We start from the raw sequence: 57,189 nt of genomic DNA, 5'->3' as shown, positions 1-57,189 counted from the left end.
TTGGGGGTGTTCAACAGCGCGTTGATGAACGATGCGGTGTATAAGTTCAAAAGATATGAAGACCCGAGCTTGGCTTACACAGGGATTAATAAGCATGAAGGGAAAGAGATCGGCTTGTATGATACCGTCCTCTGTCGAGGAAATTGCCCCTCATCCCTGCCTGAAGTTAGCAATTTATAGGAATTGATCTCGGAAGTGAGCGCTTGCTGGCGCAGTTCGAATACCACATCAAGCTCTATGAGGCGCTCTTTATCCAGCACATGATGAATGCCCTGCGCCCCGCTGGGCGCGCCGCTGTGGTGCTCAAGGAAGGGCTGCTGTTTGACTCCATTTGACTCCAAGAAGATGCTGCGCCACATCTGCCGCAAGCTTGTGGAGCAGTTCGAGATCCTAGCGGTCATCAGCCTGTCCAACGGCGTCTTCAACCCCTACAGCGGAGCCAAGACCAGCGTCGGGGTTTTCCGCAAGCCCCTAGGCAGGGACGATGTGCGGACTTCCAAGGTGTGGTTCTATCGGGTGGAAAGCGACGGGCGTGACCTCGGCGCCACCCGCCGCCCGCTACCCGATTTTGCAACCGACGGGGATCTCGCACACATGGTTTCGCTCTGGCCCTACACCTAGCGGCAGGAAAAGGACAGCGGTGTAAGGGCGATCCTCAAAGCCGATGACCTCAAGCAGTTTGAAAGCGAAAAATCCTAGTGGGCAACGATAGACCAGATTCGCGCGATCGACGACAACCCGACCGCACGCCGCTACTGCCGGCACCAAGCCGAGGCCGTCGAGCACGAAAAGCCGGAGGTGCTCATCAATCGCCTGCTGGAGCTAGAGGAGGAAATATACTGAAGACCTGCGCCAGCTTCTGGCGATGGTATCGGGAAATAATTTTGTCAGCAGTTCACAACGCTCGATAAATGCTTAATGATAAATGCTTAATAAATTAGCTTAGTCATGAGGAGGTGCGCACCATGAACGGGAAAACTTCACTGTTGACCCTGATTTTAGAAGGCAGGTTTGTCCGCTCAGGTCGAATAGCTGTTTCACAGCTTTCAGAGCTTTTGTCGAGCCTTCAAAAAGTCTTTTACCGAACCGGCCAAGTGCTCTTAGGCGAAACCGATAGTATTCGCAAAGGACCCAAGTCGAAACAGCTCAAGCAGCTTCTGGAATTAGACCTTATTGAGATTAACCACGGAAGCCCATCAACCCTACTCCGCTTCGACAGGCGAGCTGAACCAAGCTTGTTCCCCGAAGAGGATTTTTTACTTCACATCTTAGAGACTGCTCTTACAGGCATACACGAAGTCCAGGAGCCGGGTGATGTCCTTCCTCGTGGATTTGATCGGGGAGTCTTACTTGCATGGCGTGATGTCGGCAGGCTTTTCCAGAAAGAAGTATATTCAATAACTTTTGAACTCAATCATCGTCCGAGTCCGCTACAGGTTCAGTACACCCCCCAAGCGTTCCAAGTAATCCAGCAGCGGATTCAGGGACCCAAAACTCACCTCACCACCATTGAAGGCCGCTTGCTTATGGCGGACTTCAAAGAAGAAGGTATGCGGTTACGGGTTCATCCTCCTGTTGGTGATCCAGTCGTATGCGTGTTCGACGAGGAGCAAAAGGAAGAGGTACTTGAGAATCTTCTGCGTCGCGTCCGCATAATCGGTGAAGCACTCAGCGATCCTGAGACCGGCAAGATTAACCGAGTGCGTATCCACGACATCGAACCTTTAGAGGAACTCACGGAGGCGATAGAGGAAATTCCGCTCGCTCCAGCAGAAGTTTATGATTTCTGGACTTCAAGAACACTGAAAGAACTTGCCCAAATGCAGGGCGTCCAGCCTGTAGCTAATCTTGCTACTTTATATGGCACTTGGCCCGGCGAACGCAACGATAGCTTTGAGGAGTTTATTCAAGAATTGCGACAAGGCAATGTCATCGGGAGGCATGGCTCGTGACATCCGCCTATCTGCTCTTGGATACTAACATTCTCTCATACATCATGAAAGGTGCGCCAGAGGCGAGGCTTTATGAGAATCATCTCTTCGGCAAAACCTTGGCGATTTCCTTCATCACCGTTGGCGAACTTTGGGCAGGGGCAGAATACGCTGGGTGGGGAGAGCAGAAGCGAAAGAAGCTTGAGAGCGTGCTCCGTAACTTTGTGGTGATTCCTTATGACTACGAAATCGCAAAAAAGTACGGCGAGATTGTTGCAGGACGAAAGCGTATCGGTAAGCCGATTTCCTTTGCCGATGCTTGGATCGCTGCTTGTGCACTGTGCTATCAGGTGCCGCTCGTTACTCATAACGAGAAAGACTTCCAGAATATACCCAACCTTTCCGTAATCACACAGCAAGGTGGTCAGACACCATGACCACGTTTGCCATCACAGTATTCGGCTGAGTCAATACTGTTTGCCGGCGTTAGGGATCGTTGTTGATGATGGATAATGCACCAATTCATCCGAAAAGGGCGATTCAGGAAGCGGTCAAAGCGGCGGGTCACAAGGTGTTATTCTGGCCCAATATCCGCAGTAGTTTTTCTAAATGCTCTGGCAGAGGGGCGATCGCCACAATCTCCTCACCTGTACGGGGATGCTGCAACGCTAAGCGATGGGCATGGAGCGCTTGGCCGGGCAGTTTTACTTTTAGCGGTGCACCGCGGCCATAGACAGGATCCCCCAACAGCGGCCAACCCAAGTGGGCGGCATGAACGCGGATTTGATGGGTGCGACCGGTTTCAAGGCGAAACTCCACAAGGGCACAGTGGCGGAAGCGCTCCTGCACGTACCAGTGGGTAATTGCTGTGCGGCCTTTTTCTGGAGGCACCACCGCCATCTTTTTGCGATCCACCGGGTGACGACCAATGGGCGTAATTACCGTTCCCCTGTCCTGCGGGGGCTGGCCATAGACGACACCAAGGTAATGGCGCTGCATTTGCCGTGCTTTCAATTGCTGTTGCAGATGGTGTAGGGCAAACTCCGTTTTGGCAACAACCATCACCCCAGAGGTGTCTTTGTCTAGGCGATGCACAATCCCCGGTCGCTGGACACCGCCAATGCCTGTCAACTCAGGGCAATGGGCTAACAGACCATGAACTAGGGTGCCGTGGCGATGACCGGGGGCAGGATGCACCACTAGATCCACGGGTTTATTGAGAATCAGTAACTCATCATCCTCATAGAGAATACTCAGGGGTAGGGGTTCAGGGATTAAATCCAACGGCTCTGGTTCAGGGAGCACCACCTGCAGTACCTCACCACCACTGAGGGGCTGATTTTTGCGATCGCACACTTGGCCATTAATCCGCACATAGCCCTGTTGGATCAGCTGCTGCCAGCGCGATCGCGAGAGTTCAGGATGCCGCTGTGCAAGAAACGTATCGAGGCGATCGCCCCCCTGTTCTACCTTGAAGGTCAGCGATGTCGTCATGCCCCCAACTACACCAGTGTATGCCCAAGGGCTAAACCCACCACTAACATCCCTAAGACGAGAAAGGGTTGAGCACTGGCTTGGTACTTGACATCGTTTTTCAAGGGATCCCGCAGGAAGTACATATCCTGAAAGACGATTTGGGGAATAATCAGCAAAATCAGCAGCACTGCATAAAGATTGGCATGAATGGCCATCAGGTAGCCCGCAATCCCCAACTGGAAAATGTCAATCATCAGAACACAAATCCATGCGGCGGTAGTAACGCCAAACATCACCGGCAAGGAAGCCAAGCCGAGTTGGCGATCGCCCTCAACGCTTTTGAAGTCATTGACAATGGCAATACCCAAGCCCGCCAAACTGTAAATCAACGTCAAGATCACAATCGTCGGTGTCAATTCGCCAAAAAGGGCGTGACCTGCCCACCACGGTAAAGCAATGTAGCTGGCTCCGAGGGCATAATTCCCCAGCCAACCATTCTTTTTCAGCTTCAGGGGCGGTGCGGAATAAATATACGCCAAAAAGCCTCCCAGCAAAGCAATTTTGGTCACAGGGAACGTGGGATGGTCAGCCCATAGATCGAGTAGAACAGCTAGACCCAAACCTGCGACAACGAGGAAGATAATCTGCGCCCGCACTTGGTTAAGGGAAATCGCCCCTGAAGGAATGGGACGGTAGGGTTCGTTAATCGCATCAATCTCGCGATCGTAGTAATCGTTGAGCGTTTGCGTATAGCCCGCCATCAAAGGTCCCGACAGCAGCATACAGGTCGCTGCCTTGAGCACATCCTCCAGACTCCAGGTAAATCCCCCCGACGAGGCTGCACCACAGACCACGCCCCAAATGAGGGGGATCCATGTAATCGGCTTCATTAGTTGCAGGCGAATTTTCCAGATATTGGTCTCGCCGCTTTTGGCACCCTTCATGCCCAGCAGTTGCCGTGCGGCTGCAGTAGTGGTTTCCGTGGATGTTGAAGTCGTCGTTGAATCGGGGGTTTCCGTCATAGCGCTTGTTGTGCTCAGCAATCACCTCAATGATTATAGTCGTTTCACCTTCCGCCACCTAGGGGGATCATGTTGCCCTCTAGCGTGGGCAGGATGTTAAAAGTTGTCCTCGTAAATTTGCCGATCGCCCGTGGTGTAGGTCAGGATAGAAGCGAAACTCCTTTTAGAATCCTTCTAGAATCCTTCAGCGTCAGTGGAACAACCGCAGATTGTGCCATGACCCCTGTCTCCATCCCTGATTATCTTAAACGCGCTCTACCGGCGGCCATTGCCACGGCGATCGCCACGGTGGGTGTCCTTGCGCTGCGAGTGGGGGGCCTGCTCGAACCGTTGGAATTAAGAGCCTATGACCAATGGCTGCGCTGGCGATCGACACCGGCCACGTCCCAGCGACTGCTGATTGTTGAAATTACCGAGGCTGATATTCAAACCCTCAAGCAGTACCCCATTCCCGACGAGGTGCTCATTCAAGCTGTCAATGAATTGCAGGAGCACCAACCCAAGGTCATTGGCATTGACATTTTTCGCGATTTTCCGGTGCCCGATCGCTTCAAGCTGCCAAGCGATGTGCTGCCCTCCCTCGGACGGGTGATGATGACCCAGCCCAACACCGTTATTGTCTGTAAAGTGGGGGGCGAAACAGATCCCGGAATTGCCCCACCCGCTGGACTGCTCAATGATCAGGTGGGATTTGCAGACATTCCCATTGATGAGGATGGTGTGGTGCGGCGGGCGATTTTGGCAACTCAACCCGAAGCCAGCGATCGCTGCTCTACCCCTCAATCTTTCGCTTTAGCTTTGGCGCGTCTTTTTTTAGGGGTGAATCCCCAAGCAGTGACTCAGAACCGCCTTGACTTGGGAACGGCTCGCTTTCAAGCCTTAACCAGTAACTGGGGAGGCTACAGCCACTTAGATGCAGCCGGGTTTCAAATCCTGATCAACTACGCCCGCCCAACCCAGCCCTATGAAACCGTGACCCTGAGCGAGGTGCTCAAGGGGCAAGTCTTGCCCTCTAAGGTGCGCGATCGCGCCGTCCTCATTGGCCTCACTGGCAGTAGTAGTAACGATAAGTTTTTGATTCCAATGACACTGCCGGGGCAAACCAACCGCCTGACCCCCGGTGTTGTGGTTCAAGCAGCGATCCTTGAAGATTTGCTAGCAGCGGCTCTCGATAACCGTTCTCCTATGGGTACATGGCCGCAGGGGGCGATCGCCCTTTGGATTCTGGCTTGGTCTGGCCTTGGTGCCCTGATCATCGCCAAGGGACAGCGCTGGGTGATTGTGCCGCTGCTGGTTGCTGGGGGACTGGGTCTCAGTGGCCTGACATTCCTCCTCTTTTTACAGGGGAGTTGGATTCCGCTGGTGGCACCTCTGGTTGGCTTTGGCAGTGCGGCGGTTTTGATGCTGGGCTATCGTGCCTTCAGTCCTGCAGAATCCACCCCTACCCCCTCTACACCGACGGCTGTTCCCAGTGGCCGCTCAGCAACTCCCTTGGAGTTCATGACTGAAGGCATCAGTCAATCAACCACACCTGAATCAGCCCCCATTCTGGAAATCCCCGAAACCTCGCCAACAGAAGTCTCTCGCCTAGAGACGGATGCCAATGCAACGGTGCTGCAACCGGAAACAGCAATTTCCTTTACCCCCATCGAACCTACCCCACCCCCTAGAGATCAACCCCACACCGCACCTACCCTCCTCACCTCCGTCGTTGATCAAATTCCCCCCACAGAGATCCGCGAGACACCACCACAATCCATCACTGAGCGGGAAACCTTCTTAGTGGTTCACCCTGAGGATGCTGCCACTGCCGCCACCGAATTGCCAGAAACTCCCACAACTGCTCCTGAACCTACCCATATTGATCTTCCTGAAACCCAGAGGGTGGTTCCTACCCCGCAGCCAACAGTTCCCTCAGAGATCCCCTCGACACTGCGCCCTGATTTACCAGAAACCCAACTGACGGTTCCCGAAGCCTTAACAACGATGCCAGAGACCCCTAGCATCCCTACTGTTGATTTACCCGAAACGCAACTCACCCTACCTGAGCCACTAACGACCCCAGAACCGACCTCGACGCCCTCAACCCAATTTGCAACCAGTGTGGACTTGCCTGAAACGCAACTATCCATTCCTGAGACGGCACCGGACATCACCTCAACTCCACCCACCCAATTTACAACCAGCGCAGATTTGCCCGAAACCCAATTGTCAATCCCAGCCACCCCCAAGGGAGACCTACCAGCAACCCAGCCATCCAACCCTGACCCCTTAACCGCGGCGCCTGTGGATCCCACCCAGCGGCCAGAGGTGATTCCCACCACGACAGTCCCCTCGCCGCCCCCCCCAACGACAGAGACGCAAACACCGAGCGGCACCCAACCCAAAACCACCGTCATTTCTGACATCAGCGAAAAAGCCAGTGAACCCTTACCACAAACTGTGGGGGGACGCTACCGTGTCCTCAGTCAACTCGGCGAAGGGGGATTTGGGCGCACGTTCTTGGCTGCGGATTTACATCTGCCAGATCATCCGATCTGCGTGGTCAAGCAGTTGGTGCCCTCCCGTAAGGATGAGCGTTTTTTGGCTATTGCCCGTCGCCTCTTTCAGCGGGAAGCACAAACCCTAGCCCAATTGGGTGAACACGAGCGTATCCCTCGATTACTGGCTTACTTTGAGGAGGGGGGATATTTCTATCTCACCCAAGAGTATGTGGATGGGGAATCCCTCAAGGAGGAGTTTGCAAAGAAAATTACCCTCTCCCAAGTCGAAGCCCTCAGCATTCTCAAGAGCATTCTGGAAATTTTGCAGTATGTGCATCAGTTTGGGGTGGTGCATCGCGACATTAAGCCTGCCAATATTATGCGCCGCCGCAGTGATCAACAACTGTTTTTGATTGACTTTGGGGCGGTACGCCATGTCCAGCCCGAGGAGTTGCTCCAGCACGGCAAATATACGATCTCCATTGGTACCCGTGGCTATGCCCCTAGCGAGCAAATGGCAGGACGACCGGTGATTGCCAGTGATATTTACTCTTTGGGTATGGTTATTGTTGAAGGTCTGACGGGACTCGCCCCGATGGATTTGCCCTCTGATCGCAACACGGGTGATATGATTTGGCAGCCGGGACGGCATCTTTCGCCGCAGTTTGTTGCCATTATCAATAAAATGATCAAGTATAACTTTCGCGATCGCTACCAGAGTGCTGCAGAGGTGCTCACCGATTTGACCAAGGCTGGACTTTAGGCCTATAGACCCAAGTTTTAGCGCTGTAGAGGGGGTTCGCAGTTCTTATTTATGCGGCTCAATCGTTGTGAAAAAAGGCTGTATGATAGATAGTACCGTTTCCTTTTTTTAACATTAGACACTTTGGAGGCATCGCAACGTGGCTGGAACGACAGGAGAACGACCATTTTCCGACATTATTACCAGTGTCCGTTATTGGGTGATTCATAGCATCACCATTCCGGCGTTGTTCATTGCTGGCTGGCTCTTTGTCAGCACCGGTTTGGCCTATGATGTGTTTGGCACACCACGCCCCGATAGCTACTATGCTCAGGAACAGCGGTCGATTCCTCTGGTGACCGATCGCTTTCAAGCTAAACAACAAGTTGAAACCTTCTTAGAACAGGTGAAGTAGGATTGCCATGACCAGTAATACCCCCAATCAAGAACCCGTTTCTTACCCGATTTTTACGGTCCGCTGGTTGGCCGTTCACACGCTTGCTGTGCCCACGATTTTCTTCCTCGGGGCGATCGCGGCTATGCAGTTTATCCAACGTTAGGAAGGTGCAGCCATGGAACCGAATCCCAATCGTCAGCCGGTCGAACTGAATCGCACATCCCTGTACCTAGGGTTGTTGCTGATCTTCGTCCTTGCGTTGCTCTTTTCAAGCTACTTCTTTAACTAAATTCTTCTCTATAACTGAATCTGCTTAGGAGGAATTGATCATGTTGTCTGAAGGCGGACGCATTCCCCTGTGGGTTGTGGCCACGGTGGCTGGCATGGGGGTCATTGTGATTGTCGGGCTGTTCTTCTACGGTGCTTACGCTGGTCTTGGCTCCTCTCTCTAACGATTGGGGTCTTGGCGCGTACGCAATTGTAGCCAGATCAGTCCTAGGGTGACTCCCAAAAGAACCGTTGCTGCGGCAGCGGCATAGCCAAAGTCAAATAACGCAAACGCCTGTTGGTAAATATAAAATACCAGCAGGTTTGTTGTATCTAAGGGGCCGCCACCGGTCACCACATAGACCTGTTCAAAACTGCGCAATGTGAAAATCGTTGTTGTGACAAACACCAAAATTAAGGTGGGTCGCAGCCCCGGCAGCGTAATGTAGCGAAACTGTTGCCAAGCATTGGCGCCATCGAGAAGTGCCGCTTCATAGCGATCGCGAGGAATGGTTTGCAACCCCGCCAAAAAGACCACTAAATTAAACCCCAACTGCTTCCAGCTACTGAGCAAAATTAGCACTGGCATTGCCCAAGTGGGATCACTCAGCCAAGCAATCGGCTGCCCCCCTAAGGTTTGCACCAGTTGATTCACCGGGCCATCGGTTTGAAACAGCCAACGAAACCCTAAACCCACCGCCACAATCGAGGTCATTGTTGGCAAAAAGTAGGCCGTGCGCAGCAGATCCCGTCCCCTGATCCCTTGGTTGAGACCCACCGCCAAGAGTAAGGGCAGCACAATCGTGGGGAGCACCGTTGCCCCTGTGAAATAAATGGTATTGCCAATCACCTGCCAAAAGTCTGGACTCAGGAGCAATTGCTGATAATTTTGCAGCCCAACCCAACGCACCCCTTCTTGACTAAAACTCCCCGTCGTAAAACTAAGATAGACAAGGTACAAAATCGGCAAAAAAACAAAAATTGTCAGAAACAAAAGTGCAGGTAAAAGGAATAACCAAGCGACTCCTATCGGTGACAAAAAAACATCCCCCAATCGTGGGAGTTGCGATCGCGCCATTGGCAAAGCTGATGACCTCAAAATTCATCTTTCTATAAATTCAATCCTAGGGTAGTGGCTCCCAAAATTGGAAATGATAAGATCAAAATCAAAATGCACGCCATCTTGGGGAGATGCTGTGATTCACACTGCGCCATTGCCCACGACTACCCCCTCTCACATTTCTGATCATAATCGTCTAAAGCTGTTTTCGGGTTCTGCCAACACTGCCCTTGCTCAGGAAATTGCCCGCTACCTCGGTATTGATCTCGGCCCAATGGTGCGCAAGCGATTTGCTGATGGCGAGCTGTATGTGCAGATTCAAGAATCCATTCGCGGTTGTGATGTCTATCTGATCCAGCCCTGTTGCCGACCCGTCAATGACCACCTGATGGAACTGCTGATCATGGTGGATGCCTGCCGCCGCGCTTCAGCCCGCCAAGTGACTGCGGTGATTCCCTACTATGGCTATGCCCGTGCCGATCGCAAGACCGCTGGCCGCGAGTCCATTACCGCTAAACTAGTAGCCAACCTGATTACTCAAGCGGGAGCGAGTCGCGTTCTGGCCATGGATCTGCACTCAGCGCAAATTCAAGGCTATTTTGACATTCCCGTGGATCATGTCTATGGTTCACCCGTGCTCCTTGACTACCTGCGCAGCAAAAATCTTGAGGATATTGTGGTGGTGTCCCCCGACGTGGGTGGGGTGGCTCGTGCCCGTGCCTTTGCCAATAAGCTTGATGATGCGCCCCTAGCCATTATTGATAAACGACGCCAAGCCCACAATGTGGCTGAAGTGATGAACGTGGTGGGGGATGTTAAGGGCAAGACAGCGGTGCTCGTGGATGACATGATTGATACGGCCGGCACGATTTTAGAAGGAGCACGGTTACTGCGGCGGGAAGGTGCCAAGGAAGTCTATGCCTGTGCCACCCATGCGGTTTTTTCACCGCCAGCGATCGAGCGACTCCAAGGAGGCGATTTTGAAGAGGTGATTGTTACCAACACGATTCCTGTACCGGAGACGCAACGCTTTCCCCAACTCACGGTGCTGTCGGTGGCGAGTATTCTCGGCGAAACCATTTGGCGCATCCATGAAGATAGCTCTGTGAGCAGTATGTTCCGCTAAAACCGCTAAAATAGGTGTTCTTAGTCGCCTAGGAGGATTGCAGGCATGGGGCGAATGGCCTTACTCAGCACCAGCAATAAGCAGGGACTGGTGGCGTTGGCTACGGCCTTGGTGCAGGAGTTTGGCTTTACGCTCCTGAGTAGTGGTGGCACCGCAAAGACCTTACAGGCAGCGGGGATTCCCGTGACAACGGTCTCGGAGTACACAGGAGCACCGGAAATCCTTGGTGGGCGGGTCAAGACCCTGCATCCCAAAATTCACGGCGGTATTTTGGCACGGCGCGATCGCCCCGAAGACGCGGCTGATCTGCAAGCCCAAGGGATTCATCCGATTGATCTGGTGGTTGTCAATCTCTATCCCTTTGCCGAAACAATTGCCCAGCCCAACGTGACCCTTGCCGAGGCGATCGAGCAAATTGATATTGGTGGGCCGACGCTGATTCGCGCTGCTGCCAAAAACCATGCCCATGTGACAGTATTGGTGGATCCCAGCCAGTATGAAACTTACCTTCAGGAATTACGATTACACGGGGAAGCTCAACCTGCTTTTCGCCTTGCCTGTGCCCAGCGGGCGTTTGCGCTGACGGCCAGTTACGATCAGGCGATCGCCGAGTATCTCCAAGAAATCACGTCCCCTGGTACTGAACCAGAAATTCTGCCGCCGGTCTTCCACCTGACGGGGCAGCAAAAACAAGTCTTGCGCTATGGCGAAAATCCCCATCAACGGGCTGCTTGGTACATCAGTGGGGCACACCCCAGTGGTTGGGCAGCCGCCGACCTGCTTCAGGGCAAAGAACTTAGCTACAACAACCTGCTAGATCTAGAAGCGGCACGGGCAGTGATCAGTGAATTTTTAGGGGAGGGTGCCCCCGCTGCCGTCATTATTAAACACACCAATCCCTGTGGCGTGGCTGAGGGCAAAACCCTTGTGGAAGCCTACGAACGTGCCTTTGCAGCCGACAGTGTTTCTGCCTTTGGCGGCATTGTTGCCCTGAATCGCCCCTTGGATGTGGCCACCGCTGAAGCCTTCACCCGTACCTTTTTAGAGTGTGTGGTGGCTCCCGCCTGTGAGGAAGCAGCGCTACCGATCCTGAAAACCAAACCCAAGATGCGGGTTCTCACCTTACCTGAGTTGCAGACGGCTCCCACGACGGCGATTCAAACCATTGCTGGCGGCTTTCTTGTCCAAGATATTCACCCCGTCCCCATTGATCCAGAGGCGTGGCAAGTGGTCACCGCCACCGCACCCAGTCCAGAGTTGATGGCAGAACTGATCTTTGCTTGGAAAGTGGTGAAACACGTTAAGTCCAATGCCATTGTGGTCAGTCGCGATCGCCAAACCCGCGGCATTGGCGCCGGTCAAATGAATCGGGTGGGTGCTGTACACATTGCCCTCAGGGAGGCCGGTGAGGCTGCCCGCGGCGCTGTACTGGCCAGTGATGGCTTTTTCCCCTTTGCCGATTCTGTGCAAGCCGCTGCCCTTGCTGGTATTGCGGCGATTATTCAACCGGGGGGCAGTTTGCGGGATAATGAGTCTATCCAAGCAGCCAATGAAGCGGGAATTGCCATGGTCTTTACCAACCGGCGACACTTCCGCCACTAGGAAATAGCGATGGCGGTGCGGCTCGGTATTATCAGTGATCCCCACATTGCTCTGCCGGAGACGATTCCGACGGATCATCCCCCCATTTTTCTCTATGAAGTGAGTATTCCTGCTTTTGAAGCAGCCGTCACTCATCTTCTTGATCTGGGTATTGATGCTTTGTTGATGCCCGGTGACCTGACGCGGGATGGCGAAGTCGTTAACCACCGCTGGCTCAGTCACTATCTGCAAACCCTGCCCATTCCCTGCTATGTGATTCCGGGGAATCACGATGTGCCTCTGCCGCTAGGAGATCACAAGCGTATTGGTTGGGCTGACTTTCCCCAGTGGTATCCCCATGCGGGCTATGGCAAGGGCGCCAAGCATTACTATCAAACCCTGCTTGCAGACAACCTACAACTGATTGCCCTGAATTCCAACCAATTTAGCCCGACAGGTCAGCAGATGGGGGCAGTCGATCAAGGACAACTGGCATGGTTGGCGGCTCTATTGGCAAAACCTTTTGCCGGACTGCGCCTTGTAATGATTCACCACAATGTCCTTGAGCATTGGCCACAACAGAGCCAAAGTCCAATGGGGCAGCGCTACCTCTTGGAGAATCGGGTGGAACTCCTCAACCTCCTGCGATCGGCGGGGGTGGCCTTGGTCTTAACCGGACATCTCCATGTCCAAGACATTGCCTATGAGCAGGGGCTGTTTGATCTAACGACGGGTTCCCTCGTCAGCTATCCCCATCCCTATCGCCGGCTCATTTTGCAGCAACATCCCCAAGGGGGCTGGCAAGTGGATGTGGAATCCTACCGCATTGAATCTCTGAAGACCTATCCCACCTTGAGTGATCTCTCCCGCCAATGGATGCTGCAGCGGGGTGCGGGGTTTATGGTGCGCTTTCTCACCTTACCGCCCTTTAATTTATCGGAAACTGAGGCCCAGCCCCTCGCCCAAGCCCTATCGTCCCTCTGGCCAGAAATTGCCCAAGGAGATACCCAAGTCACACTACCGACCCTACCCGAACCCTTGGCCGCCTACTTTGCCCAGTTTAACCACAGAGCACCAGCGGAGTATCCCCAGCTGCGGGACAACAATACGGTCTTTGTCATTTAGCACCTCGCAATTCCTTTGGTTGGGATGGTAGAGTCCCAAAACCTGCTCTAATAGGGGGTTGAGGCACGAATTGGACGCAAAGTAGTGACGTTTGGTCAGTGGATTGGCTTGCTGGTACTGGGGGTGTGTCTCTACATCCTCTGGGAAATTCGCCAAGTGTTACTCTTGGTCTTTTTGGCGGTGGTCTTGGCAACGGCACTCAACTGGCTGCAATTGCGACTCCAGAGCTGGGGACTACAACGAGGCCGGGCGATCGCCATCAGTATTAGCTTGACTTTCCTGATCATCTTTGGTTTCTTTTGGATGATCATTCCCCCCTTTTTGCAGGAAGCGCAGCAACTGGGTGTATTGATTCCCAAGGGGTTAGGACGGGTGGAAGCATGGCTGGATGAGATGGCTTACCTTTTGCCAAGGAGCAGCTTTGATGATACCCCTGTCATTAATCGGCTGATTACCCAGTTAGAGCCATTCCTTGAGCAAATCTTTAATAACTTCCTTGCCCTCTTTTCCAATACACTGGCGGTCTTACTAAATACGCTGTTGGTCTTGGTGCTGACGGTGATGCTAGTGATTGATCCTCAGTCCTACCGTTGGGGATTCATTCGCCTCTTTCCAGCGTTTTATCGGTCTCGCATTGACACGATTCTCACCGAAAGTGAACAGGCGCTCTTGGCATGGCTGGCGGGCACAGGCTTGAATATGCTGGTCATTGGTGTGGTCAGTGGCATTGCTCTTGCGCTACTGGGGGTGCGGTTGGTCTTGGCCAATGCTTTCCTGGCCGGTCTGCTGGAGGCGATTCCCAATATTGGCCCTGCCCTGAGTGTGATTCCGCCGATGATCATTGCTTTTATTGACAATCCGTGGCGGGCGGTGGCCGTTCTCATTGCCTACATTGTGATTCAACAGTTGGAGCAATACCTGCTGGTGCCCGTCGTCATGGCCAAACAGGTGGCTCTACTGCCCGCTGTGACGCTGGTGTCACAAATTGTTTTTGCCATTTTCTTTGGCTTTCTGGGCTTACTGCTGGCACTGCCTCTGGTGATTGTGGGTCAAATTTGGTTTACAGAAATTGTGCTCAAGGACATTCTCGATCGCTGGCAGCCCAGCCCGCCACCTGCAGGGTCAAATCCACCAATTTTGCCGCTGCCCCCGCCGCCCCCACCTGCTGCCGCAAATCCTGCCGCATCTGATGCAATTTCTGAGGATGGCTCAATAGAGACTTAATCTGATCAGCAACCACCGCCGGCTCAATCGGACCCACCAGTTCTGGTACAATTTCTCTGCCTGCCCAGATATTCGGCCACGCCTTGTAGCCGAGACCCTGTTTCACTAAGTCCCAATCCATCTCTGGCGATCGCCACAACTGCCAAAATCGCCGCCAGCCCAATCCCTTGGCCACCAGTGCCCAAAACACCAATGCCGTCCACTGTCGCCCGATCGCTGGCAAGCCCACCAGCAACCCGGCTAACCCATCCCAAGGGTGAGCCCGCTGTACCCGCAGTTGTTGAGCCGGCAAAAGAACAATCATCGGCACATTCAAGGCGGCCAGTTCAGCGGTATTGGCGCCAACGGTCGTCACACAGAGGGCAACCTGCCGCAGCAGGGGATAGTTGGGTAACTGCTGCCAGAGATAGACCTTCGTACCCCTCGGCGTCTCCAGATAGGGTAGCCCCTCCCTGGGTTGGATGAGTGTCGCCGTCGTGCCCTCAACGTGCTTGAGTTCGGGGTTAAAGCGGGGATCGGCGTAGCAACTGAGGGTCTTGAGCGTCAGGGTGGGTGCCACGGGAATCACACACTGAATCGGGGGATGAGCAGCAGCTAAATGGTCGGCGATCGCCAGCGAAAGGGGCACCCCCAGCTTGAGCTTATTGGGCTTGGAACCCACCATCAGACCCACAAGGGGAGCATCTGCAGCAACGCCTAACTGTTGGCGCACATCAGGCAGGGAATCGAGGGCAAGGGCTTGCACATCGGTCATCAGATCCCCCACCACCGCCACCTTAGCTCTTGTTTTGCCCACGGGGAGCGGACGCCGCAACCCAATGCCATCCACCCACCCTTGCCAGCGTGCCTGCCACTCACAGTAGAGCACACAGCGATAGCCCAGACGCTTGGCCAACAGCACCGCAAAGAGTTGATCGCCCCCCAAGAAGACCACAACCCCTTGGGCAAACCAATCCCAATTACTACGGGTGGTCTTTGTGCGCAGGAGGTGCCAGAACTCTGCCGCGGGCAGCACCCGATCCACCCCCGCATAGCGGCGCGCAATCCCCGCCTCCTGACCACTGGCATGGGGACAGGGAACAATGACCACTGAAACCCGCAGCCCCTCTCTGACCTGTTGCCGCAGCGTTGTTACAAAGGGATACACCCAAGTAGCCAGTTCACCGGGGCCATTGCTGACAACCACAATTTCAAGGGGAGATGTCATGGGTTATGTTCCCCTTGAATGCAAAATTGGCTGCCGTCAGTCTCCCTAAGACATTTCTTGAATAATGTAGTCAAAGTAGGGTGCCGCCACTTCAGCATCTTCAGTGCTTAGCAGTGCCAAGGAGGCGTCCTTGAGGCAACGAATGGCTTCTGCCATCCCTGTCATTGGCACACCAAGGGAGTTGTACATTTCCCGCACCCCAATAATACCCGTGCGCTCAATGGGGTCTTTGTCACCCGCGAGGATGCCATAGGTAATCAGGCGCATGTACCAGCCATAGTCACGCAGACAGAGGGCACGCTGTTTCTGGCCGTAGGCATTGCCCCCGGGTGAGATGAAGTCAGGCCGCTTCTGCCACAGTTGTTTGCTGGCTTGCTCAACAATGCGTTTCTCATTTTCGGCCAGTGTCGTGGCAATGCGGAGGCGTTGCTCACCCGTTTGGAAAAAGTCACTAATCGTCTGGAGTTCGCCCGTGGTGGGGTAGCGCAATTCATCGTCCGCTTTAAGAAGAACCTGACTAATGACACTCATATTGCTAACACCGCTTAATACATCCCTCATTTTAGAGGACGGCGACCCCTTGTTGACGCCACTCCTGATCAAAATCTCGACGGTTGATAGAGGAATTTAGCGGTGTCGATGGCAAACCACAGCAAGACAGCCCCCTAGAGCCAATCTGCTCCCTTGGTGATAGGATCAATGCGGTTTGCACTGGTTTTCGTTCACCTGTGATTGATCTCAAACAACTGCGAGAAAATCCCCAAGCCTTTGGCGATCGCCTGCGGCGGCGCGGCGGTGACTTTGACCTTGACCGCATTTTAGAATTGGATGCCCAGCAGCGACAGCTGGAACAACAGCGATCGCACCTCCAAGCCCGCAGTAACGAAATTGGTGCCCTCGTTGGCAAAAAGATCAAGTCCGGCGTTGCCGCCACTGACCCCGAAATTCAAGCCCTCAAGGCTGAGGCCAACGAGCTCAAGCAGCAACTCAGTGATCTTGAACCCCAAGAACGGCAACTTAAGGAAGAATTGGAACGCCTGCTGCTAACGATTCCCAACCCCCCCAGTGAGACCACCCCCATTGGCCGCGATGAAACCGAAAACGTTGAGGTACGCCGCTGGGGTGAGGAGTATAAACCGAGCCAGCCTTGTCAGCCCCACTGGGACATTGCGACTCAATTGGGACTCTGGGATGTGGAGCGATCGGTGAAAGTAGCGCAGAGTCGCTTTGTTACCCTCTTGGGCATGGGGGCTGCCCTTGAGCGAGCCTTGATCCAATTCATGCTTGATACGCACCGCGATCGCGGCTATGTGGAGGTCTTGCCGCCGTTGCTAGTCAATAGTGTCTCGCTGACGGGAACGGGGCAGTTACCCAAGTTTGCCGAGGAAAGTTTTCGCTGTGCCGATGATGATCTCTGGCTGATTCCGACAGCGGAAGTGCCGGTGACGAATCTCTACCGCGATGAAATTTTAGCTGCCGATCAATTGCCCATTTACCACTGTGCCTACACCCCCTGTTTTCGCCGTGAAGCGGGAAGCTATGGCAAAGATACACGTGGCCTGATTCGCCTACACCAATTCAACAAAGTGGAGTTGGTCAAGTTTGTTCACCCGGAAACCTCTGCCGCTGAACATGAAGCCCTTGTGGCCGATGCCGAGTATATTCTCCAAGCCCTGAAGTTGCCCTATCGAGTGATTGAACTGTGTACTGGCGATTTGGGCTTTGGCGCCATGAAGTGCTACGACTTAGAGGTGTGGCTGCCCGCTGCCGGCTGTTACCGCGAAATTTCCAGTTGCTCGAACTTTGGCGATTTCCAAGCGCGGCGTGCCAAGATTCGCTTCAAAGCTGCCAAGCAAAAAGGGACACAGTTTGTCCACACCCTCAATGGCTCTGGTCTAGCCGTTGGACGAACCATGGCAGCCATTCTCGAAAACTACCAACAACCCGATGGGACGGTGCGGGTACCAGCGGTGCTGCAACCTTACTTGAAGTGTAGCCACATTGGCGGGGCAAAATCGTGAACACCACCCTCGGGGCGATCGCCCAAGCTTTGGGGTTAGATACAACTCATCCAGATCTGCCAATCACAGGCATTTCCACTGACTCCCGCCAAATCGCAACTGGCAATCTCTTTGTTGCTCTGCGGGGGGAAACCTTTGATGGCCATCAATTTGTCGATCTGGCCGCCGCCGCCGGCGCGATCGCCCTAATTGTCGAGGTGCCGGTGTCTTCTGCTCTGCCGCAACTTCAGGTAGCCAATACCCTGAGTGCCTATCAACGCTTGGGACAGTGGTGGCGGCAGCAATGTCCAGCCAAAGTCATTGCCGTCACTGGCTCCGTGGGCAAAACCACCACCAAGGAAATGATTGCCGCTGTTCTGAGTCACTATGGCGCCGTCCTCAAAACCGAAGCCAACTTCAATAACGAGATTGGCGTGCCCAAAACCCTTTTACAACTGGAACCCCACCACCAATTTGCCGTGATTGAAATGGGGATGCGGGCGCGCGGTGAAATTGCCCTTTTGAGCCAGATTGCCCAACCGGATGTTGCCGTGATTACCAATGTGGGTACTGCCCATATTGGCCGCCTCGGTTCCCGCGAAGCCATTGCCCAAGCCAAATGCGAACTGCTTGCCGAAATGCCCCAAGGGGGAACAGCCGTGCTCAATGCCGATAGTCCCCTACTTTTGCCGACAGCGGCGCAGGTCTGGTCAGGGCTCACAATTACCTATGGCCTTGAGGGGGGCACCCTACGGGGAATCTATCAACCGCCCCAAACCCTCCACGTGGCTGGACGCACCTACACCGTTCCCCTTGCGGGGGCACACCATGCCTTGAACTTTCTGGCTGCCCTTGGGGTGCTGCAAGCCTTGGACTTAAAGAGCGATCGCCTACCCCGACAGTTGACGTTAGAATTGCCCAGTGGTCGGGGCGGTCGCTATCGCCTCGAACCCGATATTTGGCTACTGGATGAAACCTACAACGCGGGTCTGGAATCGATGGTGGCGGCCTTGCACCTGTTGCGATCGCTCCCCGGTCAGCGGCATCTGGCAGTTCTTGGCCCCATGCGGGAACTGGGGGACTTTGCGGTTGCCTTCCATGAGCAGGTGGGAGCCACGGTTGCCCAATTAGACCTCGATGGCCTTTTAATTCTCGATAAGGGCGATGAGGGAGCAGCTCTTGCGCGGGGGGCAGGGCGCGTTCCCAGTCAGCAATTTGCTTCCCATGAAGAATTGGTGGCCTATTTGCTGCAGCATTTACAGCCGGGCGATCGCCTCCTCTTTAAGGCCTCCCATGCCGTTGCCTTGGATCGCGTAGTGAATGAACTGCGGCAGCGCTGGCCAAAACTTCAGTCCGGTTGAGACTTGCCAAGAGCGGTGAACTACGCTACATTAAAAAATCGTCAATATTCCTCAGTAGCTCAGCGGTAGAGCGGTCGGCTGTTAACCGATTGGTCGCTGGTTCGAATCCAGCCTGGGGAGTTTAATAACTTGAGCCACGATAGCGACGGCGGCGCTGCCCATCATGCCCATATCTAACAGCAGCAATTGGGGCAACGCTAGGCCAGCCGTCTCCATGCCCTCTAGCACAGCAAGGATGTCAGCATCAAGGTTTTCCCAGATGACCGTAAGGTTTTGACTGCTGAGGATGTTGTGCCAAATTTCTCCCTGCCGTTGGAGGGCTTGTGTCATGAGTATCGTTGTCATCAATGCCTAAATCCTTCGACGGTTGCGAGGGCGATCGCGATGTTAAAAAGACTTAACACTACAATGACAGCTTGGCGATCGCAGAGATGTTCATAGAGAACAGTCGCGCCAACTCTCCCTAGGGAACGGCTACCGTTTCCAACAATTCTGCCACACAGGCCCGCCCTGAGCGCCCTGCTGCTGTAATCAGACGATGAGCTAGAACATGGGGCGCCAATTGCTTGACATCATCGGGGAGGACATAGTCACGGCCATTGAGAAAGGCCAAGGCCTGAGCTGTGCGCTGGAGCATCACGGTACCGCGAGGACTCACCCCCAAGGTAATGCGATCGCTCTCGCGGCTCGCCCGCACAAGGGCAAGAATGTACTTTTGCAACACTGAATCTACCCGCACCTGTAGCACCTGCTGCCGCAACTGTTGGATCTCCGCCAAGCTGAGGCACGGTTCCAGTTGATTGACATCTAAGCCCCCCTGCACCCGTTGCAGCATTTGTAGTTCCTCTTCCTCGGTGGGGTAGCCCAAGCTAAAACACAGGGCAAAGCGATCCAACTGGGCTTCGGGCAGCGGAAAGGTGCCTTGGTATTCCACGGGGTTTTGGGTGGCAATGACAAAAAAGGGCCGGGGCAGGGGGTAGGTGACGCCATCAATGGTGACTTGGTACTCCTCCATGACCTCTAGGAGTGCCGATTGGGTGCGGGGTGTGGCGCGGTTAATTTCATCCGCCAGCAGGATATTGCAGAAGACAGGACCTGGGCGAAACTCAAACTCCGCTGTTTTGGGATTCCAGATATTGGTGCCCGATAAGTCCGTGGGTAGGAGATCGGGTGTGGCTTGGATGCGCTGAAAGGTACCCGCCAGCGATCGCGCCAAGGCCTTGGCCAAGAGGGTTTTTCCCACCCCCGGTACATCCTCCAGCAAAACGTGTCCCCCCGCCAGCAACCCCACTAACATGAGTTCAATGGCGGCTTCTTTGCCCACCATGACCTGTCCAAGGTTATTGACCAGTCGCTGTAGGGGTTCACGCATAGGAGACCACTCGTTCAAGAAGATCAGCCGCTACTTGGCAATCGGCAGCAATTTGCGCCTGTAGGGCAGCCAAACTGGGAAACCGTACCTCTGGGCGAATAAAGGCCTCTAAATGAAGTGTGATCTCTTGATTGTAAAGATTCCCCTGCCAGTTGAATAGATGCACCTCTGTGGTCACTTGCCGACCCGTCACCGTCGGTCGCATCCCAACATTCACCACCCCCAATTGCTCAGTCGCAAACGCTGCCCCCGTAACGCGGCAAGCATAAACGCCGTGGCGAGGCAATAATTTGTCTGGGGGGAGGGCTAGATTGGCGGTGGGAAATCCCAACTGCCGTCCCAACTGTTCCCCTTGAATCACGGTGCCGCTCAATTGGTAGGGGCGTCCCAAAAGCTCCCGTGCCAAGCCCACATCTCCCTCGGCGAGGGCGGCCCTTACTGCTGAGCTACTGACGCGATCGCTCCCCCGACAATAGGGGGGCACAATATGCACTGGAATACCAAAGGCAGCACAGAGGGTGCGCAAATCCGCCGCTGTCCCCGATCGCCCACGGCCAAAGCCAAAATTAAAACCCACACTCAATACCTTGGCCTGCAACTGCTGTACCAAAATCTGCTCAACAAACTCCAAGGGCGACAGTTGGGCAAGAGCATGGGTAAAGGGCAGGACAATCACCTGCTCAATGCCATAGTGGTTCAAAAGGGCACGTTTTTCCGCCTCTGGGGTCAGCAGCAGGCGCTCTTCTCCCGTAAAAAATGCCTGCGGGTGGGGCGAAAACGTAATCACTGACCGGTAACAGTCGGGAGGCGCTGCTTCAACAAGCGTACGGATAACCTCTTGGTGCCCTCGATGGACACCGTCAAAATTGCCAAGGGCGATCGCCGTAGGAGTTTGCAAGGGTAGGCCGCTATTCAATTGACACAGGAAACATTTTGACACATTTAACCGCGGCGCAACAGTCTGGGAAAGTTTTTATTAAGATTTTCTATTCACTTCATAGAAGGACTTCTCTTGAATCCTCTAAGAGGCCTATGCTAGGTTGAGTACCAATTTATCTTTTTTTGCCTCATCTGAGCGTTTGCGGCGTAGATCGGAGGAATTAACTAATAGGGAGCGCGTTCTCAACCGCGAAGGCAGACTAATAAATCCTCGTCCGGCAGCTAACCTTGTCGGGATTTAGTTGGAGACTGGCTGTTTTTCACAACTGCTCAGTGTTCCAAGGATGCAGTTTCGTGGTGTTGACTGAATTTTTGACTTTAGAACTCTTTTAGGAATCTCAATGCTGATTGAACACTGGCATGCATTCGCTGCTGGCACCATTTTTCTGGGGGTGATCCTGCTGATCATCACCGAGTGGATCAACATCACGGTTGCTGCCTTTTTGGGTGCGATTCTCCTTGTCTTTCTCAACATTATGACCCTTGGGGAGGCCATTAGCTACATTGGCCGCAGTCATGGCACCCTTGCCCTCTTTTTCGGCGTCATGGTTCTGGTGCGAGCCTTTGAACCCACTAAGGTGTTCGAGTATCTGGCCACCCAAATGGTTCTGCTTGCCCGCGGTCAGGGAAAACGCCTGCTGCTGGGGATCGTGGCTCTGACAACCCCCATCTGTGCCGTACTGCCCAATGCCACAACAGTGATGCTCCTTGCCCCCCTGTTGCCCCCCATGGCGGCTGAAGTGGGGGTGGACTTTGTCCCCCTGATTATCTTGATGGTGATTGTCTCCAATAGCGCTGGCTTGCTGACCCTTGTCGGGGATCCAGCGACTTATATTGTCGGGGATGCCATTAATCTCAGCTTTGCCGATTATCTCCTGCGTCTCAGCTTGGGGGGTGTACTGGCGATCGCTGTCATTGTTTTTTGTCTGCCGGTTCTCTTTCGCCGCATTTGGCGCAAAGAACTCAACTCCCTTGATCACTTGCCCCACCCCAAAATTAATCATCCCCGCACCCTAGCGGTGGGTTGTGTGATCATCGTCTTTGTCTTGACCTTCTTTGTTATTGGCGATGGCATGGTCGTCAAAGTGTCTCCCCCTGCGGTCGCTTTAATGGGGGCTGCCCTTGCACTCCTTTTATCCCATCAAAGCAAAATCGATACGGTGACCCACATTCTGCGGGATGTGGACTGGGCCACCCTGATCTTTTTTATGAGCATTTTTGTCTTGATCGGTGGCCTAGAAAAAACCGGCATCATTGGTCAACTCTCCCACCTCCTCGCCATTCTCATTGGCCAAAATATCTTTTTTGGCTCCCTGCTGCTCTTATTTGCGATTGGCATTCTCTCTAGCGTCATTTCCAATATCCCCCTTGTGGTGGCGATGGTGCCACTGCTGAAAAAATACCTTGTCGATGTGGGTCTAGCAGGTTCAGAAATTCTCCACCCTGGTTATGGGGGTGATTTGCCCCCCCAGGTGCTGCCCCTGTTCTATGCCATGATGCTAGGGGCAACGTTGGGCGGCAATGCCACGCTGGTGGGCGCCTCTGCCAACATTGTTGGTGCCGGGATTGCGGAACTCCATGGCCGCCGAATTAGCTTCAAAACCTTCCTGCGTTATGGGGTACCGATTACGGCCTTGCAGTTGGGGGTTTCAGCACTCTTTCTAACTGTGCGCTTTCTCATTTGGCGCTAAGGGTTTGATTCCTGTGATCACCACGTGGGATCTCGAAAGACATAGGCAGTAATCTGGGTACCATCCTCGCCATCGCCCGCAATCGTAGAAATACAGGCGCGAATTTCCTCGCCATCCTCCAATTCCAACGTACAGGCACCACAACTGCCCATGCAACAACCCGTGGGAATGTCGACCCCAGCGCGCGCTGCAACGCTCAGCCAACTTTCCCCCACTTCGGCCTCAACGGAAACCTGATCCGGCACAAAGGTGACCTTAATCATGGCCTGCCTCCATGATACGTTCCCATCAAATACAGTAACGCCATCCGTACCGCTACCCCACTGGTCACCTGCTGATTCACTAAACTAAACTGCGGATCATCCAGCAATGCCGAACTCAATTCCACGCCGCGATTCACCGGTCCCGGATGCAAAACCCGCACCTCCGGTCGGCATAGGCGCAGCCGTTCATGGGTGATACCAAACTGCTGATGGTACTCCCGCAAACTGGGAATCAGGTGCTGATCCATGCGTTCCCGTTGCAGGCGCAGCGTCATCACAATATCGGCATCAGCAAGGGCAGGTTCCAGTGTCCAGTGGAGCGTTGCTCCATAGTCTGCAAATTCTGGCGGCAAGAGGGTGGGGGGGCCGGCCAAGTGAACATCGGCACCAGCGGTCTTGAGGCTGTAGAGGTTCGATCGCGCCACACGGGAATGGCGAATATCCCCGACAATGGCAATTTTCTTCCCCTGCAACAGGGCACAGCGGGGCTGACGCGGATCGTAGAGTTGACAAAGGGTAAACAAATCTAGCAGGGCTTGGGAGGGATGCTCGTGCAAGCCATCACCGGCATTGAGAACCGCCACCTGACCGCCAAGGCGATCCATTTCTGCTGCAATCGTATGGGGCACCCCCGACTGCTGATGGCGAATCACCATGAACTCTGCCCCCATCGCCCACAGGGTCTTAGCGGTATCGAGGATCGTTTCCCCTTTACTCAGGGCCGAGGTACCGGGCGAAAAGTTGAGAATATCCGCAGAAAGACGTTTGGCCGCCAGTTCAAAGCTATTGCGGGTGCGCGTCGAGCTTTCAAAGAAAAGATTAGCAACCACCCGCGCTTGCAGGGTGGGGACTTTTTTGGTGCGACGATTCAGGACTTCCTGAAAACTGAGCGCTGTTTGCAGCACAATATCTAGTTCCGCCACCGTAAAGTCTTGCAGGGAGAGGACGTGGCGACGCTGCCATTGGAGGGGGGGAGTGAGGGTAGGCGTCATGGACAGGGGGTTAGGGTTTGAGCAAGATCAGCCGCTGTCAGTTGTTCGTAGCGTTCAAAGGGTTGATGGATCCACGGATTTTCCGGCAGGTAATGAACATAGTAGTCCGGACGAATACAAGAGGCCGCTTTGTACCAGAGAACGGCAGTGCGCACTTCCTCCACCGCAAAGCCATATTTGACCTCTAGCCAGCGCAGGGTTTTCTGCAAGGAAAGGCCAGAATCTACCAAATCATCCACTAAGAGGACATGACTGCCAAGGGTAGCGGTGGTCATGGTTAAATCTCGCGCAAAGGTGATGCGACCCCGCTCTTGGTTATTGACACCGCCATAGGAGGACACCGCCAGAATCGCGAGGGGTTGATTAAACAAGCGGCTGAGAATGTCCCCTACCCGCAGCCCCCCCTTGGCCAAGCAGAGGATTTGATTGAACTGCCATCCCGATTCATAGATAGCGATCGCCAACTGTTCAATGGTGCGATGATACTCGTCCCAATCCACGTACAGATCTGCCATGGTGCTAGAAGCTGGCCTTGAACCAAGAAATAGGGATAAACAGCAGCTTGCGCCAGTCAGAGACAAAGGCGCGCCGATTAAAGACATCGTAATCGTTGGCTTCGATGACATCAAGAATCTGGCGATAGAGCATCAATGCCGACCACACGGGCCAACGGGCATCCCGCTCTAGGTAAGCCACCCCCACTTCGGCTTCCCGATAAAATTGCCGTGCCCGCTGAATTTGAAAGCGCATCAATGCCCGCCAGCGATCGTCAATCACTCCCCGCTGCAAGTCTTCTGCGGTGTAGTTAAAGGCAGCCAAGTCCTCTAAGGGCAGATAAATCCGCCCCCGCCGCATATCTTCGCCCACATCCCGCAGGATATTGGTCAGTTGATTGGCAATGCCAAGGGCAATGGCTTGATCCTTGAGGGTACCTTTAGCCTGATAGGGATCCACCCAAGGGGAACACAGGCGATCGCTGTAGGGGTTTCCCCCCATTACCTCAAGGGACATGAGGCCGACGGTACCGGCCACGCGGTAGCAATAGAGTTCCAATTCAGCAAAGGTTTCATAGCGACTGCGGTGCAAGTCCATCCGCTGGCCAGCAATCATGTCCCGAAAGGGCTGGATGTCGAGGGGGTACTGTTCCAGCGTTGCCGTTAGAGCTAAATCCATGCCATCGTGGGGACGTCCAGCAAAAATATCCTCAAGGCGCGCTTCCCACTCATCAAGGGTGGCCATGGTTGTCGTTGCGGCTTGGGGGCCATCCACCAGTTCATCGGTGCGCCGACACCAGACGTAAATTGCCCAAATGGCGCGGCGCTTGGCGGGGGGCATCAACAGCGTGCCGAGGTAAAACGTCTTGGCATAGGCGGCAGTGACCTGACGACACAACTCGTAGGCCTCGTCGAGGGAAATCAGGGGAGGGACGTACTCGGCTCTAGGCAGTTGCAGCATTGGCGGCAGTTTGAATAGAGGTTTTAGGGGGCTGCGGGGCGTTGCTCTCTGCGAGCCGCTTCGCGATCGCCTGCGCTGTCAGCTTACCAGAAAGTACCGCACCTTCCATACTCCCTAGGTAGGGCTGCATCGTGTAGCTCCCCGCAAGGAAGAAGTTGGGAATGGGTGTGGCCTGATCCGGACGAAAGGCTTGGCGACCGGGGGTGGCTTTATAGACTGAGCGGGGGGTTTTCACCACCGCCGTTTTCAGCACTTTAGCAGGTTCCGGTAGGTGATTGGGGAAGAGTTTGGCCAGTTCCGCAAGGGTCGCCTCAACAATCTCCTCATCGCTGCGGCCAATCCACTCTGCAGCAGGCGCCAATACCAGCTCTAGCATTGACTTGTCGGGATCGGCATAGCCCTTGCAGGTTTCGCTCATGTCGGCATAAACACTCAACAGGGGCGATCGCGAGAAGAGGAGATGATCCACTGTCGGCAATTTGCGATCAAACCAGATTTGGACGTTAATCACCGGGACGCCTTCGAGGCCATTGAGTTTCTGGAAAAAGGATAGGTCTTGCCACGGCTTCGGCAGCAGCAGTTTAATGGCATCCACCGACATTGCTGAGACATAGGCATCCGCTGTGACTTCAAAGCGCTGTTGTCCCTCGCGATCGGCCATGACAAAGGACTGCACCGAGAGATCCTCATTGAGGACAATCTCCCGCAGAGCCACATTGGTGTGCACTTCACCGCCCCGCGCGGTCACATAATCCACAATGGGCTGACACAACCGTTCGGGGGGTGCCCCATCCAAGAAGGCAATTTTTGAGCCATAGCGTTCCCGCAGAAAGCGGTTCATCGCCGTCAGAGGAATCGTGGCCGAGACCTCATCGGGGTTCAGGAAGGTCAGTGCCTTTGAGGCCGCAATAAAAATGTCGGAGTTTACCCGCTCATCAATCCCTTGGCGTTGCAGCCATTCGAGGAGGGTGTACTTGTCCATTGCCTCGACGTATTTTTGGCCGCGCACGATCGCTGGCCACAGCCCCAAGGCAAAGCGGAATTTCTGCTCCCACGTCAGCATATCGTTGTTGCGCAAAATGGAGAGCAGTACATTAAAAGGCGCAGGAATATCGGGAACATCAAACCACGAGAGCACCCCCGGCTTTTCCGGTTGGTTAAAAATCAGGGCATGGCGTTTCCATTGCAGGCGATCGCTAATCCCCAATTCCGCTAGGAGTTGCAGCATATTGGGGTAGGCACCAAAAAAGGCGTGCAAGCCCGTTTCCACCCAATCCCCATCGGCATCCTGCCATGCCGCCACCAAGCCACCAAGGACATTGGCACGCTCAAACACCATGGGGGTATGTCCTGCATCCACTAGATACTTGGCGCAAGCTAAGCCCGCTAAGCCACCACCGGCAATTGCAACTCGCATGAATGACGCTACCCTAACTGACGAAGATGAACGCAACCCCCTAGGGGGACAAAAAGCTGTTCATATTATATTTACAAAACGTTACGGAGGCAGCCGCTTTAGGCTAATGTTGAGCCTGAATTTGCCAAATAGGCCGTACTTCCCATCGGACCAAGGTAGCGGCAGAGGTAGGGCGAAAAGACTTCATAAATCAGCGTAATGGGACGGCGATCGTGCCAAAAGAGATAATGCCGCCCCCAAAAAGGCCCCGCCTCGCCAAAGGCTGCCGCCAAGGTTTCAGAGTGCCCGAGATACACCGCCTGAATGTCGCGATAAAGCTCCACCTTGCGTTGGGCGAGGTTCGTCCAAATGGGCATGGCACGGTTTTGCAAATACTCATCCACATGGGCAGCTTCCCACCAAGAGGTGGCGTAGGCCAAACGTTGACCTGAAGCGGTGCGTAGCCACACTTGACGCCGCAGCCGCGGGCCGGGAATGAGTTGCAGTTGCGCCGGGGCGCGATCGCTGGCATGGCCAATGGCGGACATATCTATCACGTCCACTTCCGTGGTTTCACCCGTCAGCAGTTGCAGGTGGCGGGTGGGGGAGCCATCCCCAAGAATCAGGATTTGCCACGCCGGCGCTAAAAGATCATGAGGTAATCCTTGGGCGATCGCCGCCGCATCCCCCTGCCAAATGGGATCAAGGGCATACCAAGGGGTTGAGCAGGTGGAGGGCAACAGCGAAACAGTCAAGGACGGGACACAGTGCTTAACAAAACTTCGTCAATTGTAGCAAGGATTTTATCCGTCCTTCAGGATGGCACGAAGGACCCAGACCTAGAGTACAGTCGTAGTGAGCAGCAATCTTGGGGCAATCTCTATGGCAACCACCGCAGCATCTACCCTAGAACTGACACCGGAACAAACGGCCATTTGGATTAAGGGTCTCTTGAGCATTGCCGGCGCCGATGGTCACTTTGATCCCGAAGAGAAGCAACTGATTGCGAGCCTGATTCGCGAGGAAATTGCCCCAGAAATAGATCTTGAACATTTTGCTCCAGTCACTAATGAAGAACTGGTGGCCACCTTTGGCGGCGATCGCGCCCTTGCGGAAAATTTCGTGCGTACAGCCGTGATGGTGGCGCTTGCCAATGGCATTTACTCCCAACCAGAGGATGCCGAACTGCAACGCTTTTGCAACGCCTTGGGACTGGAAATTGCTGCCCTTGAGTCCCTGAAGCACACCCTTGATGGTCAGCACGAGAGCAATGAACAAACCCTGCGCCTATTGGATCCCGTGCGCCACTGGCTGGATGGTTTAGAGGTCAAAGATGCCAAGGTGGCTCGCTTTCTCTGCCGCCTGATTCCCCCTCAATGCCCCTTTGAGCGCGACATTACCCTTTTTGGTCGCAAGATTGTCCATATTCCCCCCCTCTGTAAACTCAATCCCCTTTATGATCAATTAGTGGGGTTGCGCTTCCGCTCGCTCAGCTATTTGGCCGACGAGTGTGGTGAAGATATTACCCCCTACTGTTAGATGGTGCTGACCCGTTTAGATGCCAAACCCAACCAAACCGAAAATTGCCTTTGCCCACCTTGGCTGTGATAAGAACCGCGTGGATACGGAGCACATGATTGGCCTGCTGGCGGCAGCGGGCTATGGGGTGGGTACCGATGAAACCGAAGCCGACTACGTTATTGTCAATACCTGTAGCTTTATCCAAGCCGCCCGCGAAGAGTCGGTGCGCACACTGGTAGAACTGGCAGAAGCCAATAAGAAGATTGTGATCACAGGCTGCTTAGCGCAGCATTTTCAAGGGGAACTCTTGGCGGAGCTTCCTGAGGCGGTGGCCGTCGTTGGCAGTGGCGATTACCAGCACATTGTTGAGGTGATTGAGCGGGTAGAAACGGGTGAGCGGGTGCAACAAATTAGTGCTGTGCCCACCTACATTGCCGATGAAACCGTTCCTCGCTACCGCACCACGCCGGAACCGGTGGCCTATCTGCGGATTGCTGAGGGCTGTGACTATCGCTGTGCCTTTTGTATCATTCCCCATCTGCGGGGCAACCAGCGATCGCGCTCCATTGAATCCATTGTTAAGGAAGCCCATCAACTCGCCAGCGAGGGCGTCCAAGAAATCATTATTGTTTCGCAAATTACCACCAACTATGGCATTGATCTCTATGGTCAACCCCAACTCGCGGCGCTGATCCGTGCCCTTGGGGAGGTGGATGTGCCTTGGATTCGCTTGCATTACGCCTATCCCACGGGGCTAACGCCTGAGGTGATTGCAGCGATGCGGGAAACTCCTAACATCTTGCCCTATCTGGATTTGCCGTTGCAACATTCCCACCCAGAGGTGCTGCGGGCGATGAATCGGCCTTGGCAAGCGGGGGTGAACGATCGCCTGATTGAACGGCTACGGCAGGACTTACCCGAAGCAGTGATGCGCACGACCTTTATTGTCGGCTTTCCGGGGGAAACCGAGAGCCACTTTGAGCATCTCTGCCAGTTTGTGCAGCGCCATGAATTTGACCATGTGGGGGTCTTTGCCTACTCCGCCGAGGAAGGGACTGCCGCCTATGATCTGCCGGATCAGGTTCCAGAGGAAATCAAAATGGCGCGGCGCGATCGCCTGATGCAACTGCAACAACCCATTGCCCAGCGCAAAAATGCTGCTGAAGTGGGCAAAACCGTACCTGTGCTCATTGAGCAGGAAAACCCACAAACTGGGGAATTGATTGGACGATCGCCCCGATTTGCCCCCGATGTTGATGGTGTGGTCTATGTGAAGGGAAGAGCCACCTTGGGCACAATTGTCCCCGTGAAGATTACTGCTGCTGATATTTACGACCTGTACGGCATCATCCCTGCCTAAGTACGGTTTTACTCCTAGGCAGATTGGAATTATTGGGGCTATGGTCAAGGCAGTTGGGGACGTTGCATCGGCTGCTATGGGACGCTCTCATTCCACCATTGATCGGTATGATACCCGTGCTGGCGATCGCTTTTGGCAGTGGCAAGCGGGGGTTGCTGCCTTAGAAAGATTATTGGCAGTCACGCATCCCATTGAGGGCTTTTTAGTTTCCTTCCCCAGCCTCATTCTTCAAGATTGTCCCCTAAAAACCTATGTCCTCATGCCCCAAGGGCGATCGCTGCCCTACCTGCCCCCTACAGACGCCAATCCTGCTTTGCCAGCAATGACCCTTTTGCCCGCAGCGCGAGAAGGCATGAATCCCTTTTGCCTGCTTCTGAGTCCAGAGGTCAATCTTTTACTGATCTATCAAGGGGAGCGCGGACTGCACTTTTCCTTTGCCCCTGAGGAAATTCATGCTTTTTGGCAGCAATTGCGGCAGCAACTTCCCTTAGCCAATCTCCACCCCATTGATCAGTGGCTGGCCAGTGTCGAGATGGTGCCCCCCAGCTATCGTTTGGTGAGTCAGTTTGCTCAATGGCTGCTGGACTATAGTCAACCGGCGGCCACGCCCCTGACTGTGACTTCTACCCCCATGGCTGCGGATATTAGCCTGCTGCAAGCCCTTTCCCACGAGGTGCGCACTCCCCTCACCACCATCAATACCTTTATCCAATTGCTACAACGGCAAGAGAATCTACCGCAGCGCACGTACCAGTATCTGCAAAAGATTGGTCAAGAGATTCAGGATCAAATCACCCGCTTTAATCTCCTGAGTGATGCCGCCGAAATCTTCACTAGTCCTAGCCCCAAACCCCCCCTTGCGTTTGGGCAAACCCACTTGACGGAACTCTTCACGACCAACTTGGCTCGCTGGCAAAAACAGGCGGCGCGTCGTCAAGTCAAATTGGTTCTCGACTATCCGCCCAATTTACCCCTTGTTCTCAGTGATCCAGCGTCTTTGGATCAGGTCTTGACTGGGTTAGTGGAATACTATAGCCAAACCCTTGCCCCAGAGAGTGAACTGAAATTGGTGGTGCAGCGGGCAGGGCAGCACGTGAAGCTAGAATTGCGATCGCCCCAGTACAAACACCGCAGCAATCTGGCCGCCTTGGGGCACCTGCTCCTGTGGCATCCCGCAACCGGCCAACTGAGTCTCAACTTTCAGGCGGCAAAACTCTTAATAGAAGCAGTCGGCGCTAAGGTCATTCAACGGCGCGATCGCCAAGCGGGCGAAATTCTCACCCTTTATTTGCCCATTGCGGAAGACAGCGGCTGACAGCGGGGACAATAGTGACTGGAGCGTCCTGCCAAGCGCAGCCGTTCAATCGTTGTGCCACAGACGCGGCAGGCTTCCCCCTTGCGACCATAGACCCATGCTTGACCCCCATAGCGACCATTCACCCCCGCCGGAGTGACGAAGCTACGAATTGTCGTACCGCCCGCTGCAATCGCTTCCCTCAGCACTTGGCGAATCACCTGATGGAGGTGAACGATCTGCTCAATCGTTAGGGTGTAGGTGGGTAGGGCGGGGTGCAGACCACTCAAGAAAAGACTTTCATCGGCATAGATATTCCCCATGCCGGCAACAACGGTTTGATCCAAAAGTGCCGTTTTTAGCGCGCGACGATAATGCACCAACCGCTCCGCCAAGAACCAAACTGTAAAGGCCTCACTCAGGGGTTCTGGTGCCAAGCTGGCCAGTGTGGGAATCGCCGTTTCGGGGCGGCAGTGTGCAGGAATCCACCAACAGCGACCAAACGTCCGTTGATCCACAAAGCGGAGTTCCGCCCCCGTTGCGAAAAACCAGCGTACACGGGTATGGGAACAAAGGGGCACCGGATCAGTGAGCCACAGTAACTGACCACTCATGCGCAGATGAATGACGAGGTGGCTGCCGTCATCTAGGGTGGCTAAAAGATACTTGCCGCGCCGTTGCCATTGTTGCAGGGCGCGATCGCGCAGGTGATCAATAAACGCTTGCGGCTCTTCAGGAAGCGCAATAGAACGGGCTAGAAGCACCTCCACCCCCACAATGGGTTGCCCAAGGGTGACCACCTCTAGCCCACGACGTACGGTTTCAACTTCCGGTAATTCCGGCACGGTCTGAGAAACTATTTACCTTTTTTGGGCGGAGCCACTTCTTGCACTTCGTGCAGCGCAAAGTTATTGGTGTTCACACCGCTGGCACTGCCGCTGTAGCCGGTGTAATTGACTTTGTCGAAGCGCACAATCACAGGATATTTGACGCCGGGGGTTTGATCCACAGAGGCGACGGTGCCCACTTCGTTGTACCAGTAGGATTCAGGGCGGAGAATCTTGACTTTAGAACCACGTTGCACCATGAGTTATCGTCCTAAAAATTTCTCAACGGCTAGAGTTAAGCCTACTATGACTACTACGGCCTGTTACGCTCACTCCACAAAATTTCACAGAGCACCCCATCTCTGGAACCCAGCAAAGGGCGGTTATGGGTTGGTCGCGTGACGAATCTCGGTGAAAAAAAGGCTGTATACTAGCGGGGAACTCCTTTCCATCATCCTGTTATGGCTAATACTGTCGAAGTGATTAAGCTGTCTGGGGTCTTTGGTGGCCCCCAAGCTCAGGAATTTCGTCAAACCATTGGTGAGCTGGTTCAAGGGGGGACTCAAGCCCTATTGCTGGATTGTGGTGAGGTCACCTTCATTGACAGTTCTGGCTTAGGCGCTCTTGTTGTTGCCCTAAAAACCGTCCGGGCAGGTGGGGGACAGCTTTACCTATGCAATATTCCCAAGCAGATGATGATGCTCTTTGAACTCACGAGCATGGATAAGGTCTTTCACATCCTCAAAAATGAGGAAGAGTTCTTTTCATTGAATCTACCTTCCCAAGGGGCAAGTAACTAGCTTCCCCTGCTACAATAGGCGATTCAGTTATCTGGCAACCAGTTGTGACCCCACCGCACTAGCCAATTGTTCGAGCATCGTTACTGTTGTCGCAAAGTCCACGCAGGGATCGGTAATACTTTGACCATAGACCAACTGCGAGAGATCCTTGGGAATCGGTTGATTACCCGCCTTGAGATGGCTCTCGATCATCACACCCGCCAAATAACGGGAACCTTGCTGTACCTGCTGGGCAAGATTTTCACACACTAGCACTTGGCGTTGGGCATCTTTGGCAGCGTTGGCATGGCTACAATCCACCATCAGGCGGGGGGTGAGTCCCTTACGCTCTAGGAGGGCAGCCGCCATTTCGATGTGAGCGGCAGAATAGTTAGGGCCCTCTTTGCCGCCGCGCAGTACAAGGTGAGTATCGGGATTCCCAGTGGTGGCAACAATACTGGCACGGCCTTCAGCATTAATTCCCAGAAAATGGTGTGACTGCTGTGCCGCGATCATGGCATTAATTGCGGAATCTAAGTGACCATCGGTGCCATTTTTGAAGCCTACGGGCATCGAGAGACCCGACGCCATTTGACGGTGGGTTTGGCTTTCCGTCGTACGAGCACCAATGGCGGTCCAACTCACAACGTCAGCAATGTACTGGGGAATGATTGGATCGAGCAATTCTGTAGCGGCGGGCATCCCCAAGTTGGCCAAATCCAGCAGCAGCTTCCGTGCGAGGCGTAAGCCGGTGTTGATATCATAGCTGCCATCGAGGTGCGGATCGTTGATCAGCCCTTTCCAGCCTACAGAGGTGCGTGGTTTTTCAAAATAAACCCGCATGACAATTTCAAGACTATCCCGCAGGCGATCGCGCACCTGTGCCAACTTTTCCCCGTATTCCAAGGCTGCCTTGACATCGTGAATTGAACAAGGCCCCACAATGACCAGCAGTCGGCGATCGCGCCCCTTAAAAATGTCACGAATGCGATCGCGGGTTGTGGCCACAAGGGTGGCTTGGGATTCGGTCAGCGGTAAATCCGCCAGCAGGGTAGCAGGCGTCAACAAGGGTCGCGTCTCAACAACGTGAAGATCAAACGTTTGCGGCATGGATCAGCAATCAGCACTTTTTTCATCATACCTCTCTAGCTACGATCCGCGCGCCACAGTAGGGCGATCGCCACCACCAAGCCAATACCGTGGGGCAACCACGCTGCTGCAAGGGGGGAGAGGGTGCCAATCGTCCCCAGTGCACCGAGAAAAAACGTGAGCACGTACTGACCAAACACCACTGCCACACTAATGCCAAATCCTTGGCGCCCCCGCCGTTGGGAGGGACTGAGGCCAAACCCCACCCCCAAAAGGGCAAACACCACCGCCAAGAAGGGCTGAGCATAGGCCTGAGCCAGATGAACCTTGAGGGCACGCACCAGTTCTGGCTCTTGATTGGGATCGAGACGTTGCAGGGCACGGCGTGCTTGGGTGATCGAGAGTTCATCCACATCTGTTGGCCGCAGTTGTTGAGATTGGGCAGGCCGCGGCAAGCGGATCTCCTGTTGATCAAATTGCAAGAGATTGCGGCTGACTCCCGTGTGGGTAATCAAATAGGCTACCCCCTGAGAGAGTAACCAGCGACTCTCACGCACATTCCACTCAGCGGATTCAGCGCTAATGACCTGAGTCACCTGTGGTTGTGAAAAGTCCAAAACCGTGATTCCCTGAATGCGGCTGCCATCAAAGCGATGCCCATAATACAGTCGCCGCACATCTCCTTGGCGATCGTACTCAGGGTAGAAAATATCGGTGCCTGAGCCGAGGGTACGCTCCTGTTGCAGTAACTCCCGCATGAGTTTTTGCGATTCATACTTGGCGATGGGTACGGCGATTTCATTGAGCGCAAGGGTCAACCCACTCACAAACAACGCAAAAACCACCACAGGGACGAGGACACGGCGCAGACAAATCCCCACACTGCGCAGCGCAATCCACTCCCCCTCCTCTGAGAGCCGACTCATCGCCCCCACAACCGCGAGCAACACGGCCATCGGAAACACCAAGACCAAGACGCTGGGCAGTTGATAGCCAATCAATTGCAGCAAAATCGTTAGGGGCAGTTGAGCATCGGCAATTTGTCGCACCAGATCAAAAATCGTGCCGACGGTCAGCGCCAAAGTGGTAAAGATTGTAACGCCAAAAACAAACCCCGGCAGCAGTAGCGAGAGAAGATACTGATCTAACTTGGGAAGGGTCGGCAACCAGATCCGCCGCAGTGCTCTGATCATGTCTAGAAGCGAAAATCCTCACCGAGGTAGTATTGCCGCACTTTGGCATCCTGGGCCAATTCCCAGCTATTCCCTGCGGCTAAAATCTGCCCTTCCCGTAAAATGTAGGCGCGGTCAATAATTTCCAGCGTTTCCCGCACATTGTGATCGGTAATGAGAATGCCCATTTGGCGATCGCGCAGCTTGGCAATCATGTCCTGAAGGTCATGCACGGCAATGGGATCCACGCCCGCAAAGGGTTCATCGAGCAGTAAAAAACTGGGGCCTTGCTTACCTGCTGCCAAGGCACGGGCTAATTCGGTGCGCCGCCGTTCTCCCCCTGAGACTCGCCGACCGAGGGTGTGGGCAATGTGGGTGAGGCGGAATTCCGTGAGTAGTTGATCCAAGCGATCGCGCCACTGCCGCCGCGGCACTCCCGTCTCCTCTAAAACCAAGAGAATATTTTCAGCAACCGTCAACTGGCGAAAGATACTCGGTTCTTGGGGCAGATAGCCAATGCCCCGCCGTGCTCGCTGATGTAAGGGAGCTTGGGTAATATCCTCATCATCCAGCCATACTCGGCCATCATCCGGTCGTTCAATCCCCGTTGCCATGTAAAAGGTTGTCGTTTTCCCTGCACCATTGGGCCCCAGCAGACCCACCACCTCTCCGCGAGCCACCGAGAGACTGACGTGATCCACCACCCAACGACTGCCATACCGTTTACATACCCCCTCTAGGCGAAGCGTGGTCGGTAGCGCAAACCGCCCATTAGGGCTGCACAGGTGTAAGAATTTGTTGGTTAGGGTCATCGGGGATCATTAAAATAGATTCGACTTGGCGGCTGGGGGCGGGCAGAGCGACAAATTTTGCTTCCTCAATAAGATATGTGATGGTGTCAGCGCGGAGACTGTTCCCCTGTTGCAAAACATACACATTCCCACTGAGGACAATGCGCCCCTCCCGGCTAAAGTATTGTGCTTGTGCCGCTGTGGCCTGAATTTGGCGGGCGGGATAACGCAGTTGCACATTGCCCCGTGCCGTGATCACGCCTGTGACGGCATTCGCCTGCTGCACATCGGCCAAAATGGTAAGTGCTTGGGAAGGCGTTTCTTGGGAGTCTGCGGGCTGCCAAAAGAGGGGAGCGATTGCTAACCCTACCCCCAGTGTACCCAGCGCCAAAAGGCGGGATGGCCATCGGGAACAAGAGTGCAACATTTCCTTAAAGTCTCCGCCACAATGTCTTTATCCTAGTGGATAAGGGAAAATTTCCGCATCATGCCCGTTTACTTCTATTGGGGGGAGGATCAATTCCGACTCGAGCAGGCCGTGAAAGACCTACGGCAACAAGTGGTCGATCCCCTGTGGGAGAGTTTTAACTTCGAAAAATTTGCTGGGGAGGATGCTGAGGCCGTTCAAGCCGCGTTGGCGCAGGTGATGACGCCGCCCTTTGGAGAAGGCGATCGCTTGGTGTGGCTAGTGAATACAACGCTAGGTCAACGCTGTAGTGCGGAACTACTCGCAGATTTAGAACTCACCTTGCCACAAATTCCCCCGAACTGTCATTTTCTTCTTACCAGTCGCCAAAAACCCGACAGCCGCAGTAAAGCCGTCAAGCTGCTGCAACAGCATGGCAAGATTCAGGAATTTAGTCCGATTGCCGCTTGGAAAACCGCTGAGATTGAACAGCAAATCCGTGAGGCGACTCAACGCTATCCAGTCCGCCTGCCCCCAGAAGGAATACAACTGCTTGCCGAAGCCGTGGGCAATGACAGTCGCCAACTCCACAATGAATTAGAAAAATTGGCCTTGTTTGCGGGCGATCGCCCCCTTACCGCTGAAGACATCACCACCCTTGTTCATGCCACCCAACAAAGTAGCCTCACCCTTGCCAGTACGCTGCTGCGGGGAGACACAGCCACTGCCCTGAGCCAACTGGAGGACTTGCTACTCCAAAATGAACCCCCCTTGCGCCTTTTGGCCACCCTGACGAAACAATTTCGCACCTGGTTGTGGGTCAAGTTGCTCAGCCATGAGCGCGACCATCAACGCATTGCCAAGCTCGCCGAAGTGGGAAATCCGAAACGGGTCTATTTCCTGCAAAAAGAAGTGAACGCTGTTGCTTTGCCGGCCCTTCAAGCCTGTTTGCAGATTCTCTTAACCACGGAGTATCAACTCAAGCTAGGGGCTGAGCCAGTGGCGACTCTACGCCAAGGGATGATTCAGCTTTCCTTGGCCTGCTCACGGCGTTCTTGGGGCGATCGCTCGGGCGGCGGTGACAATTGACTCGGCGGCAACCGCGAAGGTTTGCGACTGGGACGATTCCACGTTTGCCATGCGGCTTTTACCCCGGCAAAAACACTACGGGTGGTCACTTTCGCCTCTTGAACTTGGCGTTTTGCCGCTGCAATTCCTTGATCCACCTGCTTGACGACATTGCCTGCACTTTCTACCCCTTGGCTAATGTCGTCGGTGAGATCGCTAATCTCTAGACCTGTCAAGCGAATTGCTTCTAGGGTAGGGGGCAATTCACGCCCCAAGGTATCAAAGAGCTTTTCGGCACTGCGCGCCGCCCGTGCCAATTCCATAAACGCCGGAATCGCAGCAACCAGAACGGCTGCCAAGCATACGGCCACTAATACCAGTGACACCGCCAACCAAAAAATTGGTTCTGTCACGTTGGTTCGTCCACTGAATCCTGCGGGGGATGTGTCCCGATACTATCACGACTTTCCTAGGGACAACAGTTACGGGAGTGACGCCCAAGGCAAACGCCCACTTGAAAATTTAGGAAAGAGCCGTCACATTCATGGCCAAAACCAAGCGCAGCTAGCAAGTTTGCTACCAAAATTCGCCGCAGTGCTCCGTCTATACCGCAAAGCGGTTAGGTGGTGGTGAGGCGGCGGGCGACCGCAGGGAGCAGCCACTCAATCTCAGCTTGTTGCTGGATATATTGAGCTAGCACCGAACATCGGGCGTGACTAATCGCTATAATGCACTCATGCTCACCCTGACGTACGAGTACAAACTCAAACTAACCCAGCAGCAGGCCAAGCAGATCGACCACGATCTAGACGTGTGTCGCCAAGTTTGGAATGATCCGCTGAGGGAACGCAAAGACTGGATTGCTTCGCGCAAATGTCCAGTCAATGCCTGCTCTGTGCGTAGCGAGTACATCATCCCAGCGGATGCCCCTTACCCCAGCTTCAACGTGCAGTGCCAACGATTGACTGAAGCAAAGCAGTTCAACCCTGATTTAGCGTCGGTTAACGCCCAAGCATTGCAGCAAGTCTTGAAGCGGCTAGACCAAGCGTTTGAGCGGCGGCATTGGTGATGAGCTTACGGGAGATGCTGCAACGAACACATTTTGCGGCTGCTTTAGAAGTCCAACAAGTTCTCAGCCCTGCTCAGCGCCAACAACCGGCGGCTATGAATCGCCAACGCTTAGTGAATTTAAGACATTATTTTCAACAGGGAGCAACACAACCCTAGTTCCTAATCTGTTGAATATTCTGTTGAATAGGTTGATTGTTGTACTGATTGTTTAGGACTATTTGCCGTGGGCACTGAATTCCATTCCCATTCTTCCCCTTCCCTGCATTCCCATCCCCATCATCACAGTGAGGAATCGCTGCGGGCGATCGTCAATCGGCTCTCGCGCATTGAAGGGCACGTGCGTGGTATCAAAACGATGGTTCAGGATAGTCGCCCTTGCCCAGAGGTACTGATTCAAATTGCCGCAGTGCGGGGAGCGTTGGATCGGGTGGCACGGCTGATTCTCGATGAGCATTTGAATGAATGTGTGACTCGTGCCGCTCAAGAGGGACGCATTGATCAGGAACTCGCAGAACTTAAAGCTGCCCTTGATCATTTTTTGGGATAATGATTTGGGATAGTGTAAGCGATGCCAATGCCTGTGGTTGTTGTCATCAATTGGGTACTGGGAATCATCCTCGCCATTTTTACCCTGATCTTTCTGGTGCGGATTGTCCTCACGTGGTACCCCCAGATTAACCTCACCCAAGGGCCATTGAAAGTGATTTACTGGCTTTCAGAGCCTGTGCTGGCACCAACTCGCCGCGTTGTGCCGCCCCTTGGGGGAGTGGATATTAGTCCCATTATCTGGGTGGGTATTGTCACGCTCCTACGGGAATTGCTCGTGGGGCAGCAGGGACTGTTGTTCATCCTGTTTCCACCGGTCTAGTGGGGACAACAACGATCCTCAGCCCGAAGCCATTTCTCAAGTGGGCGGGGGGCAAGTCGCAATTGTTGAGCCAAATGGCTCCCTATTTACCCCATCAATGTCGCTGTTATGCTGAGCCGTTTTGTGGCAGTGCAGCGCTCTACTGGTATCTCTTTGGCCAAGCCCAACAGGGGGAATTTCAGTTTCAGCAGGTGCGGTTGAGCGATCGCAACCCTGAACTAATGAACTGCTACCAAATTGTGCGCGATCGCGTGGAGGACTTAATTCAAGAACTCACGGCATATCGCCAACAGCACAGCGAAGCTTTTTACTACCACATTCGTAGCTTAGATCAGCAGCAACTTGATCCCCTCACGCGAGCAGCTCGCTTCATCTATCTGAACAAAACCTGTTTTAACGGCCTCTATCGTGTTAATCGTGCCGGGCAGTTCAACGTTCCCATGGGTCGTTATCGCAATCCCCAAATTTTTGATCCAGAGGCTCTGCGCCAAGCGAGCCTTGCTCTGCAAAAGGTGACATTGAGTGTGGCGGATTTTCAAGAGGTCTTAACTTGGGCAACGGCGGGGGATTTTATCTACTTTGATCCACCTTACTATCCTCTTTCTAAAACAGCCAGCTTCACCAGTTACACTGATCAGCCTTTTGGCGAAGCAGAACAGATTGCCCTAGCCAACGTTGTCGCTGAGTTGGCTCAACGGGGATGCTACGTCATGCTTAGCAATGCTTGGGTTGAACCCATGCTGCACCTGTATCGCTCTTGGCACTGTATTGAACTCAAGGCCAGCCGTGTGATCAACTCCAATCGCCACAAACGCGGTAAGATTAGCGAGCTGCTGGTTGTCACCTATGGCTATTTCGAAAGGGAGTGAGATATTTTTAAGAGGGATAAGCTATACTCAAAAATTCATGAATATCACTCAAGAAGCCACGGAATGTTGTGCCTGTGTTTGCCCCCGAGGTCAATCCCATGGAGCGGTTGTGGCAACATCTGCGAGCAGCATGAGCATGGCAGTCGTTCGAGGCGCTGGAAGCCCTGCGTCAAAACCTGCAAGCTGTATTGTTACAACTGACGACGGCAGTGATTCGTTCTTTGACGGGCTGGTCATTTATTACACAGCCTTTATTAACCCTATCTTCAAATTGAATTGGTATTATAAAGCAAATATAAAAACAAAGATTAAAAACCATAATATTGAATCTCTTTATTTGATAAGATTAAAAAAATTATTAAAGTTTTTAAGCGTTAACCAATTTCTTGAATTCCAATTACTTAATAGCCTTTTTAATAACCCTGCGATTTGAAAAATGATCAAATAAAACATCAATGATCAAGAATAAAAATTTTACTGGTAATTCCCTAGGCGATTAAACTACGTTATAGTGGCAGTGCTATTTCGATATTTTCGATAGCAGTACCGCAGATAGGTTTTCAGGAGGTGTCCAATGCTCACGGAAACTCGTCCCCGTGATGTTCAAGTCGCAGAAATTGCGCCCGGGGTTTTGGTCTTGCGATCGCGCACTTGGGATCGGCTGAAGTTTGAAGTGGAGTACGGCCGTCAGCAGGGAACCACCTCCAATTCCTACCTGATCCGAGCACCCCAACCCGCCCTGCTGGATCCGCCAGGGGAATCCTTTACCCAAATTTATTTGCAGGAACTCCAGCAGCACATTGATCTGAGTCAACTGCGGTACCTGATTCTCAGTCATGTCAACTCCAACCGTCTGGCGACCGTCAAGGTTTTGCTGGAAAAAGCGCCCCAGATCATTATCGTCTGCTCTAAGGCAGGGGCAGTAACCTTGCGCTCCACCCTTGGCGAGCAATTGAATCTCTGGATTCCCCGTGCGGAAACACCCCTAGAGTTAGGGGGCGATCGCCAACTGGAGTTTATTGCTGCTGCTACGCCCCGCTGGCCCGATGGCTTGATTACCGTTGATCCTCAGAATCAAATTGTGTTTACCGATAAGCTCTTTGGTGCCCATGTCTGTGGCGATAGCCTCTACGATGAGCAGTGGAAAAAACTCGATGCGGATCGTGCCTACTACTTTGAATGTTTGCATGCGGCGCAAACCCGCCAAGTGGAAAGCATTTTGGATCGCTTGGTAGAACTGACACCGCCACCGCGCCTCTATGCCCCCGCCCACGGCCCGATCGTCAAGTTTAGCCGTAGCCGCCTCTTTCAGGACTATCGCGACTGGTGCCAAGCCCAAACGGAACAGGACACCAAGGTAGCACTTTTCTATGCCTCTGCCTATGGCAATACAGCAATTCTAGCCAACGCGATCGCCCAAGCCCTAACCGCAGCCGGTGTGCAAGTGGAGGCCATTAACTGTGAAACCACACCCCCAGCAGAAATGCAAGCCCTGATCCACAGTAGCGACGGCTTTATTATTGGCTCGCCCACCCTAGGGGGACACATGCCGACACAGGTGCAGACCGCCTTGGGGTTTATTTTGGCGGAGGGCAGCAAAACAAAGTTAGCGGGGGTCTTTGGCTCCTACGGCTGGAGTGGTGAGGCCATTGATGACATTGAACAAAAGTTGCTTGATGCTGGTTATACCCTTGGCTTTGAAACGCTGCGGGTGAAGTTTACCCCCACGGCGAGCGATCTTGAAAAATGCCAAATTGCCGCCAACGAGTTTGCCCAAGCCCTGAAGAAACTGCGCAAGAGTCGCACCGTCCGCCCCCCCAGTCTCGTCGAGGCACAGGTGGATCGCACCGAGCAGGCAGTGAATCGGGTCGTGGGTTCCCTGTGTGTTCTGACCACCCTACCGGAAGGGTGTTTTCACCTCACCCAAGCGGCAGCGATTTTGGTGTCGTCGGTCTCCCAAGCCTCGTTTAATCCCCCCGGTATCACAGTGTCCTTGCCGCAGGAATGGGCAGAAAGCCTCTGCTTGGTGGGCGATCGCTTTGTCTTGAATATTCTCAAGGAAGGCAGTCCCCTCGTTCGCCAATTTCAGCAGGCACAACGCCTTGGTGAGCAACAATTAGCCACCCTTGGCCTCAAAAGCGCTGAGAGTGGTGCCCCGATTTTGCTCGATGCCCTTGCCTATTTGGAATGTACGGTAGAGTCCCGCATGAACTGTGGCAACCACTCGCTGATCTATGCCGTGGTCGAGAGTGGTGAATTGCTGCAAACCAGTGGCTTAACGGCCATCCAACATCGCAAAACCAGTGGTTAGTCCCGAGATCTAAAAGGCAGTTTCCGCCGTCAACTCAGCCGCTTGTTGCTGTGCTAGCTCCTCGGGATGGGTGAGCAGGTAGAGCATTGGCAGATCTTCTTCGCGAATATGGCGCACGACTAGAGCACCAATCGCCTCAATCGTCTCTGGTGTCAGCTTTTCGGGATGACCCTGCACCTGCTCAAGCACCCCACTCAAATCCCGTAGCAGATTTTGGTGAGCCGCACGGTGGGAGAGATAGAGGGGATGGTTGGCAGCAGCCATCAGAGTTTCTTCGTGCTGGAAGTGGCGTTCTGTTTCGCTGGCGCACTCTAGTAATTGCGGCTTCACTTGCGAAAAGGTTGCTCCCTCAGCGATCGCCGAGCGTAACTGCTGTAACATCGCCAGCAGTGCCTGATGTTCCTGATCGATTTCCGCCAAGCCAGAGACAAACTCCGCTTGCCATGCCAGCCCATCCATCAATTAACCCTCCAGACTGCCACAGGGAAAAGACATTTTGACATACTGTGTTCAGCCTAGCAGCCCCGCATCGCAGGAGGTGGGCACCGTTACAAAGTGTAGCGGACTGGTACCTTTGGGCTAAGAAGGCTTAACGGCCACCCAATACTTACTCATAAAGTGGTGCTGCACCTCTTTGACCACTAGGCCTGCTTTTTCTAAGCGGATGTTGAGATCATCTTCAATGTAATTCCGGTAAAAGGGCTCGTGGAAAAGGTTGGCAAAGTTTTCCATCATCGGGCGCTGCTCTGGGGAATCCAGGGCTTGAATCGAGTCACAGATGACAAAGACACCCCCCGGCTGGAGAACGCGGGCACATTCATTGATCACGTTTTGGCGCACTGGGGCGGGCAGTTCATGGAAGAGAAAGACACAGGTGACGGCGCTAAAGTAGTTGTCCACGTAGGGCAAGCTTTCGGCATTCCCTTGAATGAGTTGTGGCAAATCCCCGGTCTGGGTGGCCAGTAGGGAGTTGGCTTTGCGCAAGTAGGTAGGGGACAAATCAATGCCAAAGAGGGCTGCTTTGGGGAAGCCATAGCGCAGTTGTTTTAGGGTGCGACCGGTGCCACAGGCAACATCGAGAATGCGTACAGGTGGCGTAGGAGGATGAGTGGCAAAATGTTGGGCAATGGGAGCAATCACGCGCCGCCGCATCGCATCTGCCGTACCGCCAAAGAGCAGCTCCACTTGCAGATCGTAGAGGTTGGCCGAGGTCTCACTGAGGTAGCCATCGGTTTGGTAGTGGAAGTTTTGGCGATAATACTGCGGATAGTCCTCAAGGCGCACGTCCTTGGCAAATTCCTGAAATTGGCGCGATCGCGCCCGCTGCCACATCTGCAGCAAATCTAGCCACAGTACCGGATAAAAGCGCAAAAATTCTTCCCAAGGGGCATCAAAGAGAAGTGTGGGGGGATACAAGCCAGCCACCGCATCCTGCCAATCCTGCTGGAGTAGGGCTTCATAACGTTCCTTGAGCCATGCTTGCAACTCAGGGCTGAGGGGTTGCGTCCGCTCTTCGGTGGGAAAGAGAGTATTGAGAAGACGAGCACTCAGGGTTTTGTGGGCGATCGCGAAAATGTTTTTGCCCCATTGCAGGGCTTGGTAGCCACGATGAAGCGTCTCTTCCACAAGCGGCAACTGCGAGGTAAAGGGCGCAACCAGCATAGTTCTTAACTAAACTTCATAATTTCCATTCCTCACTATATCGCAAACCCTAGGGGCAGTACCCCCGTTCGCGGTACCAAGTCACGGCGTCTCGGAGCGCCTCCTCAATTGGCGTCTGGGGCAAGCCCAATTCGGCCACGGCTTTGCGGGCATCGTAAAACATTTTTTGCTGTGCCATGCGCACTCCGTCAACGGGGATGGTTGGTTGTTTGCCCAAAGCCCCCAGCACCACTTCATCGAACCAAGCTACTACGAGGGGAATCACCACAGGAATTTCGCCAAGGGGACGCGGCAATCCAGTTATCGTGGCTAGGCGTCCTAGAATTTCTGCCAGTGTGAGGTTGTGGTGGCCAAGGATGTAGCGTTCACCGGTTTTGCCCTTTTCCAAGGCTAAGAGATGACCGATCGCCACATCCCGCACATGGATCAGGTTCAACCCCGTGTTGACATAAAAGGGCATCTGTCGCCGCAAAAAACGCAGGATCATCTCGCCAGTGGGGGTGGGCTTCGCATCCCAAGGGCCAATGGGGGTACTGGGATTGACAATGACAATATCTTGCCCTTGGCGGATTGCCGCGTGAGCCACCTGCTCTGCCCAGTACTTGGAGCGCTTGTACTCGCTAATCAGCTTTTCGGGGGGGCTTTGGTAGGCTTCGGTGGTGGGTTGGCCACTGGGATCCACACCAATGGCGGCCACGGAACTGGTGTAAACGGTGCGCTCAATGCCAGCCTCACGGGCAGCAGCTAAGATGCGACGGGTGCCCTCCACATTGACGGCATAGAGGAGGGGGCGATCGCGCCGCCACAGACTGTAATGGGCGGCAACATGGAAGAGCACTTGGCACCCTTGCATCAAGGGCACTAAGTCACTGGTGCGGAGATCCCCCTGCACCAACGCCACATCCCACGCTTTGAGATGGGCAGCCTGCTGCGGTTGGCGCACAAGGGCACGGACACGATACCCCCTCTCGGCAAGGACTTGTGCCACATGGGTACCGACAAAGCCACTGGCACCCGTGAGAAAGGCGGTGGTGCTCAATCTTCCTCAGCCTCCATGCTACCGGGGGGCAAGACGGCTGCCGTGACAATCACATCATCCTCATCTAGGCGTTGCAGACGGACGCCCGTGGCCGATCGCGACTGCGAGGAAATATCCATCACCTTTTGGCGAATAATGATGCCGCGACTGGTGACAATCATCAATTCATCCTCGGCATTGACAATCCGCAGAGCCGCCAGTTGATCCTCGTTACTTTTGGCTTTGAATTTGGTGGCGGTAATGCCCATGCCGGCGCGGTTTTGCAGCCGAAACTGTTGCACGGGTACCCGCTTGCCGTAGCCATTGGTGGTAATCACCAGTACCCAAGGGCCTTCACTGTGCGCCACCGTCTCCTCAACGTCTTCCATCTCGGCACTGTCATCCTCCGGGGGGGTAGCAAAACGGTTGGCGATCGCCGCCGGCAGAATATCCATCCCCACTAGTTCATCCCCCGGACGCAGGCTCATGGATTTGACCCCCCGCGTGGCACGGCCAAGGGGGCGCAGTTGATCGTGACTGGCGCGAAAGTGAATCGCCATGCCCTGCCGCGAGCCGATGATAATGGTGTCCTCTTCGCGGGTACGCCGCACCCACCGCAGTTGATCCCCCTCCTCAAGGGAAATGGCAATCAGGCCATTGGTGCGGATATTGCTAAAGGCCGCTAGCGCCGTTTTCTTAATGAAGCCCTTGCGGGTGAGCATCACCAGATACTCATCTTCCCTAAACTCTTGGACGGCAATGACGGAGGTAATTTTTTCCTCGCGGGGAATGGGCAGCAGTTGGACAATGGGGGTGCCGCGGGCTTGGCGCGAGCCACTGGGAATTTGGTAGGCGGGCAAGGCATAGACTAAACCGCGATCGCTAAAGAAAAGAATGCGATCGTGATCATTACAGCTAAAGAAGTGCTCAACGGCATCATCCTCTTTAATCTCTGCCCCTTTGCGTCCCCGCCCATCGCGACTTTGGGCTTCAAAGGTATCCACGGGCATCCGCTTGATGTAGCCCTGCTGGGTAACGAGAATGACGGATTTATCGTTGGCAATTAAATCGGTGTCGCTAATCTCGCCATCCGCTTGCACAATCAGCGATCGGCGGGGCGTGGCAAACTTGGCCTTGAGGTCGGTGACTTCTTTTTCAATAATCTCCAGTACCCGCTGGCGATTGGCCAAAATATCGCGATAATCGGCTATTTGCCGCTGAAGGTCTGCGTGCTCCCGCTCAATTTTTTCCGCCTCTAAGGCCGTGAGGCGCCGCAGTTGCATCTGCAAAATGGCATCGGCTTGGGCTTCACTGAGGGCATAGGTTTGCATCAATTGCTGACGAGCAAGGGTCGTGTCACTCGCACTGCGAATGAGTTGAATCACGGCATCGAGATTGGCCAGCGCCACCAGCAACCCTTGGAGCAGGTGATCCCGTTCTTCAGCCTTGCGCAGGGCATAGCGGGTACGGCGGGCGATCGCCGCTTCACGGAAACTAAGGAACACCTCTAAACTGCGTTTGAGGGTCAGCAATTGCGGCTCGCCGTTGACGATCGCCAGCATATTGGCACCAAAATTCACCTGTAGGGGGGTTTGCTTGTAGAGATTGTTGAGTACCACCCGTGGGTAGGCATCCCGCTTTAGCTCAATCACCACCCGAATGCCATCGCGATCGCTTTCGTCCCGCAGATCGGCAATGCCCTCAATTTTTTTCTCGTTGACCAACTCGGCAATTTTTTCCATCAGCGCTGCCTTGTTGGTTTGGTAGGGCAACTCCGTCACGATAATCGCCTCGCGGGGTTGGCGACCCGGTGCTTCAAGGGTTTCAATCGTGGCCACTGCCCGCAGTGTCATCGAGCCGCGACCGGTGGTATAGGCCTCTTCAATGCCCCCTTGGCCGAGGATATGCCCCCCAGTGGGAAAATCTGGCCCCGGAATGTAGCGCATTAGCTCGCGATCGCTAATCTGGGGGTTATGAATTAAGGCCACCAGCCCATCCACCAGTTCTCCCAAATTATGGGGTGGGATATTCGTCGCCATCCCCACGGCAATGCCGGAGGTGCCATTGAGCAGCAACTGGGGAATCCGCGCCGGTAAAACTAGGGGTTCCTGCTGCGAGCCGTCAAAGTTATCAACAAAGTCAACGGTTTCCTGCTCGATGTCCTGCAAGAGGGCTTCTGTGGCTAGGGCTTGCAGCCGACACTCGGTGTAGCGCATCGCGGCCGGCGGATCATTGTCAATCGAGCCAAAGTTGCCATGGCCTTCAATGAGGGGGTGACGCATAGAAAAGTCCTGCGCCATCCGCACGAGGGCATCATAGACTGCGGAATCGCCGTGGGGGTGATATTTCCCTAGCACTTCCCCCACCACACGGGCACATTTGCGGAAGGGGCGATCGCTGGTCAGCCCCAACTCATGCATGGCATAGAGAATGCGGCGGTGTACGGGTTTGAGACCATCGCGGGCATCGGGAAGGGCACGCCCAACAATAACGCTCATGGCATATTCAAGGTACGAGCGCGAAATTTCGTCCCGCAACTCAGTGGGAATGATCCGAGAAGAATCAGCAGCAAAGCTCATGGGCGTGTTTTACCAAGCAATTAATCGGGAAGCCTTGTTGTTCAGTTGGAAAATTTAATGATATCACGCCAGCCTAAACGCCAACCTTAACCCCTCTCTGCTGCGGCGTTCTAGCCCTCAAGTCAGCCTCAGCGATCGCTGGTTTGCCGGCTCCTATGGCCAAACCTTAACAATCTCTTGCTTTGGCGTTTCTGGATCCAAGCGAAGCCCCTATAATAGCGAAAGACCCTATACGTTGCTCCATCACCAGCCCTCTCTAATCTCTGTATACTGTCGCCTTGGCTCCTCCCTTCGAGTCGTGGCGTTTTTCAGTCCCTAGAGCTGGTTGCTGTTGTCAAGACAACGTTAGACCCCTCAGTCGATTGAACGCTTTCAGACCCATGCAACAATCCGCCTTTTCTTCCCCCGTGCATCAAGTTGGTTACCATGGACAGCCTTGGCTTGTGGCCGAGCGAGATGCCTGTGGTGTGGGTTTTGTTGCCCATCGCAAGGGGATAGCTAGTCATCGCATCTTGACCCAAGCCCTAGAGGGAGTGACCTGCCTTGAACACCGCGGGGGCTGTAGTGCCGATCGCGACTCTGGGGATGGGGCTGGCATCATGACGGCGATTCCGTGGGAGTTGTTGCCGGAGTTTGGCGTGCCGCGGCAGCGGATTGGGGTGGCGATGATCTTTTTGCCCCAAGGGGCGGCAACGGCAGCGGCAAAGGGGATTGTGGAACGGGTGCTCAGTGAAAATGAACTGCGCCTGTTGGGCTGGCGAGCAGTGCCCGTGAATCCCAGTGTTTTAGGGCGCCAAGCAAGGCAAAATCAGCCCCAAATTGAACAGCTCTTTGTGGCTTCCAGTAAAGCCAGTGGTGATGAACTGGAGCGGCAGCTCTACTTAGCGCGCAAGCGCATTGAGCGGGCGATCGCCCAAATCAAGGCGGACTGGCGACAGGACTTCTATATCTGTTCCTTTTCCACCCGCACCATTGTCTATAAGGGCATGGTGCGCTCGGCAGTACTGGCCCAGTTTTATGAGGATTTGCGCAACCCCAACTACATCACCCCCTTTGCCCTTTATCACCGCCGCTTTAGCACCAACACCATGCCTAAGTGGCCCTTGGCGCAACCGATGCGGATGCTGGGACACAACGGCGAAATCAATACCCTCTTGGGGAATATCAACTGGATGCGGGCACGAGCCGCCCAACTGAGCCATCCCTATTGGGGCGAAGCCTTTGCGGATCTCATGCCCATTGTCAATGCCGAAAATAGTGACTCCGCCAACCTCGACAATGTGCTGGAATTGCTGGTGCAATCGGGACGGCAGCCCCTGCAGGCAATGATGATGCTGATTCCCGAGGCCTATCAAAACCAGCCCGATTTGGCGGATCACCCCGAGGTGGTGGACTTTTACGAATACTACAGTGGCCTTCAAGAGGCGTGGGATGGTCCAGCACTAGTGGCCTTTGCTGATGGCAAAATTGTCGGCGCCACCCTTGATCGCAATGGCCTGCGACCTGCACGCTACACCCTCACTAATGACGATCTGGTGATTGTCTCTTCCGAAGCGGGCAGCATTCAAATTGATGAAGCAACGGTGATTGAAAAAGGCCGCCTTGGCCCTGGGCAGATGATTGCCGTTGACTTAGAACACCAAGAGCTGCTCACCAACTGGGAAATCAAACAGCGGGTGGCACAGCAGCAACCCTACGGCGAATGGCTGAAAACCTATCGCCAAGAACTTGCCCCTCAACCCTATGGCGAAACCCCCACCCTCGAAAGCCAAACCTGCCTACAACAGCAAATGGCCTTTGGCTTCAGCGCCGAAGATGTGGAAATGATCATTGAGGTCATGGCCAAGGATGGCAAGGAACCCACCTTCTGCATGGGGGATGACATTCCCTTGGCGGTGCTGTCGCAACAACCCCACCTACTCTACGACTACTTCAAGCAGCGCTTTGCCCAGGTCACCAATCCGGCCATTGATCCGCTGCGGGAAAAACTGGTGATGTCCTTGGTGACTCGCCTTGGTGCGCGGGGGAATTTGCTCGTTGAAAGCCCAGAAGATGCCCGCCTGCTGCAACTCAATTCTCCCCTCATTAATGAAGCAGAGCTAGAGGAAATTCTCAAGGCTCCCTTTGGTACCACTCGGCTCTCGACACAGTTTGCGATCGCCCAAGGGCCTGCGGGGCTTGAGGCCGCTGTGAATCGGCTCTGTGAACAGGCCGCTGCCGCCGTCAAAGGAGGCGCCGAAATCCTTGTGCTCAGCGATCGCCACAACCTTGCTGGCGAACCCCATCTTTTGGATGCCGACACGTCCTATATCCCACCCCTATTGGCGGTGGGGGCAGTGCACCACCATTTGATTGCCCAAGGCATTCGCCGTCGCGTCTCCCTTGTCGTGGAAACAGCCCAATGCTGGAGTACCCATCACTTTGCCTGCCTGATTGGCTATGGCGCCGGAGCAGTGTGTCCCTACTTGACATGGGAAACAATTCGCCAGTGGTGGCATAGCGATCGCACCCAAAACCTGATGGCCAAGGGCAAACTGCCGCAACTGACACTGCAACAGGTGCAGGCCAACTATCGCAAAGCGGTCGAGGAGGGACTCCTAAAAATCCTCTCCAAGATGGGGATTTCTCTGATTGCTAGCTATCGCGGTGCCCAAATTTTTGAGGCCATTGGTATTGGTGATGACCTGCTCAACAAGGCCTTCATTGGCACTACGTCGCGGGTGGGGGGTCTGACGCTTCAAGACTTGGCTCAAGAAACCATTGCTTTTCACCACAAGGCCTTCCCCGAACTCACCGCCAAGAAACTGGAGAACTTTGGCTTTGTCCAATTCCGTCCCGGTGGCGAGTACCACATGAATAATCCGGAGATGGCCAAGGCACTCCACAAAGCCGTGAGCAGCAATAGCTATGACCATTACGAGGTCTATCGCCGTCAACTCACCGGTCGGGTACCCACGGCACTGCGGGATCTGCTGGACTTCCAGAGCGATCGCCCCAGTATTCCCCTCGAAGAGGTTGAACCCGCCAGTGAAATTGTCAAACGCTTCTGCACAGGGGGGATGTCCTTGGGTGCCCTCTCGCGGGAAGCCCATGAGGTGCTGGCGATCGCTATGAACCGCCTTGGCGGTAAATCCAACTCTGGCGAGGGGGGCGAAGATCCGATTCGCTTCCAAGTGCTGACGGATGTGGATGGTGAGGGGCACTCTCCCCAATTTCCCCATCTGCGGGGCTTGCGCAACGGTGATACCGCCAGTTCCGCCATTAAACAGGTGGCCTCTGGGCGCTTTGGCGTTACTCCAGAGTACCTGATCAATGCCCAGCAAATTGAAATCAAGATTGCCCAGGGCGCGAAACCGGGGGAAGGCGGTCAACTGCCGGGCACGAAAGTCAGCCCCTACATTGCTATGCTGCGGCGATCAAAGCCGGGCGTGTCCTTAATTTCGCCGCCGCCCCACCATGACATTTACTCCATTGAGGATTTGGCGCAACTGATCTTTGATCTGCACCAGATCAATCCCCAAGCGCAAGTCTCCGTGAAACTAGTGGCCGAAATTGGTATTGGTACGATTGCTGCTGGGGTGGCAAAAGCCAACGCCGACGTGATTCAAATTTCCGGTCACGATGGTGGCACCGGTGCTTCGCCCCTGAGTTCGATTAAGCATGCTGGCAGTCCGTGGGAATTGGGGCTGACGGAGGTGCACCGCGTTCTTTTGGAAAATCAACTGCGCGATCGCGTGATTCTGCGGGTGGATGGTGGCCTCAAGTGTGGCTGGGATGTGGTCATGGGGGCTCTGATGGGTGCCGAGGAATTTGGCTTTGGCTCGGTGGCAATGATTGCCGAGGGCTGCATCATGGCGCGGATTTGCCACACCAATAACTGTCCCGTGGGCGTGGCCACCCAAAAAGAAGAACTGCGCCAGCGCTTCCCCGGTATGCCTGAGCATGTGGTGAACTTCTTCCTCTTTATTGCCGAAGAGGTGCGCTCAATTCTGGCTCAACTGGGCTACCGCAGCCTGAACGAGATCATTGGCCGGGCGGATTTGCTGGTACCGCGCCAGGATGTTACCCTTGCAAAAACTGCACCCCTAAATCTGGATTGCTTGACGAAGCTGCCCGACACGCGGCACGATCGCCAGTGGTTGCAGCACGAAACAGTGCACAGTAACGGTGCCGTTCTCGATGATGAAATTTTGGCACGCCCAGAGGTGCAAGCCGCCATTGAGAAACAGCAAACCGTTGAATTAGAGCTGCCCATTGTCAACACCGATCGCACTGTCGGGGCACGCATCGCGGGTGCCATTGCCAAAAAGTATGGCAACACGGGTTTTGAAGGTCAGATTACCCTCCACTTCCGAGGCAGCGCTGGCCAGAGCTTTGGCGCCTTCAATCTGCCGGGGATGATCCTCAACCTCACCGGCGAAGCCAATGACTATGTCGGCAAAGGGATGCATGGGGGTGAAATCATTATCAAGCCGCCGGCCAATGCTCCCTATGCGGCTGCGGAGAATGTGATTATTGGCAACACCTGTCTCTACGGCGCCACGGGGGGGTTTCTCTTTGCCAATGGCCGCGCCGGTGAACGATTTGCTGTCCGCAACTCCAAAGCCTCTGCCGTTGTCGAGGGCACAGGGGATCACTGCTGCGAATACATGACCGGTGGGGTGGTCGTGGTCTTGGGCACTACGGGTCGCAATGTGGGTGCCGGTATGACCGGTGGCTTGGCCTACATCTTGGATGAAGCGGGTAACTTCCCCGCCAAGGTCAACCCCGAAGTTGTCAAACTCCAGCGGGTCACCTCTGCCATTGGTGCCGCCCAACTCAAACAACTGATTACTGCCCACCACGAGCGCACGGGGAGTGCCAAGGCCGCAATGATTCTGGAGCAGTGGGAGCACTATTTACCCCTCTTCTGGCAGGTGGTGCCGCCTTCGGAAGCCAATACCCCGGAAGTGGTGGGTGAAGTGGCCACTGACAGCGACAGCAAAGTACTCAGTCCCCTTTCCTAGAGGATTGGTCTTTTTAGGCAGCCTAAAATTAAGGGGAAAGCCTAGGGAGGTCGAGGCCGCCATGCTCAGCAAGCTATCCTTTCGCCATAAGCTCTTGCTGGGGACGCTCCTGCCGATTGTTGTCATCTACACCGGCCTTTTCCTCTACATTCGGGCGCGCCTGATTGGCCGCAGTACTGCCGATTATGAAAAGTGGCAGGGAACGCTGGTGTCCCTCTACGCCGATCAATTTAACGACTCACTGGCGCAGGTGGCGCAACTGGCAACCACCACTGCCTATGCCCTAGAAACCTTCCCCAAGGTCGATGAACAGCAGCTGTATGCATTTTTGCGCCGCAATGTCACTGTCAATCCCTTGGTCTATGGATCGGCGATTGCCTTTACTCCCTATAGCTTTTCTCCCCGCAAGCGCCTCTTTTGCCCCTATATTTATCGGCAGGGGGGCACATGGCGGCAAAAGGATACGGGAACAATTTACGACTACACCCAACCCCAATGGAACTGGTACACAGAGCCAATTCAAAGCGGTCAGCCCCGCTGGAGTGATCCCTATTTTGATCGGGGTGCGGGGGATAGTTGGATGGTAACCTATTCGGTGCCCTTCCGCCGCCAAGGTCAAATTCGGGGAGTCGCCACGGTGGATGTGGCTCTAGAAAGCCTGCAGCAGACCATGAACATTCAAGCCCTCCAAGAAGGCCAGTTCTTTGTCTTGGATCGCAAGGGACGGATTATCTTTCATAACGATGTCCAGTTCATTGGTCAATCTATTTTTTACATTGCCAAGGAAAACAACCACGGCGATCTTGCCGCCCTAGGCAGAGCAATGGTGGCGGGTCAAAGGGGACAGCAATGGGTCACTGATTGGCTTTCCCAAGAGCGCCAATGGGTCTTTTATGCGCCGATTCCCGAGGCACGCTGGAGTCTGGCCATTCGTATCAATGAAGACACACTGCTTGACTTTATTCATGAAGAAACGTGGGCGGGTCTGTGGATTTTGGGGATGTCCTTTGGCTTGATTAGTTTGCTGACTTGGGGAGTGACAGGCTACATCGTGCGCCCCCTGAAGCGGCTAAATGCTGCAGCTCACAAAATTGCAGTGGGTGATCTAGACATTGCCGCTGAGGTGGACACCGCAACTCAGGATGAGTTGGGCAACCTCGGTCGCACCTTTGTGGATATGGCAGGGCAATTAGAGGAAAGTTTTAGTGAACTCCACCGCTTTAATCAACGCCTCGAAGAGGAAGTGGCGCACCGGACGGCTGCCCTTGAAGCGGCCAATCGACAACTGACCGAAAAAGAACGGGTACTTCATGACCACAATGTTGCTTTGGTGCAGCTGAGCCAATCTCCCCATGTGCAACAGGGACACTTTCGTATGGCGTTGCAGGAGATTATCCAAGTGACGGCAACAACACTGCGCGTCCAGCGGGCTTCGGCATGGGAACTCCAGGGCGATCGCCTCAAATGTGTTGTCCAGTACGACCCTGCCGCCAACAACCCTACTCAATCCACCTACCTCACCCAGCCCCCCTATCCAGAGTACTTGAAACTGCTGCGCACCGGGGAACCCCTCGTGGTCAATGATTTACTCACGGATCCGCGCACCCACGAACTGCGGGACTATGCCAAACTTCAGCGGGTGTATTCTCGGATTGATGCGCCGATCATCTTCAATGGTCAATTATTGGGGGTGATCTGTGTTGAGAGTATTGGCGAGCATCGGGTTTGGCTGGTGGAGGAACGCAGTTTTGTCTCCAATGTGGCGGATATTGTCACAATCGCCCTTGCAGCCCATCAACGTCATCAAGCGGAGCGGGAGTTACTCAAGGCCAAAGAGGCAGCAGAGGCAGCCAACAAAGCCAAAAGTATTTTCCTTGCCAACATGAGCCATGAACTGCGCACCCCCCTCAATGCCATTCTCGGCTTTAGTCAAATTTTGCTCAGCGATCGCACCCTTGCACCGCAGCATCGGCAAACCCTTGAAAAGATCAACCGCAGCGGTGAACACCTTTTGGGTTTGATTAACGATGTCCTTGACATGGCCAAAATTGAAGCTGGGCGTATCACGCTTCAGGAAACCACCTTTGATTTGCGGCGGATGCTGCAAACCCTCGAAGAAATGCTCAAGGTGCGAGCTGAAGCTAAAGGGTTGCGTCTGGTCTTTGATTTGCCCGCCAATCTGCCGGTGGCGGTAACCACTGATGAAATGAAGCTGCGCCAAGTATTGGTGAACCTCTTGGGCAATGGCATTAAATTCACCAAAGAGGGGGGCGTCTCCCTCAAGGTCAGCTATAAAGCCCAAGAACCCCCGCGACTCGCCTTTGAAGTCAGTGATACGGGTATTGGCATGACCGCGGCAGAGTTGAAAATGCTCTTCCAGCCCTTTGTCCAAACCGATAGCAGTAAAAAAGTTAGTGAAGGCACTGGGCTGGGGTTGGCCATTAGTCGCCAGTTTGTGCAATTGATGGGGGGGGATATTCAGGTGCGCAGCACCAAGGGGCAGGGAAGTCACTTTTACTTTGAGATCAACATTGGCCTTGGCGATCCTCAAGCGCTAGAGGAGGAAAGGGCACAAACCGTTGTTGGCCTGCGATCGCCCACCTCAGCAGTCCGCATTCTGGTGGTAGATGATATTCCCGAAAACCGCCAACTGCTCACCCAACTCCTAAAACCCGTGGGCTTTCGCTGTCGAGAAGCCGGCAATGGTCAAGAGGCGGTGCAGATCTGGCGAGAATGGCAGCCCCATGCAATTCTCATGGATATTCGCATGCCCGTGATGGATGGTAAAACGGCAACGCGACAGATCAAGAAAGAAGTGAGCGATCGCCTCCGACGCGGCGAAGCCGTCTGCGCCCCGAAAATTCTTGCGGTGACCGCCAGTGGCTTTGAGCAGGACAAACAGGAACTGCTGAATCTCGGTTGTGATGACTACATTGCCAAGCCCTTCCGTCCGCAAACGATTTTTGAACGACTCGCCGCCCAGTTAAATCTAGAGTATGCCTACGAGGATGCTCTGCCCCCCGCAAGTGCTCCCCGTCCTCAGGTGCTGGATCCAGCCGCCCTAATGGTGATGCCCCGCCCTTGGATTGCTGAACTCCAAGAAGCGGCCAAAAAGCTCAATGCCAAGCGCATTCGCGAACTGATTGCTGAAATCCCATCCGAAGAAGCCGCCTTGATTGCAGGCCTTCAGCAACTGGTGAAAACATTCCGCTTTGATAAAATTGTCGAGTTGACGCTGGTTTGATGTTCACGCTGACGCAACTTTGCCCTACAACATTGGAAAATGCCCGTCAGTTGCACCTCTCATTGACCGCAGAGGAACGCTGTCGCAGTCGTCTCCATTGCCACAGTGATGAGGGGGAATCTCTCTATCTGAAGTTGCCGCGCGGGATGACGTTACAGCCGGGCGATCGCCTTCAGGACGAGGACGGCACAGTAGTCGTCACGGTTCACGCCAAACCCGAACCCACGCTAAAGGTGATGGCTACCACTCCCCTTGACCTTCTACAGGCCGCCTACCACCTTGGGAATCGCCACCTCCCCTTGGAAATTCACACCGATTATCTTCGCTGGGGGGCAGATTCCGTGTTGCAAACCATGCTGGAACAGCGGGGCTTAATAGTAACGTTTGAAGTCGCGCCCTTTTGTCCCGAGCGCGGTGCCTACCATGTTCACTGAGTCAGCGCTGTTAACCTTGTTGCAGTGGGTGAGTCCCGCTTTGCCCATTGGCGGCTTTAACTACTCCGAGGGCTTGGAGACCCTGATTGCCCAAGGCAAGATCACCTCAGCAGCCGCCGTACAGGATTGGCTCACCTTTGAACTGGCTTTTGGCAGTGCTCACTTGGAAACAGCAGTGATAGGGCGGGTCTATGGGGCGATCGCCAAGGGCGATTTTGACGCTGTTCACCAGTGGAATGCGTGGCTCTCGGCTGCCCGCGAAAGCGCCGAACTGCGTGCCCAAAATTGGCAAATGGGAACAGCATTGATCAACCTCGTCGCTGCCCTCGATCGCCTACCGCCAGAACTTCAGACTGGTCAGCCCTACCCTTGGAATGTCAGTGTTGCCTTTTGCATTGCCGCTGCCCTTGCCGACATTCCCCTAGAAACCGCACTTCTAGGCTATCTCCATAGTTGGGTCACTACTCTGATCAATGCAGCGGTGAAACTGATTCCCCTTGGTCAGACGGCGGGTCAAGTGCTTCTGCGCCAACTTCAGCCCCAGATTCAGCAAACCGTGCAGCAGAGCTTAAATGTGACTGACAATGATTTATAGCTATTTCGAAAGGGAGTGAGATATTTTCAAGAGGGATAGGCTATACTCAAAGAGTCATGAATGTTACTCAAGAATATGAGCTATAGCTTGGACTTACGAGAGCGGGTTGTCTCCT

General features: G+C 54.3%; 55 protein-coding genes, 1 tRNA gene and 1 pseudogene (1 of these 57 only partly in view). 34 read left to right on the top strand and 23 right to left on the bottom strand.

All coding sequences use genetic code 11. From position 1 onward, the window contains the following. From RHK62_RS02870 to RHK62_RS02850, 5 genes are all read left to right on the top strand, one after another. Window positions 1–180 carry the final stretch of a GIY-YIG nuclease family protein gene (locus RHK62_RS02870; protein ID WP_310453245.1) on the top strand. Its footprint begins 2,331 nt before the window's first position, so only the last 180 of its 2,511 coding nucleotides appear in the window; its start codon lies beyond the left edge, outside the window; the stop codon is at window positions 178–180. Between the two features lie 23 nt (window positions 181–203). Beyond that, window positions 204–335, top strand: a complete 132-nt coding sequence (locus RHK62_RS02865; protein WP_206200984.1) for an N-6 DNA methylase — start codon at window positions 204–206, stop codon at window positions 333–335. After that, the gene (locus tag RHK62_RS02860) at window positions 322–621 is read left to right on the top strand and encodes an N-6 DNA methylase (RefSeq protein WP_310453244.1); all 300 of its coding nucleotides are present in this window, start codon (window positions 322–324) and stop codon (window positions 619–621) included. The genes RHK62_RS02865 and RHK62_RS02860 overlap by 14 nt, the downstream gene beginning before the upstream one ends. Before the next feature lie 344 nt (window positions 622–965). Beyond that, window positions 966–1,952, top strand: coding sequence for a hypothetical protein (locus RHK62_RS02855; protein ID WP_206200982.1), 987 nt, complete (start codon window positions 966–968; stop codon window positions 1,950–1,952). Continuing rightward, the gene (locus RHK62_RS02850; RefSeq protein ID WP_206200981.1) at window positions 1,949–2,368 is read left to right on the top strand and encodes a type II toxin-antitoxin system VapC family toxin; all 420 of its coding nucleotides are present in this window, start codon (window positions 1,949–1,951) and stop codon (window positions 2,366–2,368) included. The genes RHK62_RS02855 and RHK62_RS02850 overlap by 4 nt, the downstream gene beginning before the upstream one ends. Window positions 2,369–2,495: 127 nt before the next feature. Here the strand turns inward: RHK62_RS02850 and RHK62_RS02840 are convergent, their stop codons facing one another. Both RHK62_RS02840 and chlG read right to left on the bottom strand, forming a co-directional pair. Beyond that, window positions 2,496–3,425 carry an RluA family pseudouridine synthase gene (locus RHK62_RS02840; protein WP_310453243.1) on the bottom strand — a complete coding sequence of 310 codons (930 nt, stop codon included), beginning with the start codon at window positions 3,423–3,425 and terminating at the stop codon, window positions 2,496–2,498. 8 nt (window positions 3,426–3,433) lie between these two features. Beyond that, entirely contained in the window at window positions 3,434–4,429 is a 996-nt protein-coding gene (gene chlG, locus RHK62_RS02835; protein WP_206200978.1) for a chlorophyll synthase ChlG, read from the bottom strand. A 216-nt stretch (window positions 4,430–4,645) separates the two neighbouring features. Between chlG and RHK62_RS02830 the strand changes: the two genes are divergently transcribed. The 5 genes from RHK62_RS02830 (at window position 4,646) to RHK62_RS02810 (ending at window position 8,503) form a co-directional block, all read left to right on the top strand. Next, entirely contained in the window at window positions 4,646–7,675 is a 3,030-nt protein-coding gene (locus RHK62_RS02830) for a CHASE2 domain-containing protein (protein ID WP_310453242.1), read from the top strand. A 139-nt stretch (window positions 7,676–7,814) separates the two neighbouring features. Continuing rightward, window positions 7,815–8,069: a cytochrome b559 subunit alpha gene (gene psbE, locus RHK62_RS02825; RefSeq protein WP_149820457.1), complete on the top strand. Its 255-nt coding sequence runs from the start codon at window positions 7,815–7,817 to the stop codon at window positions 8,067–8,069. Between the two features lie 7 nt (window positions 8,070–8,076). Further along, on the top strand, window positions 8,077–8,214 hold the full coding sequence (gene psbF / locus RHK62_RS02820) for a cytochrome b559 subunit beta (RefSeq protein ID WP_099798824.1): 138 nt from the start codon (window positions 8,077–8,079) through the stop codon (window positions 8,212–8,214). Between the two features lie 12 nt (window positions 8,215–8,226). Next, complete coding sequence (locus RHK62_RS02815) at window positions 8,227–8,340, top strand: photosystem II reaction center protein L (protein ID WP_149820459.1); 114 nt, start codon at window positions 8,227–8,229, stop codon at window positions 8,338–8,340. Window positions 8,341–8,383: 43 nt separating this feature from the next. Beyond that, entirely contained in the window at window positions 8,384–8,503 is a 120-nt protein-coding gene (locus RHK62_RS02810; protein ID WP_099798822.1) for a photosystem II reaction center protein J, read from the top strand. Here the strand turns inward: RHK62_RS02810 and RHK62_RS02805 are convergent. Next, on the bottom strand, window positions 8,500–9,396 hold the full coding sequence (locus RHK62_RS02805) for a carbohydrate ABC transporter permease (protein ID WP_399377926.1): 897 nt from the start codon (window positions 9,394–9,396) through the stop codon (window positions 8,500–8,502). The two genes, RHK62_RS02810 and RHK62_RS02805, sit on opposite strands and share 4 nt — an antisense overlap. A gap of 73 nt (window positions 9,397–9,469) precedes the next feature. Here RHK62_RS02805 and RHK62_RS02800 point away from each other — a divergent pair, with 73 nt between their 5' ends. From RHK62_RS02800 to RHK62_RS02785, 4 genes are all read left to right on the top strand, one after another. After that, window positions 9,470–10,504, top strand: a complete 1,035-nt coding sequence (locus tag RHK62_RS02800) for a ribose-phosphate pyrophosphokinase (protein WP_315862898.1) — start codon at window positions 9,470–9,472, stop codon at window positions 10,502–10,504. Window positions 10,505–10,549: 45 nt separating this feature from the next. Next, window positions 10,550–12,106 (top strand): bifunctional phosphoribosylaminoimidazolecarboxamide formyltransferase/IMP cyclohydrolase, encoded by a 1,557-nt coding sequence (gene purH / locus RHK62_RS02795; protein WP_206200975.1) that lies wholly within the window; start codon window positions 10,550–10,552, stop codon window positions 12,104–12,106. Between the two features lie 9 nt (window positions 12,107–12,115). Then, a complete protein-coding gene (locus RHK62_RS02790; RefSeq protein ID WP_302677288.1) occupies window positions 12,116–13,210 on the top strand; it encodes a metallophosphoesterase in 1,095 nt (364 codons plus the stop codon). Between the two features lie 84 nt (window positions 13,211–13,294). Beyond that, window positions 13,295–14,434 (top strand): AI-2E family transporter, encoded by a 1,140-nt coding sequence (locus tag RHK62_RS02785; protein ID WP_399377924.1) that lies wholly within the window; start codon window positions 13,295–13,297, stop codon window positions 14,432–14,434. A gap of 1,252 nt (window positions 14,435–15,686) precedes the next feature. On the opposite strand, the gene apcD is transcribed toward RHK62_RS02785, so the two are convergent. Then, window positions 15,687–16,172 (bottom strand): allophycocyanin subunit alpha-B, encoded by a 486-nt coding sequence (gene apcD, locus RHK62_RS02775; RefSeq protein ID WP_190278062.1) that lies wholly within the window; start codon window positions 16,170–16,172, stop codon window positions 15,687–15,689. A gap of 197 nt (window positions 16,173–16,369) precedes the next feature. Between apcD and serS the strand changes: the two genes are divergently transcribed. From serS to RHK62_RS02760, 3 genes are all read left to right on the top strand, one after another. After that, window positions 16,370–17,662, top strand: a complete 1,293-nt coding sequence (gene serS / locus RHK62_RS02770) for a serine--tRNA ligase (protein WP_310437987.1) — start codon at window positions 16,370–16,372, stop codon at window positions 17,660–17,662. After that, window positions 17,659–19,002, top strand: a complete 1,344-nt coding sequence (murF, locus tag RHK62_RS02765) for a UDP-N-acetylmuramoyl-tripeptide--D-alanyl-D-alanine ligase (protein ID WP_310453239.1) — start codon at window positions 17,659–17,661, stop codon at window positions 19,000–19,002. The genes serS and murF overlap by 4 nt, the downstream gene beginning before the upstream one ends. A gap of 48 nt (window positions 19,003–19,050) precedes the next feature. Continuing rightward, window positions 19,051–19,122, top strand: a tRNA-Asn gene (locus RHK62_RS02760). A gap of 343 nt (window positions 19,123–19,465) precedes the next feature. Here RHK62_RS02760 and RHK62_RS02755 read toward each other — a convergent pair. Together RHK62_RS02755 and RHK62_RS02750 are read right to left on the bottom strand one after the other, a co-directional pair. Continuing rightward, window positions 19,466–20,374 carry a MoxR family ATPase gene (locus tag RHK62_RS02755; RefSeq protein WP_310453238.1) on the bottom strand — a complete coding sequence of 303 codons (909 nt, stop codon included), beginning with the start codon at window positions 20,372–20,374 and terminating at the stop codon, window positions 19,466–19,468. Continuing rightward, window positions 20,367–21,272 (bottom strand): bifunctional riboflavin kinase/FAD synthetase, encoded by a 906-nt coding sequence (locus tag RHK62_RS02750; protein ID WP_310437985.1) that lies wholly within the window; start codon window positions 21,270–21,272, stop codon window positions 20,367–20,369. The genes RHK62_RS02755 and RHK62_RS02750 overlap by 8 nt, the downstream gene beginning before the upstream one ends. Before the next feature lie 382 nt (window positions 21,273–21,654). On the opposite strand from RHK62_RS02750, the gene RHK62_RS02745 reads away from it, so the two are divergent. Continuing rightward, window positions 21,655–23,004 (top strand): ArsB/NhaD family transporter, encoded by a 1,350-nt coding sequence (locus RHK62_RS02745; protein WP_302678786.1) that lies wholly within the window; start codon window positions 21,655–21,657, stop codon window positions 23,002–23,004. A 17-nt stretch (window positions 23,005–23,021) separates the two neighbouring features. On the opposite strand, the gene RHK62_RS02740 is transcribed toward RHK62_RS02745, so the two are convergent. From RHK62_RS02740 to RHK62_RS02715, 6 genes are all read right to left on the bottom strand, one after another. Further along, window positions 23,022–23,267 (bottom strand): 2Fe-2S iron-sulfur cluster binding domain-containing protein, encoded by a 246-nt coding sequence (locus tag RHK62_RS02740; protein ID WP_302677281.1) that lies wholly within the window; start codon window positions 23,265–23,267, stop codon window positions 23,022–23,024. Beyond that, a complete protein-coding gene (locus RHK62_RS02735; RefSeq protein WP_310453237.1) occupies window positions 23,264–24,259 on the bottom strand; it encodes an aspartate carbamoyltransferase catalytic subunit in 996 nt (331 codons plus the stop codon). Before RHK62_RS02735 ends, RHK62_RS02740 begins: the two co-directional genes overlap by 4 nt. Continuing rightward, on the bottom strand, window positions 24,256–24,774 hold the full coding sequence (locus RHK62_RS02730; RefSeq protein WP_149820490.1) for a phosphoribosyltransferase: 519 nt from the start codon (window positions 24,772–24,774) through the stop codon (window positions 24,256–24,258). The genes RHK62_RS02735 and RHK62_RS02730 overlap by 4 nt, the downstream gene beginning before the upstream one ends. Before the next feature lie 4 nt (window positions 24,775–24,778). Further along, on the bottom strand, window positions 24,779–25,714 hold the full coding sequence (locus tag RHK62_RS02725) for a phytoene synthase (protein WP_206200965.1): 936 nt from the start codon (window positions 25,712–25,714) through the stop codon (window positions 24,779–24,781). Continuing rightward, window positions 25,698–27,131: a 15-cis-phytoene desaturase gene (gene pds / locus RHK62_RS02720; RefSeq protein ID WP_206200964.1), complete on the bottom strand. Its 1,434-nt coding sequence runs from the start codon at window positions 27,129–27,131 to the stop codon at window positions 25,698–25,700. The genes RHK62_RS02725 and pds overlap by 17 nt, the downstream gene beginning before the upstream one ends. Before the next feature lie 98 nt (window positions 27,132–27,229). Next, window positions 27,230–27,865 (bottom strand): chorismate lyase, encoded by a 636-nt coding sequence (locus RHK62_RS02715; RefSeq protein ID WP_302678784.1) that lies wholly within the window; start codon window positions 27,863–27,865, stop codon window positions 27,230–27,232. Between the two features lie 127 nt (window positions 27,866–27,992). Here RHK62_RS02715 and RHK62_RS02710 point away from each other — a divergent pair, with 127 nt between their 5' ends. From RHK62_RS02710 to RHK62_RS02700, 3 genes are all read left to right on the top strand, one after another. Beyond that, window positions 27,993–28,649 (top strand): Mo-dependent nitrogenase C-terminal domain-containing protein, encoded by a 657-nt coding sequence (locus RHK62_RS02710; RefSeq protein WP_310453236.1) that lies wholly within the window; start codon window positions 27,993–27,995, stop codon window positions 28,647–28,649. A gap of 19 nt (window positions 28,650–28,668) precedes the next feature. After that, window positions 28,669–29,991 carry a 30S ribosomal protein S12 methylthiotransferase RimO gene (gene rimO, locus RHK62_RS02705; protein ID WP_310453235.1) on the top strand — a complete coding sequence of 441 codons (1,323 nt, stop codon included), beginning with the start codon at window positions 28,669–28,671 and terminating at the stop codon, window positions 29,989–29,991. A 76-nt stretch (window positions 29,992–30,067) separates the two neighbouring features. Further along, entirely contained in the window at window positions 30,068–31,306 is a 1,239-nt protein-coding gene (locus RHK62_RS02700; RefSeq protein ID WP_310453234.1) for a HAMP domain-containing sensor histidine kinase, read from the top strand. Here the strand turns inward: RHK62_RS02700 and RHK62_RS02695 are convergent. Both RHK62_RS02695 and RHK62_RS02690 read right to left on the bottom strand, forming a co-directional pair. Next, the gene (locus tag RHK62_RS02695; RefSeq protein WP_206200959.1) at window positions 31,276–32,130 is read right to left on the bottom strand and encodes a DNA-formamidopyrimidine glycosylase; all 855 of its coding nucleotides are present in this window, start codon (window positions 32,128–32,130) and stop codon (window positions 31,276–31,278) included. The genes RHK62_RS02700 and RHK62_RS02695 overlap by 31 nt on opposite strands. An 11-nt stretch (window positions 32,131–32,141) precedes the next feature. Further along, a complete protein-coding gene (locus tag RHK62_RS02690; RefSeq protein WP_011057407.1) occupies window positions 32,142–32,372 on the bottom strand; it encodes a photosystem I reaction center subunit IV in 231 nt (76 codons plus the stop codon). A gap of 201 nt (window positions 32,373–32,573) precedes the next feature. Between RHK62_RS02690 and RHK62_RS02685 the strand changes: the two genes are divergently transcribed. Next, on the top strand, window positions 32,574–32,912 hold the full coding sequence (locus RHK62_RS02685; RefSeq protein ID WP_206200958.1) for an STAS domain-containing protein: 339 nt from the start codon (window positions 32,574–32,576) through the stop codon (window positions 32,910–32,912). Between the two features lie 27 nt (window positions 32,913–32,939). Here the strand turns inward: RHK62_RS02685 and RHK62_RS02680 are convergent, their stop codons facing one another. Genes RHK62_RS02680 through RHK62_RS02665 form a run of 4 tightly spaced genes read right to left on the bottom strand, consistent with a single transcriptional unit; the run spans window position 32,940 to window position 36,370 of the window. Beyond that, window positions 32,940–34,001 carry a 3-deoxy-7-phosphoheptulonate synthase gene (locus tag RHK62_RS02680; RefSeq protein ID WP_310437983.1) on the bottom strand — a complete coding sequence of 354 codons (1,062 nt, stop codon included), beginning with the start codon at window positions 33,999–34,001 and terminating at the stop codon, window positions 32,940–32,942. A 35-nt stretch (window positions 34,002–34,036) separates the two neighbouring features. After that, a complete protein-coding gene (locus RHK62_RS02675) occupies window positions 34,037–35,173 on the bottom strand; it encodes an LptF/LptG family permease (RefSeq protein ID WP_206200956.1) in 1,137 nt (378 codons plus the stop codon). A gap of 2 nt (window positions 35,174–35,175) precedes the next feature. Next, window positions 35,176–35,964, bottom strand: coding sequence for an LPS export ABC transporter ATP-binding protein (gene lptB, locus RHK62_RS02670; protein ID WP_302677272.1), 789 nt, complete (start codon window positions 35,962–35,964; stop codon window positions 35,176–35,178). After that, window positions 35,924–36,370, bottom strand: a complete 447-nt coding sequence (locus RHK62_RS02665; protein ID WP_302677271.1) for an LptA/OstA family protein — start codon at window positions 36,368–36,370, stop codon at window positions 35,924–35,926. The genes lptB and RHK62_RS02665 overlap by 41 nt, the downstream gene beginning before the upstream one ends. A gap of 60 nt (window positions 36,371–36,430) precedes the next feature. On the opposite strand from RHK62_RS02665, the gene holA reads away from it, so the two are divergent. Next, complete coding sequence (gene holA / locus RHK62_RS02660) at window positions 36,431–37,438, top strand: DNA polymerase III subunit delta (protein WP_302678780.1); 1,008 nt, start codon at window positions 36,431–36,433, stop codon at window positions 37,436–37,438. Here the strand turns inward: holA and RHK62_RS02655 are convergent. Beyond that, window positions 37,375–37,830 (bottom strand): hypothetical protein, encoded by a 456-nt coding sequence (locus RHK62_RS02655; RefSeq protein ID WP_206200953.1) that lies wholly within the window; start codon window positions 37,828–37,830, stop codon window positions 37,375–37,377. The two genes, holA and RHK62_RS02655, sit on opposite strands and share 64 nt — an antisense overlap. A gap of 323 nt (window positions 37,831–38,153) precedes the next feature. Between RHK62_RS02655 and RHK62_RS02650 the strand changes: the two are divergent. The 7 genes and pseudogenes from RHK62_RS02650 to RHK62_RS02620 all read left to right on the top strand — a co-directional run. Further along, window positions 38,154–38,471: pseudogene (locus tag RHK62_RS02650) on the top strand (helix-turn-helix domain-containing protein); the annotation flags it as partial. Window positions 38,472–38,500: 29 nt separating this feature from the next. Then, complete coding sequence (locus RHK62_RS02645) at window positions 38,501–38,644, top strand: hypothetical protein (RefSeq protein ID WP_302678779.1); 144 nt, start codon at window positions 38,501–38,503, stop codon at window positions 38,642–38,644. 67 nt (window positions 38,645–38,711) lie between these two features. Then, complete coding sequence (locus RHK62_RS02640) at window positions 38,712–39,035, top strand: metal-sensing transcriptional repressor (protein ID WP_206200951.1); 324 nt, start codon at window positions 38,712–38,714, stop codon at window positions 39,033–39,035. Between the two features lie 27 nt (window positions 39,036–39,062). After that, window positions 39,063–39,356 carry a YggT family protein gene (locus tag RHK62_RS02635; protein ID WP_206201587.1) on the top strand — a complete coding sequence of 98 codons (294 nt, stop codon included), beginning with the start codon at window positions 39,063–39,065 and terminating at the stop codon, window positions 39,354–39,356. Then, complete coding sequence (locus RHK62_RS02630; RefSeq protein WP_310437981.1) at window positions 39,356–40,225, top strand: DNA adenine methylase; 870 nt, start codon at window positions 39,356–39,358, stop codon at window positions 40,223–40,225. Before RHK62_RS02635 ends, RHK62_RS02630 begins: the two co-directional genes overlap by 1 nt. Then, a complete protein-coding gene (locus tag RHK62_RS02625; RefSeq protein ID WP_310453232.1) occupies window positions 40,203–40,658 on the top strand; it encodes a hypothetical protein in 456 nt (151 codons plus the stop codon). The genes RHK62_RS02630 and RHK62_RS02625 overlap by 23 nt, the downstream gene beginning before the upstream one ends. A 141-nt stretch (window positions 40,659–40,799) precedes the next feature. Beyond that, window positions 40,800–42,536 carry a diflavin flavoprotein gene (locus RHK62_RS02620; protein WP_310437979.1) on the top strand — a complete coding sequence of 579 codons (1,737 nt, stop codon included), beginning with the start codon at window positions 40,800–40,802 and terminating at the stop codon, window positions 42,534–42,536. A 9-nt stretch (window positions 42,537–42,545) separates the two neighbouring features. On the opposite strand, the gene RHK62_RS02615 is transcribed toward RHK62_RS02620, so the two are convergent. From RHK62_RS02615 to gyrA, 4 genes are all read right to left on the bottom strand, one after another. Next, window positions 42,546–42,995, bottom strand: a complete 450-nt coding sequence (locus RHK62_RS02615) for a hemerythrin family protein (RefSeq protein WP_206200947.1) — start codon at window positions 42,993–42,995, stop codon at window positions 42,546–42,548. Window positions 42,996–43,115: 120 nt separating this feature from the next. After that, entirely contained in the window at window positions 43,116–44,198 is a 1,083-nt protein-coding gene (locus tag RHK62_RS02610) for a class I SAM-dependent methyltransferase (RefSeq protein WP_302678775.1), read from the bottom strand. 49 nt (window positions 44,199–44,247) lie between these two features. Further along, window positions 44,248–45,237, bottom strand: coding sequence for a hopanoid-associated sugar epimerase (hpnA, locus tag RHK62_RS02605; RefSeq protein WP_310453231.1), 990 nt, complete (start codon window positions 45,235–45,237; stop codon window positions 44,248–44,250). Further along, a complete protein-coding gene (gyrA, locus tag RHK62_RS02600; RefSeq protein WP_310453230.1) occupies window positions 45,234–47,795 on the bottom strand; it encodes a DNA gyrase subunit A in 2,562 nt (853 codons plus the stop codon). The genes hpnA and gyrA overlap by 4 nt, the downstream gene beginning before the upstream one ends. Window positions 47,796–48,175: 380 nt before the next feature. Here gyrA and gltB point away from each other — a divergent pair, with 380 nt between their 5' ends. The 4 genes from gltB to RHK62_RS02580 all read left to right on the top strand — a co-directional run bounded on the left by gltB (window position 48,176) and on the right by RHK62_RS02580 (window position 57,074). Then, a complete protein-coding gene (gene gltB / locus RHK62_RS02595; protein WP_310453229.1) occupies window positions 48,176–52,801 on the top strand; it encodes a glutamate synthase large subunit in 4,626 nt (1,541 codons plus the stop codon). 61 nt (window positions 52,802–52,862) lie between these two features. Continuing rightward, window positions 52,863–56,045, top strand: a complete 3,183-nt coding sequence (locus RHK62_RS02590; RefSeq protein ID WP_302678772.1) for an ATP-binding protein — start codon at window positions 52,863–52,865, stop codon at window positions 56,043–56,045. Beyond that, the gene (gene ureE, locus RHK62_RS02585; protein WP_302678771.1) at window positions 56,045–56,479 is read left to right on the top strand and encodes an urease accessory protein UreE; all 435 of its coding nucleotides are present in this window, start codon (window positions 56,045–56,047) and stop codon (window positions 56,477–56,479) included. The genes RHK62_RS02590 and ureE overlap by 1 nt, the downstream gene beginning before the upstream one ends. Then, window positions 56,469–57,074 (top strand): urease accessory UreF family protein, encoded by a 606-nt coding sequence (locus RHK62_RS02580; protein ID WP_310453228.1) that lies wholly within the window; start codon window positions 56,469–56,471, stop codon window positions 57,072–57,074. Before ureE ends, RHK62_RS02580 begins: the two co-directional genes overlap by 11 nt. The last annotated feature ends 115 nt before the right edge of the window (window positions 57,075–57,189 follow it).

This window comes from Thermosynechococcus sp. HY213 (genome assembly GCF_031460975.1).
In the GTDB taxonomy this organism is placed as follows: domain Bacteria; phylum Cyanobacteriota; class Cyanobacteriia; order Thermosynechococcales; family Thermosynechococcaceae; genus Thermosynechococcus.
The sequence above is the reverse complement of the archived record's forward strand: the minus strand, read 5'-3'. Positions and strand labels throughout refer to the sequence as shown.

What these genes read in the sequence shown, in the direction of transcription:
- RHK62_RS02615 (WP_206200947.1), bottom strand. Translation starts at nt 42,995, where the DNA reads ATGGATGGGCTGGCATGGCAAGCGGAGTTTGTCTCTGGCTTGGCGGAA.
- RHK62_RS02745 (WP_302678786.1), top strand. Translation starts at nt 21,655, where the DNA reads ATGCTGATTGAACACTGGCATGCATTCGCTGCTGGCACCATTTTTCTG.
- RHK62_RS02725 (WP_206200965.1), bottom strand. Translation starts at nt 25,714, where the DNA reads ATGCTGCAACTGCCTAGAGCCGAGTACGTCCCTCCCCTGATTTCCCTC.
- RHK62_RS02635 (WP_206201587.1), top strand. Translation starts at nt 39,063, where the DNA reads ATGCCTGTGGTTGTTGTCATCAATTGGGTACTGGGAATCATCCTCGCC.
- RHK62_RS02790 (WP_302677288.1), top strand. Translation starts at nt 12,116, where the DNA reads ATGGCGGTGCGGCTCGGTATTATCAGTGATCCCCACATTGCTCTGCCG.
- RHK62_RS02625 (WP_310453232.1), top strand. Translation starts at nt 40,203, where the DNA reads ATGGCTATTTCGAAAGGGAGTGAGATATTTTTAAGAGGGATAAGCTAT.
- apcD (WP_190278062.1), bottom strand. Translation starts at nt 16,172, where the DNA reads ATGAGTGTCATTAGTCAGGTTCTTCTTAAAGCGGACGATGAATTGCGC.
- RHK62_RS02665 (WP_302677271.1), bottom strand. Translation starts at nt 36,370, where the DNA reads ATGTTGCACTCTTGTTCCCGATGGCCATCCCGCCTTTTGGCGCTGGGT.
- RHK62_RS02685 (WP_206200958.1), top strand. Translation starts at nt 32,574, where the DNA reads ATGGCTAATACTGTCGAAGTGATTAAGCTGTCTGGGGTCTTTGGTGGC.
- RHK62_RS02620 (WP_310437979.1), top strand. Translation starts at nt 40,800, where the DNA reads ATGCTCACGGAAACTCGTCCCCGTGATGTTCAAGTCGCAGAAATTGCG.
- ureE (WP_302678771.1), top strand. Translation starts at nt 56,045, where the DNA reads ATGTTCACGCTGACGCAACTTTGCCCTACAACATTGGAAAATGCCCGT.
- RHK62_RS02735 (WP_310453237.1), bottom strand. Translation starts at nt 24,259, where the DNA reads ATGACGCCTACCCTCACTCCCCCCCTCCAATGGCAGCGTCGCCACGTC.
- RHK62_RS02580 (WP_310453228.1), top strand. Translation starts at nt 56,469, where the DNA reads ATGTTCACTGAGTCAGCGCTGTTAACCTTGTTGCAGTGGGTGAGTCCC.
- RHK62_RS02855 (WP_206200982.1), top strand. Translation starts at nt 966, where the DNA reads ATGAACGGGAAAACTTCACTGTTGACCCTGATTTTAGAAGGCAGGTTT.
- RHK62_RS02830 (WP_310453242.1), top strand. Translation starts at nt 4,646, where the DNA reads ATGACCCCTGTCTCCATCCCTGATTATCTTAAACGCGCTCTACCGGCG.
- psbF (WP_099798824.1), top strand. Translation starts at nt 8,077, where the DNA reads ATGACCAGTAATACCCCCAATCAAGAACCCGTTTCTTACCCGATTTTT.
- RHK62_RS02730 (WP_149820490.1), bottom strand. Translation starts at nt 24,774, where the DNA reads ATGGCAGATCTGTACGTGGATTGGGACGAGTATCATCGCACCATTGAA.
- RHK62_RS02590 (WP_302678772.1), top strand. Translation starts at nt 52,863, where the DNA reads ATGCTCAGCAAGCTATCCTTTCGCCATAAGCTCTTGCTGGGGACGCTC.
- chlG (WP_206200978.1), bottom strand. Translation starts at nt 4,429, where the DNA reads ATGACGGAAACCCCCGATTCAACGACGACTTCAACATCCACGGAAACC.
- RHK62_RS02700 (WP_310453234.1), top strand. Translation starts at nt 30,068, where the DNA reads ATGGGACGCTCTCATTCCACCATTGATCGGTATGATACCCGTGCTGGC.
- gltB (WP_310453229.1), top strand. Translation starts at nt 48,176, where the DNA reads ATGCAACAATCCGCCTTTTCTTCCCCCGTGCATCAAGTTGGTTACCAT.
- RHK62_RS02805 (WP_399377926.1), bottom strand. Translation starts at nt 9,396, where the DNA reads ATGGCGCGATCGCAACTCCCACGATTGGGGGATGTTTTTTTGTCACCG.
- RHK62_RS02610 (WP_302678775.1), bottom strand. Translation starts at nt 44,198, where the DNA reads ATGCTGGTTGCGCCCTTTACCTCGCAGTTGCCGCTTGTGGAAGAGACG.
- RHK62_RS02710 (WP_310453236.1), top strand. Translation starts at nt 27,993, where the DNA reads ATGGCAACCACCGCAGCATCTACCCTAGAACTGACACCGGAACAAACG.
- RHK62_RS02815 (WP_149820459.1), top strand. Translation starts at nt 8,227, where the DNA reads ATGGAACCGAATCCCAATCGTCAGCCGGTCGAACTGAATCGCACATCC.
- rimO (WP_310453235.1), top strand. Translation starts at nt 28,669, where the DNA reads ATGCCAAACCCAACCAAACCGAAAATTGCCTTTGCCCACCTTGGCTGT.
- lptB (WP_302677272.1), bottom strand. Translation starts at nt 35,964, where the DNA reads ATGACCCTAACCAACAAATTCTTACACCTGTGCAGCCCTAATGGGCGG.
- RHK62_RS02740 (WP_302677281.1), bottom strand. Translation starts at nt 23,267, where the DNA reads ATGATTAAGGTCACCTTTGTGCCGGATCAGGTTTCCGTTGAGGCCGAA.
- RHK62_RS02690 (WP_011057407.1), bottom strand. Translation starts at nt 32,372, where the DNA reads ATGGTGCAACGTGGTTCTAAAGTCAAGATTCTCCGCCCTGAATCCTAC.
- RHK62_RS02800 (WP_315862898.1), top strand. Translation starts at nt 9,470, where the DNA reads ATGATAAGATCAAAATCAAAATGCACGCCATCTTGGGGAGATGCTGTG.
- RHK62_RS02675 (WP_206200956.1), bottom strand. Translation starts at nt 35,173, where the DNA reads ATGATCAGAGCACTGCGGCGGATCTGGTTGCCGACCCTTCCCAAGTTA.
- holA (WP_302678780.1), top strand. Translation starts at nt 36,431, where the DNA reads ATGCCCGTTTACTTCTATTGGGGGGAGGATCAATTCCGACTCGAGCAG.
- pds (WP_206200964.1), bottom strand. Translation starts at nt 27,131, where the DNA reads ATGCGAGTTGCAATTGCCGGTGGTGGCTTAGCGGGCTTAGCTTGCGCC.
- gyrA (WP_310453230.1), bottom strand. Translation starts at nt 47,795, where the DNA reads ATGAGCTTTGCTGCTGATTCTTCTCGGATCATTCCCACTGAGTTGCGG.
- RHK62_RS02645 (WP_302678779.1), top strand. Translation starts at nt 38,501, where the DNA reads ATGCTGCAACGAACACATTTTGCGGCTGCTTTAGAAGTCCAACAAGTT.
- RHK62_RS02755 (WP_310453238.1), bottom strand. Translation starts at nt 20,374, where the DNA reads ATGCGTGAACCCCTACAGCGACTGGTCAATAACCTTGGACAGGTCATG.
- RHK62_RS02680 (WP_310437983.1), bottom strand. Translation starts at nt 34,001, where the DNA reads ATGCCGCAAACGTTTGATCTTCACGTTGTTGAGACGCGACCCTTGTTG.
- purH (WP_206200975.1), top strand. Translation starts at nt 10,550, where the DNA reads ATGGGGCGAATGGCCTTACTCAGCACCAGCAATAAGCAGGGACTGGTG.
- RHK62_RS02840 (WP_310453243.1), bottom strand. Translation starts at nt 3,425, where the DNA reads ATGACGACATCGCTGACCTTCAAGGTAGAACAGGGGGGCGATCGCCTC.